This is a genomic window from Desulfobotulus sapovorans DSM 2055 (genome assembly GCF_059569355.1).
This window is the reverse complement of sequence record NZ_JCANVJ010000021.1, coordinates 1-57671: the sequence shown is the minus strand read 5'-3', so window position 1 is coordinate 57671 and position 57671 is coordinate 1. Positions and strand designations below refer to the sequence as shown.

The window sequence follows — 57671 nt, the reverse complement described above, 5'->3', positions numbered from 1 at the left end:
CCAGCTTCGCGACGATGAAAAGCCCCGGTTTTCCGCAAGCTGTGGGAGGCATAATTGCCCTGCACCCCCGCCGCCCTGCACCATCCGGCCACCAGCCTCCCAAGCCATGAGACCGTCATCGGCTGCTTTCCGGGATTCCTTTGGCCGCAAAAAAGAAAATCCTTTTCCTCGGCCCCGGCCTGGATGCGTTCATCCCGATAAGCCCGGAGAACCCCAAGGGCCTTTTCGCTTACAGCAACACGTCGGATCTTCTGTGTTTTCCGCTCTCTGGTCAGAAAAGAACCCTCGCTTTCCAGGGCTTCAACATCAAACAACCTGATCCGCAGGATGTCGCTTGCTCTAAGTGCAGAGGAAAGCCCCACCTCAAACAGGGCCAGATCCCGCAAGGATTTTTTGGCCCGGAGCAAGGAGCGGATTGCCTCAATCTTATCTTTATCGCGGATCGGTTCAACAAAAAGGATGTCCCCTTTTTTGGGGTGATTTTTTGCTCTCATCTATGGCCCTTTCAGCAATATCAATGATGAAACCCAAAACCTGTTTCTGACATGGCGGAAGCCACCAATGCCAAAAAAACTCGTTTAGTTACAGTATTTTATGACGAGTTTCGTCTCGGTTGTCAATGTCTGGAACCGATTTTCAAAAATCTTTTAAAAACAGGCCTCTACGCCGTTTTCAGGCGGTTTTTTCCCGCCCGCGAAGGCTAAAGCTTGTCCGTCTCAAAAAATGGCAGGAAAAGCCCTGTGTGTGGCCGTGTGGCATAGCTCAGAAAAATACCTCCTTGCGGATACAGCCGCAAGATATTGTTCCGCCTTAGTTTTTGGCTACGGTGAAACACCGTAAATAGGCCTTGCCCCGTTTCGGGGTATCGGAAACCAGAGACATGCACCCTAGGCATTTACGTTCCGGGAATGAAATAGGGATTGACAACAGCACCCCTACCACATACTCTTTTCATAACCCGAAACGAAAAGGAGGATTCATGGAAAAAGAAACGTCACCCGGAACGGAAAACTTGACCGGGAACGAAACACACCCGAAAAGGGGCCGACCAAGAAAACACAAGGACGCGGCAGCACGGGCAAGGGTATGGAGGGAGAAAAAAAAGCATGAGGGTAGGAGGCTGGATTTTTTTGTAACCCCGTCTGTTTCTTGGAGGATCGCAAAGCTTTCCAAAGCCTGGGGGCTGCCCCTTTCTGCCACAGTGGAAAGGCTGCTCATGGAAGCCTGCGAAGGATACCCTTCAATCCTTTTCGCCGATCCAACACCCGACACCATGGGAAAAGATATGGTTCCGGAAACGAAATAATAAGTACTAATTACAGGCTATCGAGGGAAGAGGGCTTCATATGTGCAGGTTCTACCCTCAAAATGGTCGCAGGTAGAACCTGCAAGTCACAGAATAAAAATTTGTAATAAAATGAATAGCTTCATGCCTTGGCTAAAAAATCATGCAGGTTCTACTTTTTCTTAATTTTCCAGAACCTGCATATGTTTAATCTTTAAAAACAAGATCTTATCATATTTTTGCAGGTTCTGAAGGTTCTACTGTGCCACATTATCCTTTATACGTGTGTGTGTATGTGTGGCGTATCTATATATTTTTTTTTTATTTTTTTTCTCACACGTTAGACTTAAAAAGTAGAACCTTCAGAACCTGCAAAACTATATAATGTTTTGTTTTTATTGTATTTATGTATGCAGGTTCTACTTTTTCTTTTTTTTCCAGAACCTGCACACAAAAAATAAGTCACTGATTTTTCAAGTAAAAAAATGCAGGTTCTACAACCCGCTTTTTTTCCGCAGAACCTGCACACCCTCCTTCCATCAGAAGGATTCATTCACCAGAACCAGAAAATTCCCAAAATCAACGGCGCGGCGGCGGCAGAATAGTCAGAAAGGAAACCATGGAAACTGTTGCAAGGGTGGCCCTTCCGCAGCGATGACAGCGGCAATGTCAAAAGAGAATCGATTGTTTTTCAGGAAAAATCCGCTTGCGTGTGAATCTTGTCTATGGCATGATCTTTCCGCTTCGGCAAAAAACCGAAGTCGGGCTTCGCATCCCGTGAAATCAAGCGCATAGCGCCCCCCCACCAATAAATGCAGGCGCATTTTTTATTCACCTGCATTCCCATTATGGCGGTTCTATACGTGGGCTTCTTCGGAAGCGCCGGTTGCTTGATTCCGGTAATGCGAACCCGTATAGAGCCGCCGCCCTATTTTTTGGGTGACGGTCTTCTTTCCATCCGGATGAAAGGAACGTTATCATGCATCTGTACCCCGACTCGACCCTCGAAGATTACGCGGAACATGCCAAAGCTCTTCTGGATCTGATCCTACACGCCCACGGTGGCCCGAACTCAGGATATTTTTGCGTGGGGGAAGAGAATGTTATTCGCGCCCTGGAAATGGCCGAAAATCTTCTGAGGGTAGGATTGAAAACCAGAGGGAAACGCGCTTCCGGTGAAAGACAAGCATCCTGACCCTTCCATATCCGTACACACACAAAAGCCCTTGCACCGGGAAAGGATGCAGGGGCTTTGTTTATGGATCAGATCTGTGTCCACCTAAGGGGAAATTGAGTTTGGGGGATAGCGTGCGCGAGGAAGCAAAAAAATGGAAGCGCGTGTGAGTGCCAGCGGCATCCCTGGCCCAAGCCCAAGCCTGCCCAAAGGACAGGACGAAGTTCACATCATCGCTTCCGATTCAAAAATAGATCGAAGAACCTCCTAAGTCAAGATGCTGTTTTTCCCCATTTTTGCTACTCATGGACGAAATAGTCACACCTATTCCCGCTGGATGTTCAGAATGGTTGCCCTGCTGACAGAAAAAGCCTTCGCAAGGGCTACCTTGCTTTCCCCTGCTGCCAGCCGCTTGCGTATCTCTGCCCGATCTTCTTCCGGTAGGTAAATCCCCTTCCCACCTCTGCCACCCCGTCGCCCTGTACGTTTCCGTCCCTCCTGCATCCGTTGAACGATCAATGCGCGATCCAACTCGGAAAAAGTTGCTGCTATTTGCATCATGGCCCTTGACCATGGGTTTTCGTTGCTGGAATCAAAGGCCCCGTCCAAGGTACGGACGGCAACACCTTTGACATGTAAGGCTTCGATGGTTTCAAGGATCTGACTGAGGGATCGGCCCAGACGATCAAGCTTTGCCGTCAGAACCACATCTCCTTCACGGGCATAATCCACCAGGCCGGACAAGGCTTCCCGGTTTTTTTCACTGGCCCCCGAATGTTGATGCTGAAAAATCTTTTCGGCTCCTGCCATCTTCAGGGCTTCAACCTGCGCTGAAAGATCCTGCTCCGTCGTACTGATCCGTGCCCACCCTATAACCGCCATTTGACCCCCCTGTTAATCTTAAAAGATTGACACCCCAAAGCTCTTGCTGAAAATACAGGCTTTTTCCATATGTCAAACTTTATATTTTAACTGTTTTCATGTCAAATTTTTTATTTCTTAGTTTGACATATCATGAAAAACCTTACAGCCTAATACCTGCAACGGCCTTGGTGGTTCCGTTACGGGAAATCCCGTAGCGGAACCCGTCCTCTTAGAGAAAAGGGGCTTTGTGCATAAAAACACAAAAAAGATTTGATTTTGTGTCTTTACACACTTATCCTTTTCAAGGAAAGGATTCTGGTATCCATGAAAAAAAGCGAACTGGTAAGGCTTTTGAAAAAGGCAGGATTCCAGCAAGAGCAAGGGGGCTGTCATGAAATCTGGACAAAAGAGGGATTTCCCAGAATCCCAATCCCCAGAAATCCACGGGACATACCCAAAGGGACAGCGGAAAAGATCCTCAAGGCTGCTGGCATAAAATAGAAGGAGGGCCACATGCAATATTACTATGGAGTTTTCGAGGTGGGTGAAGAAGGATTTACAGAAGTTCATTTCCCGGACATTCCCGGATGCGCTACTTTCGGTGTTGATTGGGATGAAGCTTTCAGGATGGCAACGGATGCCCTGGCCGCTGTCTTGTCTGGTCTGGATAAAAAGCCTACGGCCTCTTCACGGGAAAAAATCCTGGCCCAGGCAGGCGGGGGCGATGTCGTTCCGGTGATCCTGGATGAAAAAATCATGCGATCCTATGAAAAGTCTGTCCGGGTCAATATCAGTCTGCCCGAAAGCCTCCTTAGGGAAATCGACAGCTACCGGGGCAAGTATGGCAAAACCCGCTCCGGCCTATTGGTGGAAGCTGTATCCACATATCTGGAAGAAAACGCCCAGGCTTAGACATAGCCCGTCCCTCAAGGGGCGGGTTTCTTTTTGGATTTTCCTCCTTAAACTACCAGCCCATCTTCTTCATGTAAGCCTCTCCTCTCTTTACCGCTTCTTTTGCCTCCGCCAGCAGGGAAGCAAGCTCTTGTTCTCGTGCTTTTTTCTCTTCATCGGATGCTGCCATCATGCCTCCTTATTTTTTCAATATCTACAACATTCGAACGTTCTCTTCCTTGTGTATCAAGGCCTTTCCCAGGCCTTGAACGGCATTCCTCAGAGTATTTTCACCCAGGTGGGCATATCGTGCAGTCATTTTGAAATCTGAATGCCCAAGAAGTTCTTTCACCGTGTAAAGATCCGTCCCGGTCGCTACAAGCCATGAAGCATGGGTATGGCGCAGTGTATGGAAGACTACCTTGGTCTTGGGATCTGTGATACCTTCGTTTAAACTCAGGGCATCAACAGATCTGTTGAAAGTATCGGATACCTGTTTTATTTCCCCCCCATTCCTTCCGGGAAAGACCAAGGCGCTTGGTTCCATCTCCGTGGGTTTCCGGCTTTGCAGCATTTCTTTCACTTGCGGGGTCATGAAGGCAGTCCTGTCCTTCCCGCTCTTTGTTTGCTTCAGCAGCAATACTTCATTTTGGAAATCAACACATTCCCAAGTAAGGGAAAAAATCTCTCCTGCTCTCATGCCTGTATGCAGGGCTAAAAGGCATTGCTGGTAAACATCAACACTTCTGCGTTTTATTTCCTCCAAAAGCAGAGATGCTTCTTCATGGGAAAGAAACCTTGTCCTCCTATTGTCTTCGGAAGGTATCTTTACCTTTCCAACAGGATTATCCCCAACAAAGAGACTATGCCTTTTTGCATGGTTGAACACCTGCCGGATAACCGCCAGGGCATATTGAATTGTCCGGGGGGCTTTCCCTTCTGCCTTCATCGTGCTCTTGATTTTTTCCAGATGCAGAGGGGCTATTTCTGAAATGGGCTTGTTTCCAAGAACGGGTTTTATTCAAAGAGTATAAAGGTTTTCTTCCCGCAATGTAGATTCTGTTCCCCGATCTGCCTTGGCTTGCGGGAGATAATCATGTTCCCATACGTCGTCGAAAGTCAGGGCTTTACGTTCCTGCTTGGTTCGTTCATCCTGGGCTTTTTTCCGGCGATCCTTAAGGGTTACTTCCCCTTCGCCTGTGCGCCTGGCCTGTTTGAGTTTTGCCATTTCAAGAAGACATGATTCTTCTGTCCATCCTTCGGAAAGCCATCCAAAAGATTCCTGGACTCGTTTTCCATCCACCATCAGTCGGTATTGGTAAAAACGATCCCTTTTAACCCCATGTTTTCGGTTTTCATGTTCTCGATAACGTAAACCCTTATGCTTTGTTGCGGACCATTTGAATTGGGCCATAAGCTCTCCGATTTTTCAGAAAACAGAACACCAAAAGAACACCAATGGAACACCAAAATGACACCAAAAATACCATGATTATAAATTTGAAAAAGTTCTATTTTGTGAAGGAATATAGAATGAAAATCCTTTAAAAACAGGCTTTTTTGATTGGATAAATTGAAGGGAATTTTAAAAAATGAAGGAGGTTGTTTTTAGACTACGAATCCGTAGGTCGCACGTTCGAATCGTGCCGGGCGCGCCATAAAAAAAAGTAAGGGTTTACAGCAAAAAGCTGTAAGCCTTTTTTGTTTTTGGGGAAGGGGGAACCTCCTTCTTTCAAAGGAATTCCGCAGGAAGCTTTATGCTGACTCAGTAGCGGTTGAGCTGACGGATTTCTTCGAGCTGGGCCAGATGGATGAAGCGGCTGAGAATTTCTTCGCTTTCGGGTTTTATGCGGATAAAGTGAAGACCCATGAGGGCAGATTTTTCCGTGAAGTGGAGATTGATCCGTGCCACCATTGCGGCGCAGGCCACCTTTTCGATGGTGCTGGTTTCGCCCTGAGGGTATTTGAGGGCCATGCCGATGGTCATGGGGAGGTGGGTTTCAGGGGTGAGCATGGGGTTGCGCAGGTTATTTACCTTCAGGGGAAGCAGAATCCCCATGCCTGTTATGGAAATATCCAAAATGGAAAATTCCTTTCCAGAGATATATTCGTTTTTGTTCCAGATAACTTTGGAAAAAATAGAAAATTTTTTGTTGGGGGACATGCGGAAGGCGGAGCGGATATTCACTTCACTCATACGCCCTTCATGGCGCAGATGGATGGCTTCGGTTGTGGTATTGCCGGAAAGGGGATAGTTTTTCTGGAAGCCTGTGATGCTGCATTTCATGCCATAACGGCGTTTTTCCATTTTTTCGCCTGAAACCAGGGCTGTGGCGTGCAGTTCTTCAAAATTTATGCTGGGCAGAATTTTCGGCGTGGACTGGGCAATGATGAGTTCCTGTTTTACGGGGTTTGCATCATAGATCATGGAAGAGCGCACCAGAGGGGAAAGGGTATTGAGGTTAAACACCATATCAATCCCCGTACCGGGTGAGAAGATTTTATCGGGTGTGTCTGTCATGGCAACAGTCCTGCGCTAGAGGGTCTGGTGATCTTCCCGGCCTGTATAAGCCCATCGGATGCAGAGGGGCTTTACTATAGGGGTTTTTATGTCTAGAGGTCAGCAATAAAATGGAAGGATCGGGATGGGGCTGTGGCATCCAGTCTGTGCAGCTGTTCCTGAAGATCCCGGATTTCCTGACGCCAGAAGGATTCGCTGCCCCAGTCCGGAAAGGTGCTGCTGAAACGGGCATCCTTTTTCTGTCGGCTGCACCAGGCCAGAAAATAGATCTGCCGCATGGCCCGCAGGGGCTCCACAAGTTCAAGGCTTCGGGAAGGGAGGGGCCGGAAGCTCTGGTAGCCTTCCAGCAGCAGTCCCCACTCTCTGGGGCATTTTTCCGGCCTGTCCGGTAAGAGAAGCCAGAGATCCTGTACCGCAGGCCCTGTCATCATATCATCAAAATCAATGAGCAGCAGGCCTTCTCCCGGTCTGTGCAGGATGTTTTTGCGGTGCAGGTCGCCATGGATGCGGATGGCGGGCTGCTGGTCAAAGAGGGGCAGGGCTTTTTCCTTGAGCCTTGCCACGAGATCCTCGAATTCCCGGCGCATCCTGGGGGGCAGATTGTCGGCCAGAAGCCTGCGGCTGTCCTGATCCAGGGTTTTTTCCGGATGCAGGTGCAGCCTGTGGTCTGCCCGTCTGGCAGCTGCCACATTGTGCAGTCTTCCGATGAGCCTTCCCAGCATCTCCCAGTCTCCGTCGGTGGTGATATCCAGCTCCCGCCCAGCTTTTTTGGGAAAAAGGGCGAAAAAAATACCTCCCGCCTCGGCCAGGGTGGTGTCCCCGGAAAGTTGTCGGGGAGGCACTACAGGGAGTTCGGACTCCAGACAGTCCAGAAGAAAGCGGTGTTCATCCGTGAGGGCCTGCCGGATCCATCTGCCGGGGCGGTAGAATTTGACAATGTGACGCATGCCCCCCGTATCCTGCAACTCGTAGACCCGGTTGATATAGCTGGGCAGAGGGGCCACAAGACCCGTCATGCGCAGATCTGTGGCCTTTTCTACGGCGGAAAGGATACGTTCCGGTGTCAGTTCGGAAAAAGTCCATGGAACTTCCGATGGTACCATGCCAGCCTTTCAGGCAAAGGGGATCAGCCCTGTTTTTTTCCGGATTTCCGCAAGGAAGGGAGCAGCCACACTTCTGGCTTTTTCCGCACCCTGCAGGAGAATGTTTTCGATTTTTGCGGGGTCAGCCATGAATTCGATGTAGCGTTCCCTGGGTTCTTTCAGGAGGGTATTGAGGTACTCAAAGAGGAGAACCTTCATGTCTCCCCAGCCGATACCTTCGGCATAGCGGCTGCGCATGGCCTGGATTTCTTCCTTTGTGGCAAAGGCACTGTAGAGTTCAAACAGGGTACAGGTATCCGGATCCTTGGGTTCAGACGGTTCCTGGGAATTGGTTTTTATTTTCATGATGGTCTTCCGGAGCTGTTTTTCCGGCAGAAAGAGGGGGATGGTGTTGTCGTAGCTTTTGGACATCTTTCTGCCGTCAATGCCGCTCAGGACGGCGGTTTTTTCGTCTACAACAGCTTCGGGCAGTATAAAGGTGGAACCGAAGATATGGTTGAAACGGGCACCGATATCCCGTGTCATTTCAATGTGCTGAACCTGATCCCGGCCTACGGGAACTTTGTGGGCGTTGAACATGAGAATGTCGGCGGCCATGAGAACGGGATAGCTGAACAGCCCCATGGTGACACCCTTGTCCGGATCTTTTTCTTTTTCCTCCTCATTGATCTGTACGGCAGCCTTGTAGGCGTGGGCCCGGTTGAGCAGTCCCTTGGCCGCCACACAGGTGAGAATCCAGGTGAGTTCCGGAATTTCAGGGATATCGGACTGACGGTAGAAGGTGGCGTTGTCCGTATCCAGCCCCAGAGCCAGCCAGGTGGCTGCCACTTCAATCCGGGATGCGGCGACCCGCTTGGGTTCCTGGCATTTGATGAGGGCGTGGTAGTCCGCAAGAAAATAAAAGGCTTCCACATCCGGATTGCGGCTGGCTTCAATGGCAGGGCCTATGGCCCCCACAAAATTACCGAGATGGGGGGTTCCTGTGGTGGTGATGCCGGTCAGTACCCTTTGTTTTTTGGTCATGCTTTCTGCTCCCTGTCTCCGTTTTCCGGAGTATCCTTGAGAATACGGGCCGCAAAGGCCAGCTCTTCTTCCTTTGTTTTCAGGACGCCATTGAGTTTGGCGTCCAGTACCTGCATGAGAATTTTCCGATAGCGGGGTCCGGGCGGAACCCCCATGGCCTTTAAATCCCGTCCCTGAATCAGAGGGCTTATAGAGCGCAGCCGGGCAAGGTAGTGGGCAATGGCCTTTCTCACCTTGTTTTTGCCTGTGGCCGCCATCATGTATAACAAAACTTCGGTTTTGAAAACATGCAGACGGCTATAAAGAATGCTGTTGTCCAGAGGCAGTTCCCGCTGGAGCCTGAAAAGGCAGGCTTCCGCCACCTTGCGTTCCCGGACACAGATTTCTTCCTGCCATTTGGCAAGACGCAGTACGCGGCAGATTTTTGTACTTTCCGCCGGTGTGCAGGGTTGAAGGAGGGCCAGAAAATAGACCAGCCAGCGTTCACAGTTCAGATCTTCGGCGATCAGGTCGAAGCCGTCCATGATTTTACGGGTTTCCACCAGAAGTTCCAGAGTACTTTCCGTCAGTTTCAGGGAAGGGTGGAGGGCTGCAAGGAGATTGAATTCTTCCAGCCTCCGGATGGCGGGGACGGGATCGGTTTCCTCCAGAATGGTAATGATCTCTCCCATGGCCCTCGGCCCGGAGAGTCTTTTGAACACGCCCATGCGGATGGCGTTGCCAATGAGCCGAACCGTGAGTTTACCGATGGTGAAGCCGAAGCGGGATTCAAAACGTACTGCCCGGAAGATGCGTGTGGGATCTTCCACAAAACTTAGATTGTGGATGATGCGCAGGGTTTTGTCCTTAAGATCCTTCTGGCCGGCAAAATGATCCATGAGGGTACCATAGCGGGCCTTGTTCAGCTGGATGGCCAGGGTGTTGATGGTGAAATCCCTGCGATAGAGATCGGCCTTGAGGCTGCTTCTTTCCACCTCCGGCAGGGCCGCAGGGGAGGGGTAGTATTCGGTGCGGGCTGTGGCCACATCAATTTTGAAGTTGTCTTCCAGGGTAATCACCGCTGTGCCGAACTTGGAATAGGCATGGACTCTGGCCTTATGGGAAGCGGCAAAGGTTTCGGCAAAGAGGATACCGTCTCCTTCCACCACAATGTCGATGTCCTCATTTTTCCGGTACAGGAGCAGATCCCGTACAAAACCGCCCACCACAAAGGTGTTGCATCCCGCCACATCGCCGCTGTGACCAATGGCGGCCAGAAGCTTCAGGATTCTGTCGGGCAGTCTTTCCCGCATGAGATTCAGGATGTTGCGGGTTTTGGGCAGGCGTTCGCTGCTTCCCTGTTCCCGGATGGAAGCGCCTTCTTCCTGTTCGCGAACCATGAGCTGGAGAAGATCCGTACGGGTGATCACACCGAGAAGGCCTCCGGATCCCATAACGGGAAGGATACGCTGTTTGCCACCCACAATGGCCTCCTGGATGCGGGGAAGGGAGGCATCGGGATCCACGACGTCAAATTCGCTGATGAGATAGTCCTGTACCAGGGCGGTATCCATGGCATGGGAAAGCCCCTGCTCCACAATCTGGCGGGTGATGAGTCCGAGGAGGGGGCTTGTGGCATCCCCCTTTTCCGTGACGAGAAGGGCATTGACATTGTAGCGGGTCATGGACTGGCTGGCCATGCGGAAGCTGGCTGAGGGGGCGATGGTATGGGGGGGTGCACTCATGATTTCCCCGGCCCGGAAGCGGTGGGGCATCATTTCGAGGAGAAGGGTTTGCAGGCGGTTTTCCACCTGAGCCAGGGTCTGGTTGCGGATGGTGGCCGAACCGGCAGCTGCATGACCTCCCCCGTCAAAGCGGCGCATGAGGGCACCGACATCCAGATCTGCGAGTCTGCTGCGGCCAATGAGGTGGATTTTGCCATCCATACGTGCCAGAAGAAACAGGATGGGGATTTTTTCCATCTGCATGAAACGGTGCACAAGAAAGGCCAGATCCGGCGAATAGCTTTCCTGGGAGATACGGGTCAGGGTGACGGGGCTGCCATGAACGGAAAACTCCGAGGCACTGTCCAGCATTTCATTGAGGAGGCGTAACTGGGCGGGATCGATTTCCCGTGTCAGCACATCCCCCACCGTAGGCAGGTGGGCTCCCTGGCGCATGAGCCAGGCCAGGGCCTCAAAATCTTCGGCTGTGGTGCTTTGGCTGGTGAGGTGGCCTGTGTCTTCAAAAATACCCATGACGAGCAGGGTGGCTTCCTCAGGTGTCAGTCCTATGTTATGTCTTTGGAGCAGCGGTACCATGAGACTCACCGTGGCCCCCCTTTCTCCTGCAACCAGCACCTTGGCCTGAAGGTCATCCGGGGTTTCCGGATGGTGATCGTAGATATGCACTTCCATGTTTTTCTGCAAGGCCAGGTGGGCCAGTTCACCGATACGTTCCGCCTGACGGGTATCCACAATGACGAGTCTTCGCACTTCTTCAGGACGGATTTCCCGCAGGGGGATGAGGTCAAAAAGATAGAGCAGGGATTGGACAAAGAAATGTTTCAGTTGCGGAGAGTCGCTTCCCGGCAGTACGATACGTCCTTCAGGATAGAGTTTTTTGGCAGCCAGCATGGAGGCAATGCCATCCAGATCCGCATTCTGATGGGTGGTAATGAGGGTATGCACAGGAGCCTCTGGGGAAGATGGGGGGGACGGGCGCAAGGAGGCCTCCGAATGTTTCTGCCGACAGGCGACAGGTTCTTATGCTTTCCGGTTCATCTCCACGGGAGCCGTGTGGCATCCGCTGTCGGATGGCAGGGTTCCGGGCAGGGGATCCATCAGACTGCTCCGGGGGGAGATTGTCGCCACAGAGGAAGTGTGTTAATGAATACAACCTTTGAATCCCTTATGGACTGGACATGAATAATCGAGAAGCAAAAGACTTTCAATATGTTTTTGGCCCTGTGGCTTCCCGTCGACTGGGGCTTTCCCTTGGTGTGGATCTTCTTCCGGCCAAGACCTGCACCCTGGATTGTATCTATTGTGAGTCCGGCAGGACAACCCGTAAAACCCTGCTTCGTCAGGAATGGGTACCTACGGATGCGGTGATCGGAGAGCTTGCCAGGGTTCTGGATCCAGGGCCCGTTCTGGACAGCATTACCTTTTCCGGATCGGGGGAACCTACCCTGCATACGGGAATCGGGCTTCTCATTGATACCATTCACACACGCTGGCCCGGTTATCCTGTTACGGTTCTCACCAATGGTACGCTTTTCTGGCAGGAAGACGTGCGGCGGGATCTCGTGGCTGCGGATCGGGTGATCGCCAATTATGACGCCGCCAGTCCGGATGTCTTTGATGCCCTGAACCGTCCCTATCCCGGTCTTTTCCCGGATCGGATGCTGGAGGGCCTTGTGGCTTTCCGGGAGATGTTTACGGGGGAACTCTGGCTGGAAATTTTTGTGGTTCCCGGTGTGAATGACGGAAAAAGGGAAATTGAAGGCATTGCTGCGGCTGTGGCCCGGGTGCGTCCGGATCGGGTACAGCTCAATACCCTGGATCGGCCGGGTACGGAAAAATGGGTGACGACGGCAGGAGAAGCCCTGCTTCAACGTTTCCGGGAGCGTATTGCCGAGGCTGAGGCCGTGGGGCGGGTTCGGGGAGAAGTTGCGGGCTTAAGACCCGAGGATGCCCTTCTTGAAAAAAAGATTCTGGCTTTGGTATTGCGCAGGCCGGTGACCCTGGAGGATGTGGTGCGTACCCAGGGGGTTGACAGGGATCAGGCAATACGGGTGCTTTCGGGTATGCACTTTGCTAAAAAACTGGAGGTGCAACAGATGAAAAGGGGGAATTTTTATACCCTCCCCGGGATGGCTCTGCCCGGATAACTTTTTCCGGCAGGACATCGGGAGTGTTTTTTTGTCTGCTTGAGTCTTTTTTTGTCGTGACCTGGGGCTTTGCCTGCTGTCCGGGCAAGGGCGGATGATCATCATGGATCTTGATATTTATCTGAAATGGGAGAAGGACGATGCCCGTATTTATCTGGGAAGGGAAAAACCGTAAAAATCAGAAACGCAAGGGTGAGATGGAAGCACCCAATGAGGCTGCCGTGCGTACCCGGCTGGCCCAGCAGAAGATCACGCCACTCAAGGTCAAGCTCAAGCCCAAGGATATTCTGGAAAATATTGCTTTTTTACAGCCCAAGGTCAGCCAGGACGATGTGATCATTTTTTCCCGCCAGTTTTCCACCATGATTGATGCCGGTCTGCCCATTGTGCAGTGTCTGGATATCCTGGGCACTCAGCAGGAAAATCCCACTTTCCGGAAAATCATCAAAGAGATCAAGGCGGGGGTGGAAGGGGGGGAGACACTTGCCGATGTTCTGAAGAAATACCCCAACCTCTTTGATGACCTTTTTGTCAACATGGTAGCCGCAGGGGAAGCGGGGGGGATTTTGGATGTGATTTTGCGCCGTCTTTCCGCCTATATGGAAAAAATGTCCAAGCTGAAAAAAAAGGTCAAGGGTGCCATGACCTATCCCCTGGTCACCATTTGCATTGCCATGATTGTCGTGGGTGTCATCCTGGTGTTTGTAATTCCGGTGTTTGAGAGCATGTTTGCGGATTTTGGCAGTGCCCTGCCTGCCCCCACCCAGATTGTTATCAATATGAGTGAATTTGTTCAGGCCAAGATTCTTCATATTATTGTGGGGATTGTGGTGTTTATCTTTGCCTTCAAACGTTTTTACCGTACCCAGAAAGGGCGTACGATAATGGACACCCTTTTTCTGAGGCTGCCCGTTGCCGGTATTCTGATCCGTAAGGTGGCTGTGGCCAAGTTTACCCGTACCATGGGAACCATGCTCTCTTCCGGAGTTTCCATTCTGGAGGCCCTGGAGATTGTTGCCAAGACCGCAGGAAACCGTGTTGTGGAAGAAGCCGTGTACGAAGTCCGCTCCGCCATTTCCGAAGGGCAGACCATGGCGGATCCCCTGTCGGAAAGCGGGGTTTTTCCGTCCATGGTCTGCTCGATGATTGCGGTAGGGGAATCCACGGGGGCTCTGGATGCCATGCTGGGCAAGATTGCCGATTTCTATGACGATGAGGTGGATCAGGCCGTGGAAAATCTCACGGCTCTGATTGAACCTTTTATGCTGGTTTTTCTGGGGGTTGTGATTGGCGGCCTGGTGGTGGCCATGTATCTTCCGGTCTTTCAGATGGCCGGGGCTGTTGGTGGTTAAGGAAAGGTGCAGGGGAGAACGGATATGGAGGCACAGAACAGGGAGATGTTAAAGAAGCTGGGCTGGCTTATGGGGGCCAGGGCCTTTCTGGCCCTGTTGCTGCTGGGCTTTTCCGCGACCTTTCAGTATCAGGAAAAACTGATTTTCTCCGTGTTTCCCGCTAAAGCCCTGTATGTTATCGCTACCCTGGTGCTGATTCTTTCTCTGATATACGCCATATGGCATACGCGAACCCGTCATCCCCGTCTCTTTGCCGGCGTGCAGCTTTTTTGGGATGTGCTGCTGGTAACGGCGCTGATCTGGGTGACGGGGGGCTATGACTCCCTGCTGACCTTTCTCTATATGCTGGTCATCATCAATGCCAGTATCATTCTCAGCCGCAGGGACAGTCTGCTGGTGGCCTCCTTTTCCGCCATTCTTTTTGGCCTTCTGGTGGATCTCGAATATTACGGTGTTCTGCCCACCTTTATGGTGGGCACGGGTTTTCTGATGGAGAGAGTGGACTTCTGGGCCGTTTTTTTTCGCATTCTTTCCGTAACCGTGGCCTGTTTTTCCGTTGCCATTCTGACAAGTTTTCTTTCCGTGCAGCTCCGAAAAGCGCGGGAAGAGATACGGAGTATGAGCAGTTATGTACGCCGTATGGAAAGCCTTGCCACCGTAGGAGAAATGGCCGCAGGCCTTGCCCATGAGATTAAAAATCCCCTGGCTTCCCTCACGGGTGCCATTGAGCTTCTCGAAACGGAAATCTGCAAGGATGCGGATTCCGTTCGCCTGATGCGGATTGTGCGTCGGGAGTCCGATCGTCTTTCCTCTCTGGTGACAGAGTTTCTGCTTTTTGCCAAACCGGGCCGGGGAAATCCCGAAGCCCTGGATGTGGGCCATCTTATTCACGAGACGGTGCAGATGCAGGAGCAGGATACCCGGAACCGGGGGCGTATCGCTTATTTTCTGCATCTGGAGCCGGATATCCGGGTGGAGGCGGATGCGGATCGTATGCGTCAGGTGCTCTGGAATCTTCTCCTGAATGCTGCCGAATCCATTGACGGGGAAGGGGAAATCCGGATTCAGGCGACAGCGGACAGGGAACGCATGGTGCGCATTGCCATCCGGGATACGGGCTGTGGCATTCCCGAGGAAAGTCTTCATCTCATCTACGATCCCTTCTACACCACCAAGGCCAGTGGCACGGGGCTTGGGCTTTCCATTGCCATCCGCATTCTTGACGCCATGGGTGCCCGTCTGGATGTGGAAAGTCGGCCGGGTCATGGCAGCACCTTCACCATCCGTATGCCCCGTGCGCATGACCCCTTGCGCAAGGCAGAACCGGAGCCTGTCGGTGGTTGACACCCCATACGCAATAGGGTAGCTAGGTGCTGGCTTGAGAAACCAGGTTTTCTGATGACAGGAGGATGCGGGTAAAAGGCGGATCCATGCAGGATTCAGGACTTTCATAACCCTATCCCGGTATTTTTTGGAGACAGATAAAACACTATGGATGCACATCAAAGCGAGAGCAGCCCGGAAAATGCCGGGGATGTTTTGGGTCAGAGACGGCGCAAACATCAGGAACTGAAGGAAAAGGGCATCAATCTTTACCCCAATGATTTCCGTATTTCCCATGGTATCGACAGGGTTCGGGACTATATCGAAAAACAGGCTGAAACCCTGGCTTCGGAATCCCCGGAGTTTGCCGTGGCAGGCCGGATGATGGCCATCAACCGTTTTGGGAAATCGGCCTTTATCCGCATCAAGGACGGCAGTGGTCAGATGCTGCAGGCCTATCTCCAGGAGAAAACCCTGGGAGAAGCCTATACCCTTTTCCGGCAGATGGATGTGGGCGATTTCGTGGGGATAAGAGGAACGCTCTTTGCCACCCGCACCGGAGAATGGACCCTGGACGCCGGGGAGTTTCGTCTGCTGTCCAAGGCCATGCGTCCTCTGCCCGAGAAATATCATGGCTTGAAGGATCCGGAAAAACGCTACAGAAAGCGCTATGTGGATCTGATCATGAATCCCGAAGTCCGGGAGATTTTTCTGCGCAGAAGCCGCATGATACAGGCCGTACGGGAGTTTTTCATCGCCCGGAGTTTTCTTGAAGTGGAAACCCCCATGATGCAGCCCGTTGCCGGTGGTGCCGAGGCCACACCCTTTGTGACCCATCACAACGCTCTGGGGATGGATCTTTACCTGCGTATCGCCCCTGAGCTGTATCTCAAAAGACTTGTGGTGGGCGGTTTTGACAAGGTGTTTGAAATCAATCGTAATTTCCGGAATGAGGGGGTTTCCACCCGCCATAATCCGGAGTTCACCATGATGGAATATTACTGGGCTTATGCCACCTATGAAGATCTTATGGCCCTCACCGAAGCCCTGTTTGCCCATGTGGCAAAGGAAGTGACGGGCAGTGTGGAGGTTCCCTATCAGGGACACACCCTGCGTTTTGATGGTGAATGGCCCAAGATTCCCCTGCTGGATGCCCTGGTGGATATTGGCGGTGTGGATCGTACCCTTCTCGAAGACCGGGAAGGTCTGCTTGCCTTTGCCCGGGAAAAAGGAATTACCGTCACCAAGACGGAAAAACTGGGCAAGGTACTGACCAAACTTTTTGACGCCCTTGTGGAACCGAAGCTGATTCAGCCCACCTTTATTACGGGCTATCCTGTGGAGGTCTCTCCCCTTTCCCGCAGATCGGATAAAAATCCTTCCCTGACGGAACGGTTTGAGCTTTTTGTGGCAGGCCGCGAGATTGCCAACGGTTTTTCCGAGCTGAATGATCCTGAAGATCAGAAGGATCGTTTTCTCATGCAGGTGGCCGAACGGGAAGCCGGGGACGCCGAGGCGCATATGATGGATGAAGATTATATCGAAGCCCTCGAATACGGTATGCCACCGACGGCCGGGCAGGGAATAGGGATGGATCGCCTTGCCATGCTGCTTACGGATGCCGCCTCCATACGGGAAGTGATTCTCTTTCCCCACATGAAACCCGCTTCCAGATGATGGCTTCTGACGGATACTTCCGATTCCTCTTCAACAAGGCGGTTTTCCCTGGTCATGTCCCTTGAATTTTTCATTGCAGGCAGGTATCTCCGTGCCCGGCGGAAACAGGGGTTTATTTCCCTTATCGGTATCCTTTCCGTTTTCGGAGTGGCCCTTGGGGTCATGGCCCTTGTGGTGGTCATTGCCGTGATGAGCGGTGCGGAGACGGATTTCAGAAAGCGCATTCTGGGACTGGAACCCCATATTCTGCTCATGGGGCAGGGGGGAGGCGTGCAGGATTCCGGCGCTGCGCAGGAACGGCTGGAGCAGATTCCCGGTATTGTGGCAACGGCTCCCTTTGTCTACGGCAAAGTGGTGCTCCGTGCCAGCAATGGCATGGGGGGGGCGTTTCTGCGGGGCATTGATCCTGAAGGACAGCGGGTCTCCATTGAGGGGACGGATCGGGAGAGCCTTGCCGTGCAGCTGAAAATCCCCGATTCCGGTGAACTTCCTGGGATCATTCTGGGAAAAACGCTTGCTGCGGAATTGGGTGTGCTTCTGGGAGATACGGTACAGGTCATGTCGCCTGAGTTCATGCTGTCGCCTGTGGGTATGTTACCCAAGGTGCGCCGTTTTCAGGTGACGGGCCTTTTTTCATCCGGTCTTTATGAATACGATGGTGCTCTCTGCTATGTCCGCATCGAAGAAGCCTCCCGTCTCATGGGGATGGGGGACAAGGTCACCGGAATCGGTATCTGGATTGAAGATGTGTATACCGCAGACAGTCTTGGGGAGAGCATTCGGAAAGATTTCGGCTGGGGATACTGGACACGCAACTGGATGGAAATGAACAAGAATCTTTTTTCCGCCCTGAAGCTGGAAAAGGCGGCCATGTTCATTATCCTGACCCTGATTATTCTGGTGGCAGCCTTCAACATTGCCAGTTCTCTGATTATGATGGTGATGGAAAAAACCAGGGACATTGCCATTCTCATGGCCATGGGAGCCACCCGTGGCCTGATCCGGAGAATTTTTGTGATCCAGGGGATGATCATCGGTTTTCTGGGAACGCTCTTTGGAGTGGCATCCGGTGTGGCCCTTTGTCTTTTTCTGGAACGCTATCCCATTATCCGTCTGCCCGAAGCCTATCCCTTTACCAACCTTCCCGTTCTGCTGGAATGGGGCGATGTGCTGGTGATTGGTCTTGCCTCCCTGCTGATCTGTTTTTTTTCCACCCTGTATCCTGCCATGCAGGCTTCCCGTCTTGATCCTGTGGAGGGTATCCGCTATGGATAGGGCAGAAGAACTTCAGCTCTGCGGTGTATCGAAAACATTCCTGGATGGTGCTGCCGCTGTTCCCGTGCTGAAGGATCTCGACTGGACAGTACGGCGGGGAGATACCATTGCCATTGTGGGGCCTTCGGGTATCGGGAAATCCACCCTGCTGCATATTCTGGGGGCGCTTGATCGTCCGGATACGGGAGAACTGCTTCTCCATGGCCGGAACATTCTGGCTCTGGACGATGCGGGGCTGGCCGGTGTGCGGAACAGGGAAATGGGTTTTGTTTTTCAGTTTCACCATCTTCTGCCGGAATTTACCACCCTTGAAAATGTCATGATGCCCGGTCGTATTGCCGGGATGCGGATGGGAGAGGTACGGGAGCGGGCGGAAAGTCTTCTGGCCCGTGTGGGCCTGTCCCATCGCCTGGAGCACAGAATTCCCCAGCTTTCCGGCGGTGAACAGCAGCGTGCCGCCCTGGCCAGGGCCCTGATCATGGAACCTCCCTTTCTTTTTGCCGATGAGCCCACGGGTAATCTCGATATAGAAAACAGCCGGAATGTTCATGAGCTTCTTCTGGAAATTCATGGGGAAAGGGCCTGTGCCCTGGTTGTGGTGACCCATAACATGGATCTGGCCCGGATGATGCAAAAACAGGTGACCCTGATGCACGGCGGAATCGAGGATGTGGAATGGCATTCCTGAAAAAACGGTTGTGGGACTTCAGGGCTTTTTTGTCTCTCTTTTCTTTTCAGGCCCGGATATTTGACGTATAGCATGACGCTGCCGGATTTTCGGGTTTTATGGCGTTCACAGCAGAGGATGGTTGCATGAATCGGAGTTTTTTCTGTGGCGTACTGTTTTTTTTGCTGGTGATTCTGGGAGGGGCTTCCGCAGGTATGGCCGCTTCCCGGATGGTGTGGATTGCGCCCTTTTCCGTGGAAGGGGATCTGCGTTCCGCAGATCTTGGAAAGCAGGTGGCGGAGCGTATTGCAAGGGAAATGACCAGCGCAGGCTTGTCTTCCCGGATGGCTGAACAGGCCCCTCTGGATGCGGAGGCGGTTTCCCTTTCCATGGAAGCGGCTGGAGCGGATGCCGCCATCTGGGGATGGCTCCTGCTGGAAAATGGCGGTTTCCGTCTTTCCGCCCGGCTTTTTTTGGAAGGGAGGGAGCGGCGTCTTGTGGAAGAAGGGGAGTCCGTGGACGGTCTTTTTCTGGCGACCCGCAGTCTTGCCCGTAAAATGGCCGATCTTCTGGTGGGCCGGGAGACCGTCAGTCTGGTGGAAATCCGAGGGAATCAGCGCATTGAGGACGATGCCATTCTTCGGGTGATCCAGAGCGGGCCGGGTGATGTCTATCTGCAAAAAGCACTTTCCGATGACCTGAAGGCCATTTATGACATGGGATATTTTGATGATATCCGTGTGGCTGTGGAGGAAAAGCCCGAGGGCAAGGTCGTTATCTTTACGGTTCGGGAAAAACCCAGTGTACGCCAGATTTTTGTTCGGGGGAACCGGGTTTACGAACAGGCCAAGGTGCTGGAATCCGTTACCACCAAGACCGGGGCGATTCTGAATGTGTTTCAGGTACGGCGGGATATGGAACGGATCCGGGATCTTTACCGGGCAAAGAACTACCACCATACCGAAGTGAATTATGAGATCAAGGAACTTGAAAACAATCAGGCGGATCTGATTTTTATTCTTTCCGAAGGGGAAAAGGTCAAGGTCACGGAGATTGTTTTTGAGGGGCGTGAAAGTTATACGAAAAAGCAGCTTTTAAAGCAGATTGAGGCGTCAGAAAAGGGCTTTTTTTCCTGGCTTACGGGTTCCGGGGAACTGAAGCGGGAAGCGGTGCAGCAGGATGCCGCCCGACTTACGGCCTTTTACCACAATGAAGGCTATGTGGATGCCCGGGTGTCGGATCCGGAAATCGTTTTTGAGGGTTCTGAAGCGAGAATCCGTTTTAAGATTGACGAGGGGCAGCGGTTTAAGGTGGGCAAGGTTTCCGTGCAGGGGGATCTGCTTTTTGATGAAACGGTGCTTCTGGGGCTTTGCAGCATTGGCAAGGAAACCTGGTACAAGCGGGATGTGGTGCACCAGGACATCATGGCTTTGACGGATCTTTATGGCGATGCGGGGTATGCGAATTCCGACGTCTATCCCCAGTTGCGGAAGGATCCTGAGGCGGGTGCGGTGGAGATTCTCTACACCATACGTCAGGGAAAACAGGTCTATATTGACCGCATTGAGATTGAGGGCAACGTCAAAACCCGGGACAAGGTCATCCGCCGCCAGATTCCCCTGCTGGAACAGGATCTGTACAGCGGCAGCAAGGTCAAGCGGGGGATCCGCAACCTGAACCGGCTTGATTATTTTGAGGATGTCCGTCTGGACATCGAAAAAACGGCGGATCCGGAGAAAGTGGATCTCAAGGTACGGGTGGAGGAAAAACCTACGGGGATGTTCACCTTTGGTGCGGGTTACAGTTCCCAGGACAATCTTTTTGGTCAGATTTCCGTTACCCAGCGCAATTTCCGGGGCAAGGGACAGACTCTGAATCTCAGGGCCGATGTCAGCAGTACTTCCACGAAATATACCTTAAGCTTTACGGAACCCTACCTTTTTGACCGTCCCCTTTCCGCAGGTTTTGATATTTATGACTGGGATCGGGAGTATGACGACTATACAAAGAAAAGTACGGGCGGTTCTGTCCGTTTCGGTTACCCGGTCTGGGATTATACACGGGCCTATCTTTCCTATGGCATTGAGATGTTTGATGTGACGGTGGATGAGGGCAAGGAGCAGCTGGTCAACGAGGATATTCTTGCCATGGTGCCCCTGGATCTTGCAAGCACCCTCACCCTGAGGCTCAACTATGATTCCACAAACCGCATGTTCAATGCTTCGGAAGGGGGCAATCATAACCTGACGGTGAAACATGCGGGTGGTCTTCTGGGAGGAGATATCGCCTTTACCAAATATACGGCGGATGCGGGCTGGTATGTCCCCCTTGTCTGGGATGCGGTCTTTTTTCTCCATGGGGAAACGGGGTATGTACATAAGAACAGCAGCGGGCATCTGCCGGACTATGAAAAATTTTACCTTGGCGGCATGAATTCCCTCAGAGGCTATCGCTGGCGGGATGTGGCGGTTTATTATGACGGGGATTACACCTATGATGAATACACCACTGATGCAGCAGGCAATGTCACCGGTGTGGAGCAGAAGACCGTTGTCTATCGAAAAAACAAGGGTGGGGATAAATTTGTCCAGGCCAATTTCGAGTTTTTATTTCCCATGGTGAAGGAAGCCGGACTGATGGGGCTTCTTTTTTATGATATGGGCAATGTTTTTGATACGGATCAGGGGATTGAACTGGAAGGGGTCAAGCGCAGTGCCGGCTATGGTATCCGCTGGTTTTCACCCATTGGTCCCATCCGGCTGGAATACGGGATTCCGCTGGATCGTGTGGATGGAGAAAAAAAGGGCGGTCGTTGGGAGTTTACCATGGGCGGTGCTTTTTAGCGGCCCGAGCACAGGTGAGTATCCGGCCTTTTCCGGATGAAAGGAGAGCAAGATGGGATGGAGAACGCTTTTAGCGCAGTGTGTGTGTGTCTGTCTGATTCTGTCCGGAGCAGCCTTTGCCGCAGATGTTGCCAAAGTCGGTGTTTTTGATTTTGAAACTTTTTTGAAAAACTCAAAGGCCGGACAGCTTGCCAAAAGTCAGGTGGCCGAAGAAGCCCGTAAGCTGGAAGCCCAGCTGGAGGCCAAAAAGCAGGAAATTGAAAAACTCCGGGAAGGTCTGATGCGGGAAGCCATGGTGCTTTCCGAAGAAGCCAGAAGTCAGCGGGAACGGGATCTTCAGATCAAGGCTCTGGATCTGCGCAACATGGAGCAGCGGTTCACCCGCAGCTTTAATCAGCAGCAGGGCGAGATCATGGCCAGGATTCAGGGAGAGGTTCGGGAGCTGATCCAGGAGATCGGTAAAAAGGAAAATTATCTCCTGATCCTTGAAAATGTGGGTGTGGTTTATGCTCCGGAGCGTGTGGATATCACGGATCGGCTGATTCGTGACCATGATAAGAAATATGGAAAAAGCGGATCATGAATGTGAGCTACTCTTTGGCGGAACTTGCGCAGGTCTGCGGCGGCAGGGTTGTGGGGGATGGGGATACCCGAATATCGGGTGTCGCGCCTCTGGAGAGTGCCGGATCCTGTGATCTTTCCCTGGCCATGAATGCCAAATATCTGCATCAGGCAGCTTCTTCCATGGCTGGCGGGATTATTGTGGGAGAGGGGGCAAAACTTCCCGGTCGTAACCTTCTGGTTTCGGATGCACCCTACTGGGCCTTTGCCCGGCTTCTGAATTTCTTTTATCCCGACCCTGCTCCCTGTCATCGCATCCATCCCAGCACCGTGGTGGGAGACGCCTTTGTTTGCAAGGGCAATCTGTTCACCGAAGCTTCCGTGGTGATCGGTGACGGGGTACGGATAGGGGAGGGCTGCCGTATCGGTGCGGGAAGTGTTATCGGAGAGGGGTGTGTGCTGGGGGATTTCTGCCATATTTACCCCAATGTGACCCTTTATCCAGGGACGGTGATTGGTAACCGGGTGCGTATCCACAGTGCCTCTGTCATCGGATGTGATGGTTTCGGCTTTGCGCCCAAAGACGGAACATGGGAGAAGATTCCCCATCTGGGTGCTGTTGAGATTGGAGATGATGTGGAGATCGGTGCGGGGTGCACCATTGATCGGGGTACCTTTGGGCTGACCCGTATCGGTCTAGGGGTGAAACTCGATGATCAGGTACATGTGGGCCACAATGTGAGTGTTGGAGAGCATACCCTTCTTGTGGCCCAGGTGGGGATTGCGGGAAGCAGCCGTATTGGCCGGAACACCATCCTTGCAGGTAAGGTAGGTGTTTCAGGGCATATCCGCATTGGGGATTATGTGCAGGTAGGGCCCATGAGCGGTGTGGCCCAGGATGTGGCGGACGGTCAGGTGGTCAGCGGCAGTCCGGAGATGCCCCACAAAACCTGGCTGCGGGTGCAGCGTATTCTTCCCCGTCTTCCGGAAATGCGTCGCAGAATTGCTGCTCTTGAACGCAGGCTGGGCCTGGAAACGGAAAAGGATGTTTTGTCATGAGCGGGGGAGACGAGAGTATGGGGAGGATGGAGGTACTCGATATTCTGAAGTATCTTCCCCACCGCTATCCCTTTCTTCTTGTGGATCGGGTGCTTTCCCTTGAACCGGGAAAATCCATCTGCGCCATCAAAAATGTTACGGTGAATGAGCCTTTTTTTCAGGGGCATTTTCCAGCCTTTCCCATCATGCCGGGGGTGCTGATTCTGGAGGCTTTGGGACAGGCGGGGGGGATTCTGGCCTATGCCTCCTGGCCCAGGGAGCATCAGGCCCATCCGCTGCTGCTTACAGGAGCGGATAAGGCCCGTTTTCGGCGTAAGGTGATTCCGGGGGATCAGCTCCGGATGGAAGTCAACATTTTAAAACTGAAATCCAGAACGGTGAAAATGTACGGGATGGCCACAGTAGAGGGTGCGCGGGCTGTGGAAGCCGAATTCATGGCAGTTCTGGGAGATCAAGGATAGTTTATGGCCATTCATCCCACAGCCATTGTGGATTCGGGTGCGGAAATTGGCGAAGATGTGGAAATCGGCCCCTTTGCCATTGTCAGGGATCAGGTATGCATTGGTGCAAGAACCCGCATTGGTGCCTATGCCATGGTGGATCATTATACGGAAATCGGGCCGGACTGCAGGATTTATCCTTATGCGGCTGTGGGGGGAGATCCCCAGGATCTGAAGTTTCAGGGAGAAAAAACCTGGCTGAAAGTGGGCCGCAAGACCGTGATCCGTGAATTTGCCACCCTGCACAGGGGAACGGGGCTTGGGGGGGGGCTGACGCTGGTCGGCGAGGAAAACCTGCTGATGGCCTATTGCCATGTGGCCCATGACTGCCGTACGGGAAAGGGCGTGATTCTTTCCAACAATGCCACCCTGGCTGGGCATGTCACTCTGGGGGATTATGTTATTGTGGGAGGGCTTGCGGCTGTGCATCAGTTTGTCACCGTGGGGGATTATGCCTATATTGGTGGAAAGTCCGCTGTGGTGAAGGATATTCCGCCCTTTGTCATCGCTTCCGGGGACAGGGCCACCCTCCATGGTCTCAACAAGGTGGGACTGAGACGGCGGGAATTTCCGGAAGAAACCCTGAAGCATCTCAAACAGGCTTACAGAGTGATTTTTCGTTATGGTTTAACCCTGAAGGAAGCCATTGAACGGGTACGCGCCAGTGTGGAGCCCATCCCTGAGGTACAGGCTTTCATTGAATTTATCCAGAAATCGGATCGGGGCATTACCCGGTAATCCATAAAGGGAAGGAGCGTTGACGTCCCTTGGACAGTAGCGACCCTGGCAGTTGCAGCCATCGTCAGAAAAAAATCGGTATCATTGCAGGAAATGGTATGTTTCCTGTCATCTTTGCAAAAAAAGCGGCGGAACAGGGATTTTTCGTTGCCACCGCAGCCTTCCATGGAGAGGGGGACGAAAATCTTGTTTCCCTTTCCCAAGCCTTCCGCTGGGTCTATCTCGGTCAGGTGAGAAAACTCATCCGTTTTTTCAAGGATGCGGGGGTGGAGACTGCCGTCATGATGGGTGGTGTCCGCAAAACCCGCATGTTTGTGGATGTGAGGCCCGATATTCTGGCCATCAAGGCCATGGCCCGCATGCGGCACAGTCATGATGATGGTGTGCTGCGTCTTTTTGCCGATATTCTTCAGGAAAACGGAATCCGCATCGTGGCTTCCACGTCCATGCTGCCGGAACTTCTGTCTCCCCCGGGTCTCTGGACACGGAAAGAACCTCCCAGGGGCGTACTGGCGGACATTGAAGTCGGCTGGGAGGTAGCCCGCCGCATTGGCGAGCTGGATGTGGGACAGTGTGTGGTGGTGGGAGGTGGTTCCGTACTGGCTGTAGAGGCCATTGACGGTACCGATGCCACCATCCGGCGCGGTGGTGCGCTGGGGCGTGGGGATGCGGTACTGGTGAAGCTTGCCAAACCCGGACAGGACATGCGTTTTGATGTTCCCGCAGTGGGGCCGGATACCATCCGGGTGATGGCGGAATCCGGAATCCGGGTGCTGGTACTGGAGGCGGGAAAAACCCTGGCCCTGGATCGCGAGACCCTTGTGCGTGAGGCAGATCGCCTGGATATCTGCGTGATGGCCATGGAAAGGCCTGCGGACATGGCGGCTTTGCTGTCGGAAAGGAACAGGGCATGAAGCGAACCGTGATGCTGGTGGCAGGGGAGGCTTCGGGCGATCTGCATGGTGCGGGTCTGGTACGGGCGATGTCGGAAAGGGATCCCTCCCTTTTTTTCTGTGGCATCGGCGGTGACCAGATGCGGAGGGCGGGTATGCGTCCTGTGGTGGACAGTACGGGACTGGCGGTTATGGGGATCACCGACGTGCTGGCCAGTCTGCCCCGTATCCGCAAGGCCTACAGGATCGCAGCAACCATTCTTTCTTCCCTGCGGCCCGATCTGCTCATCCTCATTGATTATCCGGGGTTTAACCTGCGCCTTGCCAAAGAAGCAAAAAAACTGGGTATCCCCGTTCTCTACTATATCAGTCCCAAAGTCTGGGCCTGGCGATCCTCCAGAGTGAAGCAGCTTGCGGATTCTGTGGACAGGCTTGCCCTGATTTTTCCCTTTGAAGTGGCCTGGTTTCAGGAGCGGGGGGTGGATCAGGCTGTGTATGTAGGCAATCCCCTCATGGATCAGGCGCCGGAATTCCGGGCCTTGCGGCCGGATACCCTGGTGGAGACCCAGCCGGTCATCGGTTTGCTGCCAGGTTCCAGACCGGGTGAAATTCACAGAATGCTTCCCGTTCTCTGTGAGGCGGCGGAGCTTATTTCCCGGAAAATACCGGGAGCCCGTTTTGTTTTGTCCGCTGCCCCGGGAACCCCTCTTTCGGATATCCGTGCCTTTGCCGCAGCTTCAGGAGCTCCCAGCCGTATGGATGTGGTCAGTGGTGCCCATCCCGTTCTGGAGGTTGCGGATGTGGTGGCCGCTGTGTCCGGTACGGTGACCCTGGAGGCGGCTCTGGCCGGTGTACCCACAGTGCTGGTTTATCGCATGTCGGCCCTTACCTTTGCCATTGCCCGCAGGGTGGTGACCGTGCCCCATGCGGGGCTGGCCAACCTGATTGCAGGGACGGAGATCATGCCGGAGCTTTTGCAGGACAGGGCCACGCCGGAGCAGGTTTCAGAGACAGTCTGTACCCTTTTGCAGGATCATGAGCGCAGGGCCCGCCACCATCATGCCCTGGGAGAAGTGCGTGCTGCGCTGGGAGAACCCGGTGTAGCCCAGCGCACGGCCAGTCTGGCCCTTTCCATGTTGGGAGATCGTTAAATGTTCCTGAAACTTGATGACCGGCATCGCAAGGTGCTGGATCTTGTACTGGCCAGCAAGTGGCGTCTGGTGCTGGCCATGGTTTCCATGCTGCTTGTATCCCTTTCCACGGCGGCCTCCGCCTGGCTGATCAAGCCTGTTCTGGACGATATTTTTGTGAACCGGGACATGGCCAAGCTCTATCTTATTCCCGGTGCCGTTGTTTTCGTTTTTGCCCTTCGGGGACTGGGAATGTATGGGCAGGAGTTTTTTCTGAATTATGTCGGGCAGATCATTATCCGCCATTTCCGGGACAGCCTTTATGATCGCATTGTGGATCTTCCCCTGCGGTTTTTTCAGAGTGAGCGCACCGGTGTGCTGATGAGCCGTATCACCAATGACGTGAATCTTGTTCGCAACATGGTTTCCGTTGTGGTGACCAGCTCCCTGAGAGATTTTTTTACCATCATTCTGCTTGTTGCCTATATCTTTTACCAGATATGGAACCTTGCCCTCATTGCTTTTCTGGTGCTGCCCCTGGCCTTTTATCCCATTGTGTATTTTGGCAGAAAGGTTCGGAAAACCAGTACGGGCTGTCAGGAATCCATGGCTGAGCTGAATGCCTTTCTGCATGAGACCTTTGCCGGTAACAAGATCGTCAAAGCTTTTGGCATGGAAGAGTACGAAAAAAAGCGTTTTCATGAAAAAACCCAGGCCCTTTTTCGCCTGGAAGTCCGTCAGGCCATTGCCAAATCCATGTCTTCTCCTGTCATGGAAGTGCTGGCTGGTGTGGGGATTGCCTTTATTATCTGGTACGGGGGATCCCGTGTCATTCAGGGGGTGTATACACCCGGTACCTTTGTTTCCTTTCTGGCTGCGGTTCTCATGCTGTACGATCCTGTGAAAAAAATGAGCAAGCTGAACAACGCCCTGCAGGAAGGCTTGGCTGCGGTGGACAGAATTTTTGAAATTCTGCTTGAGAAATCTGAGATTGTGGAAAGGGAAAATCCCCTGACCCTGAGAAAAGGGCCTATGGATGTCCGTTTTGAAGACGTGGGGTTTGCCTATACCGAAGGGGGGAAGGAAGTGCTCCGGCACATTGATCTGGAAGTGCGTTCCGGAGAGGTGCTGGCCCTTGTTGGGATGAGCGGTGGTGGCAAAACCAGCCTTGTCAATCTCATTCCCCGTTTTTATGAGGTGCATTCAGGCTGTATTCGCATCGGAGGGATGGATATCCGGGATCTTTCCCTGAATTCCCTGCGCGCGCAGATTGCTGTGGTCACCCAGGAACCTATTCTTTTTAATGATACTGTCCGGGCCAATATTGCCTATGGCAGACCTCTGGCCACGGAGGAGGAAATTCTTGCCGCAGCCAGGGCCGCCTATGCCCATGATTTTATTTCAAGAATGCCTTCTGGTTATGATACACACATCGGTGAGCTGGGCAGTCGGCTTTCCGGGGGAGAACGGCAGCGTATCTGCATTGCGAGGGCACTGATCAAGGATGCCCCCATCCTGATTCTGGATGAGGCCACCTCCGCTTTGGATACGGAAGCCGAACAGGTGGTGCAGAAAGCCCTGGAAAATCTCATGACAGGCCGTACCACCTTTGTCATTGCCCATCGTCTCTCCACCATTACCCGGGCCGATGCCATTGCCGTTCTCGTCGATGGTCGGGTTGTTGAAAAGGGACGGCATGATGTGCTGCTGGCGAAAAACGATGCCTATGCGAGACTTTACCATATGCAGTTTACCGGGGAAGAAGGATAGGGATGGAAAAGGCGGCTCTTGTTCTGGGAAAAGCTTTTTTCAGGCCCAAAGTCCTGGGGCTTTCTCCTTTTTTTATGTTTTTTTTTCTGCTGACAGCTTTTTTTTTCTTCCTCTGGCCAGAAACGGATATCTGGTTTTCCGGTCTGTTCTGGAATGCCGAACAGGATTTTTTCTGGCGTTACCATCCCCTGGTGGTTCTGGTTTATGATTCCGTGGAGTGGTTTTCCTATGGGGTGGGGGGCTTTTTTGTATGCTGGTTTCTGGGCTTTTGTTTTTTTCCCTTTGTCCGCAGGCTGGGGGGGGGACGGTTTATGGTTTTTTCCCTCCTGCTGCTGGCTCTGGGGCCGGGGCTTGTGGTGAATTTTGTGTTCAAGGATCACTGGGGCAGGGCCCGTCCTGCCCAGGTGGAAGCCTTTGGCGGCAAGGAGGTGTTCACCCCTGCCTTTGTCATCAGCAAGGCCTGTGAACGCAATTGCAGTTTCGCCTCCGGTCATGCTTCGGCAGCGGCCTGGCTTTTCTGTCTGACCCTGTTTGCCAGAAGCCGGAAAGGACTCCTCATCGGAGTGGTCGGGATCTATTTTTCTCTGGCGGGCCTGGGGCGTATTGTGCAGGGTGGGCATTTCTTAAGCGATGTGGTCTTTGCCTTTCTGATGGTCTACGGAGTGGCGTCCCTCCTTGCTTCAGAGATTCTTGGAAAAAGTGTGGCAGAAAGAGAGACAGAGAAAAGGATTGTTCTGTAAAAATTTGAATTTTCTGAAATAACTGCCTTTCTACTATGCGATTTTTATCGGTATGATCGGGGAATCCTATGCGCATTGACCCCCAGGATGCGGATCTTCTGGCCGAAAGAGTCTCCCGCATGCTCACGGAAAGGGGAGAAACCCTGGCCCTGGCAGAAAGTTGCACGGGAGGACTGATGGCCCACCTGTTGACATCCCTTCCGGGAAGTTCCCGTTACTTCATGCTTTCCGCGGTTACCTATGCCAATGAGGCCAAAAAAAGGGTGCTGGGGGTAAGCGCTGAAACCCTGGAAACCCATGGCGCCGTAAGCGAGGCGGTGGCCAGGGAAATGGCTGTGGGAGCAAGGGCTGGTGGGATGGCGGATTACGGGCTTGCCACAACGGGCATTGCCGGCCCTTCCGGCGGGACAGAGAGCAAGCCTGTAGGTACGGTCTGCATTGCCCTTGCATGCAAGGAGGGAGTTTTGTCCTGGATGTTTGTCCGGGATCTTGGCGAAAGAAGGGCCAACCAGCGTCTTTTTGCAGCCCTTGCCCTGGACAGACTTCATTACCACATGGGAAAGTTGGATGCATGAGCATACCCGTGCTTGAAGTACAGAATCTGGTGAAGCATTTTGGTGGGGTAGAGGCTGTGCGCGGGGTGAGTTTTACCATACATCCGGGCACCTGTTTTGGTCTTCTGGGGCCCAACGGAGCAGGAAAAACCACCACCATTGAAATGATCGAAGGGATTCTGTCCCCAACTTCAGGGGAAATTCTGTATAAAGGCAGACCGAGGGGACGAACCTTCCGGGAGGAAGTGGGGATTCAGCTTCAGAGTACGGAACTGCTTTTGCTACAGACGGTAAAGGAGACCCTGGAGGTTTTCCGGAGTCTTTACCGTCGGAGAGCACCTCTGGAGGCGCTGATCCAGACCTGCCAGCTTCAGGATATTCTCCACAAGGACAATTCCCGGATTTCCGGTGGTCAGAAGCAGCGATTGCTTCTGGCCATGGCCCTTGCCAATGATCCGGAACTGATTTTTCTGGATGAACCGACCACAGGGCTGGATCCCCAGGCAAGGCGTCATCTCTGGGACATTGTGGGAGGGATCAAGCGTTCCGGAAAGACCCTGATTCTGACCACCCATTATATGGAGGAAGCGGAGATTCTCTGTGATGAAATCGCTATTGTGGATGCGGGGCGGATCATTACCATGGGAAAACCGAGAGAGCTTCTGGCACGGCATGGAAATGGAGCGGTGATTACCCTCGGAGCAGGAGCACTGGACGATCTTCCCTCTCAGCATTCTTCCTGGGTCGTGAGAAAAAGTGAGGCCGGTCTTGCCCTCCATACCTCGGATCCCGGTGCCACCCTGAAGGAGCTTGTGGCCATGGGTGCGGATCTCGGGGGGCTTTCCGTGCGGGCCTTTAACCTTGAGGATCTTTTCATTGAGCTGACAGGGCGTGAACTGCGACCTTAAAGGCATTTTCACATTAACCGCTTCCATCCACGGGAACCTGCCATGATCCGACGCATTTTAATTATTGTCCGTGCCCGTATCCGGGAATTCTATCGGGATAAAACGGGTCTTGGCTGGAACTTTCTTTTTCCTCTGCTGATTATTCTGGGGTTCAGTTTTCTTTTTTCTGGGGATGGGAAGATTTTTGCAAAAGCGGGCATGGTCAGGAGTCCTGTGGCTGCGGAACAACGGGAAAGCGTTGAACGTTTTGCAGGCAGCCGTCACATCGATATTGTATTTTTTGACAGCGTGCCGGAAGGACTTTCTGCCCTTGAAAAACAGCGCGTTGATTTTCTTCTGGATCCTTCGGATGGTCGCTACTGGGTCGCCGAAGGGTCTCCGGGCGGTTATGTGGCGGAGCGTTTTCTTGCGGCTGCGGATAACCCGGATCCTGAAAGATTTTCAAGGCGCACCGTCTCCGGGGAAGGGCTGCGCTATGTGGAATGGCTGTTTCCCGGTATTCTGGGACTGAATATCATGTTCAGCTCCCTTTTTGGTGTGGGTTACGTGATTGTTCGTTACCGTAAAAACGGGGTGCTCAAGCGCATGAGCGTCACCCCCCTGAGACCCTGGGAGTTTCTTACGGCCCAGGTGCTTTCCCGGCTCTTTCTCATTCTTGTCAATGCTTCCATTGTTTTGGGAGCCTGTCATCTCCTTTATGATTTTCAGATCCGGGGGGCCTTCTGGCTTCTGGCCCTGATTTTTCTTCTGGGAGGATTTGCCCTGGTTTCTCTGGCCGTCATTGTAGCGTCCAGAACGGAAAGTGAGGAGTTTGCTGAAGGGGTGCTCAATCTCATGGCCTGGCCCATGATGTTTCTTTCCGAAGTCTGGTTTTCCATGGAAGGTGCCAAGGCCTGGGTAAGACAGATGGCGGATTTTCTGCCCCTGACCCATATGATTGCCGCTGCCCGTAAAGTTATGAATGAAGGGGCTGGACTGTCCGATGTGTTTCCTCATCTGGCAGCCCTGATGCTGATGTCCCTTGTGTTCATGACCTTTGGGGCTTTTCTGTTCCGCTGGCACAGGGAAGGTTGAGATGCAGCCATCTTTGTACCATGGCAAAGGCCTCGGGGTGGGGAGCGATATCCGGATCCTTGCTGCGGATACGGTCAAAAAATTCGGGAAGGGGAAGCCAGCAGAGGGCTGTGACCTCCCCATCGGGAAAGGAAAAACTTTCTATGGGTCTTGGCGGTAGAATGACAAGATAGAGATGGTGAAATTCCCTGTCCTGAAAGGGAGATTCTCCCTCCTGCTGATACTGACAGGAAAGTACCTTGCCCATGAAAACAAGATCTTCTGTCCGGATGGCAAGGCCCAGCTCTTCAGCCGCTTCTTTCACAGCCCCCTCTTTCGGCGAAAGGCCCGCCGGGATGTGGCCTGCCACCGAAATATCCCATTTTCCAGGATGAACCTTCTTGTGCAGTGCCCTTTTCTGTAATAGAATTTCTCCGTTTGTGTTCAGGATCCAGATGTGGATTGTGGCGTGGAAATCTCCATCCCTGTGGATATCGCTTCGGGTCTTTACAATTCCCGTGCCCAGGCCCTTTTCATCAAGAACGTCAATTTTTTCCTGCTCTGCCATATCCATACCTGTCTCCCTGTACATTTTTCATGGGGTTCCCGCTTTCAGCCCTTATGCCTCCATACGATATCTGACAGAGCAGGACAGGGTGGAAAAGCTTTTTCAGGGCAGTTGTCAAAAAATAAAAAATGACCGCTGGTCTTTAGTGGATTCAGTCCCGCCGTCTCTGCTATAAAGAGACACTGTATCCGTTTTTTTATTTTTGTTTCCGAATGACACAACTCTGTCTCCTAAAGGAGGATCCCTATGCAGGAATCCCCGTCCTGTGGCGATCCCTATCTTTTTGCTCCGGATCTTGATTTTCCCGAAGAGCCGCGTTCAGCCAAAACGTCCACCCAGCTGCCATGGAAGGTGCTGGTGGCGGATGATGATGCGGAAGTGCATCGTCTTACCCGGCTTGTACTGAACGATCTCGTCTTTGATGGACGCCCCCTGAGTCTTCTGGAGGCCCGTTCGGCTGCTGAAGCCCGTGTGCTTCTCGATACCCACAGAGATGTGGCCGTCCTTCTCCTTGATGTGGTGATGGAAAATGACACCGCGGGTCTGGATCTTGTGGCGAATATCCGTAAAGAGAAGGCTCATGCCTGCCTTCAGATTCTTCTGCGTACGGGGCAACCGGGTGTGGCTCCGGAGTCTGTGGTGGTATCGGATTATGGCATCAATGCCTATCAGTCCAAGGCGGATCTGACTTCCCAGCGTTTTGTCAGTTCCATGGTCATGGCACTTCGGACGTACAGGGATTGCAATGCTCTCAAAGAACTGAATGGAAAGCTTGCCATTCTCCTTAAGGAAAATATGGACATCCGGAAAGCTCTGGAAGTGACCAATGAAGAGTTGGAAAAGCGGGTTGCCCAGCGGACGGCGGAGCTTGAAAGAATGAATGTGGATCTCCGGGATGCCATGGAGGCCAGTCAGGAACTGGCCTGTCGGGCTGAAGCGGCCAGCCGTGCAAAGACTACCTTTCTTGCCAATATGAGCCATGAAATCCGTACTCCCATGAATGGTATTCTGGGAATGGCGGATCTGCTCCGGGACAGCGGACTGGGCCGTGAGCACCGTGAAATGCTGGATGTGATCCACAGCAGTGGAGAGCACCTTCTTGGAATCCTGGACGCCCTGCTCGATTACGCAACCCTGGAATCCGGTGGGCTGCGTCTGGATCGGCGTCCCTTTGACCCGGAAAGACGGATGCTTTCCCTGATGGAGCTTGCCGGGGAGAAAGCCCGTGAAAAAGGGCTTCGTCTGAAATACTACCCCGCCGAGCATCTGCCTTCCCTTCTTCTGGGAGATGGGGATCGTATCTGTCAGATCGTTCAAAATCTTTTGGAAAATGCCATCAAGTTTACGGAAACGGGGGAAATTGTACTTTCCGTGGGGGGGCAGTCCGCAGGTGAGAAGACCTTCATGCTGGAAGTGGAGGTGGCGGATACGGGGCAGGGGATTCCCGAGGAGCAGCGCTCCATGATTTTTGCGCCCTTCACCCAGGCCGATGCCACGCGCACAAGGCGGCACGGGGGAACGGGTCTGGGCCTTGCCATCTGCCGCAGGCTGGTGATGCAGATGAAGGGGACTATCCGGATGCAGACCCGCCCCGGTGGTGGCAGTCTTTTTTATTTCCAGATTCCCCTTCCCAAAGCCGGTCCTCCCAGTCCCTTTCCCCAGGCCTGGCGGGGGATGCTGGGAGGCAAATCCGTTGGCATCTACATGGAGGATGCCCGGGAGGCGGCCCTTGTCGGAACCTGGGTCAGTGCCGCAGGAGGACTTGCCGTATTTTTTCCGGAGACAGAAGATGCAGAGCCTCTGCTGTGGGTAGTGGATGCCGGACTGGAGGCTCCGGGGGGCGGCCTTGTTCTGCGTGTGGACGGCCCGGAAAGTGAGCCACCTGTTCTGGGGCGTCCTCTGATACGATCCCGTTTTTTTGGTCTTCTTCAGGATTTTCTCGGGCCTTTGCCTCCTATCGGATATGTTGAAAAAAAAGTACTGGAATGCCGGGTGCTTGTTGTGGAGGATCAGCCCGTGAACCGTACCGTCGTGGCCAAGATACTGGAACGCAAGGGGTTCCTTGTGGATCTTGCCGAGGATGGAGAGAAAGGTTTGCTGCGCCTTCAGGAGAGCCGTTATGATGCGGTACTGATGGACATGCGTATGCCCGTTATGGATGGCCTGGAGGCCACCCGGGCCTTGCGGGCAGGTCTGGCGGGTGACCAGAACCGCAGGGTGCCTGTTATTGCTCTTACGGCCAATGCTGCCGTTGAAGACAAAAAGGCCTGTATGGATGCGGGGATGGATGATTATCTTGCCAAGCCAGTGAAACCCGATATGCTCATTGCTGTTTTGCAGCGTTGGACACGATTCTCTTGATCCTGGCGCAGTCCTGGTGTATGGCATTTTTTGTGGCCTCTTCTTTTTTTTCATGCCCGGTAGGTGTTCTGGCCCATGAAAAATCTGTATGGGGGAAAAATGAACAGGGTTTTTTGAAAAAACTGGAAAGAGCATAGGCAATCCTGTATGTTGACGGGGTTTGGGGGTTTTGAGGATGGAAGAAAAGGATTTCTGGCAGCTGCATTCGGAACGTTACCTTGAAATGGCTTTCAATGCGGAAAGGCGGGAAAGAATCTCCCAGCCCGACGGTTATGGCAGCAGAACGGGGGATTGCGGAGATACCATAGAGTTTTTCCTGACCCTGTCAGAGGAGCGCCTGCGTTTTATCTCCTATCAGGTCGATGGGTGTCTGAATACCAATGCCTGTGCCGCCACCATAGCCCGTCTGGCGGAGGGGCAAGATCTGGATACGGCATGGAAAATGACTCCTGAGCGGGTGATTGACTACCTTGAGACCCTTCCTGAACATGAACTCCATTGTGCGGAGCTGGCGGTGGGAGCTTTTTATATGGCCCTGGCGGATGCCGCAAGAAAGACTGGCAGTTTCCGGAATACGGATGTACCGGGTATAAGAAGCGTATAACGTTTTATGCGTCTGCCGTTGTGGGAAGTATTCTGTTTCAAGGTGTTTTGCCTGATTTTTTATTAAAAAAAGTAGGAATGTTTTTATAAATGCAGCAGACATACGGTTTTCATAACGGTTCTTTTACCGTTGGGATACCGGAGCGCGTAGCATAAGGAGGTTACAGAGAATGTCGGATCGATCCACATTCATGAAGTTGCGGGAAGACGAGCGGGAAGTGCGCAAAAGCCTGATCATCAACGCGGCCATGAAGCTTTTTGAAGAAAAATCCTTCCATGATATCGGCATGCGGGACATTGCTGCGGAGGCGGGGGTATCGGCTGCATCCATATATCGTTATTTTCCAAGCCGGGATGACCTTTTTGTGGAAGCCCTGATTCAGGATATCAATTCCATTGAAGGACTTCTGGAACAGCGCCTGTCGGGTGGCGGCAGCATAGAGGATCTTGCCGTTGCCGTTGTGGATTATCTGATCGACAATGAGGCCACTTTTCAGATGATGTGCCATTTCATGATCCGGGGGGAAGTGAATACGCGTGCCTTGAAAAAGTTCAATGCCGTGCAGCGCTATTTCCTTAAAATGTTTGATGAAATGGTTCGGCGTGCCGGAGGAGCGGAGAATATCCGGCTGTTTTCCCATGCCTTTTTTGCTTCCCTGGCCGGTGTTGTCATGACTTTCCGCAATTATCCGGGAAGAAATCCCGAGGAAAGAAGGCGGTACATGCACAAGCTGGCACTGCTGATTATGCGTGAGGGGAACAGTCTTGATGAAGATGTGTTTGAGAAGGATTTTTCTGAGTTTCGGAAAAAACAGGAAGATCAGGTAAGTGGATAAGGGATAAAGGCTCGTTGAAGCATCCCCCCCTTTCCCGGATGACGACGGGAAAGGGGGATATTTTTTTATCAAAGCTGTTTCCGTAATCTGCGCATTTTTTAAAATTGCTGATGCCTCTGTTTTTCAGATCCTGAACCTGCCCACAAGTCCCTTCAGTTCGGCCGCAAGTGCGGCAAGTTCCTGGGAGCCTGACTGTACCTGCTGGCTGCTGGCGGCAAGCTGTGCCGCACTGCCATCCACTTCCTGAATCTCATCCAGAATTTCTGCGGAAAAGCGGGCGTTTTCTGCCGCTGTACCACTGATTTCATCCAACCCTCTGGAAACCTGGGTAACATTATGGGCAATCTCCCGTGTGGTGACGGATTGCTCTTCTACGGCTGCGGCAATGCTGGAAACCATACTGTCCACATTGCCTATCAGATGGCTGATGGAGGAAATTTCCCGAATACTTTCCATGGCCGAAGTCTGGATGGCATGTACCTGCTCTTTGATCTTGAGGGTTGCTCCCGCTGTCTGTCGGGCAAGCTCCTTGATTTCCGTGGCAACCACAGCAAAGCCTTTTCCCGCTTCTCCGGCCCGTGCCGCTTCGATGGTCGCGTTCAGGGCAAGAAGATTGGTCTGCTCCGATATCTCTGTGATGATTTCAATAATTTTTCCGATTTCTCTGGCCCCTTCTCCCAGAGTATCCATTTTACCCGAAGCCTGCCGGGTTTGGGTAACCGCTTCTGTGGCACCGTTTTTGGCCATGGAGGCGCTGGAGGCGATCTCCTGAATGGTGGCGGTCATTTCTTCGGCAGCAGCAGCAATGAGGTTGGTACCGGATGAGGCTTCTTCCATGGCAGAGGCCACGGATCCCATGTTGGTACGCATCTGTCTGGCCTTTCCGGTGACATTTTCCGATCTTCCGGAAAGATCACCGACATCTCCGGACATGGAGGATGAAAGTCCGGAAAGGGCATCGGAGGAATGATCCAGCTGTCGGGCATTGGCGGCAATCTTGCCGATGAGTTCCTGGAGTTTTTCCATGAAGAGATTGAACCAGTGGGCCATTTCACTGATCTCGTTTTTGCCCTCCACCTGAAGCCGGTTGGTGAGATTGCCTTCCCCTTCGGCAATATCCCGGAGCATGGTCAGGGTGGCCCGCAGGGGACGGACAATGACCCGGATGATGAAAATCCCAAAAATGCAGAGAAAGGCCATGATGGCCATGCTGAGTAAAGAGGAGAGCCGGGTCGCCCCTGTGCTCCAGCTTTCATGGTTTTTCTGGATTTGCAGGACAATGCTGTCTGTGGCTTCACTGATATCGAGACCACTGATCCGCAGTTCAGGAACAAGCGCAAGAAGTGTTTTCCATTGTTCAAAGGCCTGTTTCTCATGGGTTTCCAGGGGGTCAAAAAGGAGGGTCACCTTCTGCCATTGGGAGGCATAGCTTTTTTCCTGAAGACTTCCCAGAACCGCCTGTATGTTCTTTTTCCGAAGCCGGATTTCCTTTGAAAGTCTGTCCCGTTGGGTTTCATAGGCATCCACATCTTCGGACATGAACAGTTGCTGGAGGTTCAGAAAATTCTGGCTGAGGGCGACGGAAAGCTGGTTGAGTTCCCGCCTCATCCCCTGTTTGGAGCCATGAAGGTGCTCACCTTCCATGAAAAGCTCCACCTCTTCGGCCTGTATGGTTTGAAGGATTGTCTGAATACCGGCATTCATCCCGGCCAGGGCCGAGATCAGGCTTTCCTTTTCCCGGTTGATGGCGGCAAGGTTGTCTGCCGTCTCACGGAAGACCGTGCTGTGTTTCTGGAAAAGGGCAGACATTCGGGTGACAAGTTCTTCTGCTTCCGGGGGAAGGGATTTTTTTCTCAGATCCTGGATCCGGCTTTCAAGGGTTTTCTGGCGCAGAAAAAGGGGATCCAGAAAACCGGTATTGCCCGTATTGATGAACTGTTCTTCATCCAGCAGGATCTGAAGCATGCCCGCCTGGATGTGGCGGCAGTCCCTGTCCAGGGTCATGCTGGTCGCAGTCCTTTTTTCTTTTTGCCCATGAAAGAGGATGAGTACGGACATGCCGATAATGGCGGACAGGAGCAGAAGCAGGATACGGCTGCGGATGGTGGAAAAACGCAGGATGGTCATGGGCATCATCCCTTCCTGTATCGGAAACAGTGTAAGAGGGTGGATCTGAAGAGAGAAAGAAGGGGCCTTCCCCAGCGTAGGGGGAAAGGCCCTTTTTTCGTTTTATTCAATATAGATACCGGCAATGACAATCAGGTCTTCTCCCGGAACCCGCAGCACATGGGAAGTTTTGGCCACAGGTGTTTTCTCACCGGGTTTGGGCCACATATAATCCACCCAGCCTTCTCCCGGATCCTTGGCTACGGTGATGTATTCGTTGACAAACATTTTGCCCGTAACGTCCGTGAGTCCGGAAAAATCTCTGCCGTTCAGCCGGGGAGTGATGGGATGTACCACGACCTTGCCTTCCATGGAGATGACAAAAACATAGGTATCTTTCCAGACAAAGGGGCCGCTGGTGTCCATGAAGGTGTCAAAGGCTTTTTCCATGCCAACTTTCTGAATGAGGGCGGCGGCTTCCCGGTTTTTCTGGATGCATTCCTCACGGGTGGCTTTTTCCTGAGAAAAGGCGGGAACCATGCTGCTGAAGAAAAGGCCGGTTAAGAGTAAAAAAAAGAAGCTTTTTCTCATTTTTTTCTCCTTTTTCAGGGATGTGGAGAGAGGGCCGTATGGCGTATACCGGTAGAATAAATTGTGAAGCATGGATTTTCATCGCATTTTTTGAATGATCTGTAAAGCTTTGGGGGGGTTTTACTGTAGGTTTCCTGGTTTTGTGTTGCAGAGGGCGTTTTTTCCACATGGGGTATCAAGGATATGTGGATAAATTTTCAGGTAAGAGCTGTTTTTTAGAGAAACGTTTTTTTGGGTTTTATGTTTGGGGGCGGGTTCGTTTTCAGGCTTGTATTTTTTCTCCCACCATGCAAGAAGCTCCTTCATTCGGGGTGCGCCACGCGCTTCATAGGGAATTCCGTGTAAATCGGAAACGGGCCCACCGCTGTAACCGGGGATGTTTTTTCCTGTGATGGTCACTGTCCGCAGTCAGGATGGGAAGGCCGGAAAGGACAGATGATCCGGGAAGTCAGAAGACCTGCCCCGAATGCTGTACCCCCGACCTCTTGCGGATCAGAGGGCGGAAGGAGTGTTTCATCCCCCCTGTCCCGTACAGGAGGGGGCGTTTGCGCGCATTTTTCTGCCCGTGCCACGTCTTTCCTTCCCTCCTCAGTTTTCCCCTGAGTCGTCCCTGTTTTCTGACCCTGCAGCCAGGCGACCCCATCATGATGCAGAAGCTATCCCTTTTTTTCACCCGATTCAGCCTCATCCTTTACCTTGTCTCCGGTATCCCTCTTTCAGCCCTGGCTCAGGATATGCGACTGCTGCCTATGGCTCCCAACCTTGTGGAAACGGTTTTTGCCCTGGGGGCGGGAGAGCTGGTGGTGGGGATTCCCGAATATACGGTTTTTCCGCAGGAGGCCCTGCACCTTCCCTCTGCAGGTGGCTATTTCAATCCCAACCTGGAGCGTATTGCCACCCTGAAACCGGATCTTGTACTGGTACAGGGCCAACATGAAAAGCTCCAGGCCTATTGCCATAAGCGGGGGATTGCCGTGCTGGCCCTGGCCATGGAAGACCGGGATTCCATTCTCGACGGTATTCTTCTTGTGGGAAAAACTCTGGAAAGGGAAGACAGGGCTGCGGAGCTTGTAAACAGACTGAATCGGGATCTGGATGCCCTTGGCGCCCGTTTTTACCGGGAAAAACCGGTTCGGGTGCTGCTGGTGCTGGGAAGAACACCGGGAACCCTTTCCCAGATCCTGACAGCAGGCAGAGAGACCTATCTTACGGAACTTCTTTCCCTGGTGGGGGGAGAGAATATTTTCGGGGATCAGGCCCAGCGGTATCCAACGGTTTCCAAGGAAAGTATTCTGATGCGAAATCCTGAGCTGATCCTGGAGTTTATGCCCGGAGAAGAGGCCGTGGAGGAGAAGGTGCTTCTTGCCGGCTGGCAGGCCTTGGCTTCCGTTTCCGCTGTACGTCATCACCGGATTGTACTGCTGCGGGACTCCCGTTTTCTCCTGCCCGGTCCCCGTATTGCCGAGGCTGCAACCCTTTTGGGGGAAACCCTGGAAAAGACCCTGCCATGGAAGGATTGAGGGCAGAGCATCTTTTTTTTTCCCGCAGGGCAGGTTTTTCTCTTGGTCCACTTTCCTTCAGCCTGCATCCAGGGGAGCTCTGCTGCATTGTGGGCTCCAATGGCAGTGGAAAATCCACCTTCATGCAGCTTCTGGCGGCGGTGCTTCCCGCATCCGGGGGAGAACTTTTTGTGCAGGGTCTTCCCCTGAAGGGGATGAACCGCAGAGAGATTGCCGCAAGGCTTGGTTACCTGCCCCAGGAAGTGCGTTCTCTCTACACCTTCAGCGTGGAAAGGGTGGTAGCCATGGGACGCTTTTGTCTTGATGGCGGACAGCATGGGAAGCGGGTCAGCCGGGAAGCCGTGATCGGAGCCATGGAAAAAACGGAAACCCTGCATCTTGCAAAACGTTCCTTTGCGACCCTTTCCGGAGGAGAACGTCAGCGGGTGCTGCTGGCCTCGGTTTTGTCCCGGAAGCCGGAAATTCTGCTTCTGGATGAACCCAGTACGGGGCTGGATCCCCATCATGGTGCGGATCTTTTCAGACGTCTGCGGGAGGCGGCAGGGGAGGGGAATGCGGTTCTTGTGGTCAGCCATGATATCAACCTTGCCGCTGCCTTTGGTCACCGCATGGTGTTCATGGAAGGGGGGAAGATTCTGGCGGATGGGTCGCCCGAGGTGGTGCTGCGTTCCGGAGCACTGGCGGCCTCCTGTGGAGGATCCATGGCCTGCTGGCCCCATCCCGATGGCAGGGGCGGCTCGGTACTGCTGCCCCTGAGGGAGGCATAATGGAGACAAAGCGTCCCTGGCTGCATGCAGGAGGGTATGGGCTGCTCGTCCTTGCCGCCCTTATTTTGCTGCCCTTTTTCGGGGCGGAGAGCACATCGCCCTCGGCTTTTCTGGAGCTTTTTATTGAGAAGAGACCGCTGGCCGTGGAAATTTTCTGCCATCATCGTCTTCCAAGGCTTGTTCTGGCCTTTTTCTGCGGCATGGGCCTTGCCGCCTGTGGTGCCGCCCTTCAGGTGATTCTGGAAAATCCCCTGGCCGAGCCTTTTGTGCTGGGCATTGCAGGATGCGCTGCCCTGGGAGCTTCCACAGCCCTTTCCTGTTCTCCCCTGCTTGTATACTGGGGGGCCTTTTCTTCGGTGCAGATCCTTGCTTTTGCGGGGGCCATGGTTGCCGTGGGGCTTTCTCTCAAAATGGCTTCCCGTTTTGGGAGCGCAACGGAAACGGTGATTCTGGCTGGCGTGACCCTGAATATTCTTTGTGGAGCCCTGATGCTTCTGATCCGCTACCGTGTGGATCCTTCCCGGCTTGTGGTCATGGACCGCTGGCTCATGGGCGGACTGGATGTGGTGGGCTGGGAGAGCCTTGTGACCATGCTGCCCTTTATGCTGGCAGGGGGACTTTTGCTTTTTCCTTTGGGAGCGGCCCTGAATCTTATGGCTCTGGATCCTGGTCTGGCCCTGGCCCATGGGGTGGAGGTGGGCAGGGTAAGGCTCCGGGTCTGTCTGGCAACGGGTCTCTTGGTGGGGGCGGCTGTGGCCATATCCGGGCCCATCGGTTTTGTGGGCCTCATTGTTCCCTGGATGGTGCGCAAGATTTCCGGGCCGGATCTGCGTTTCGGACTCTGGTTTTCCGCCCTGGCGGGGGGGGCGTTTCTTGCTTTTTGTGACATGCTGGCCAGAACCTTGGCAGCACCTGCGGAAATGCCCGTTGGGATTCTTACGGCCCTCATCGGAGGCCCACTTTTTTTGCGGATGCTCTGGCTGCGTGAGAGCGGATAAGGGCCTGTTCAGGGCCATGGAAGATATACGGAAATACGAACCGGATTTTTTTTAAAGGAGGTGTGCAATGCGTATACGTTTTGGGGTCAGGGCCTTTGTGTGGGTTTTTCTGATGTTAATTTTTCCCATGGTTTCCTGGGCGGTTTCCGCAAGCTTTGAGGATGTGGAGCGCTCCCTGTTGAAGGATGGGTACTGGAACGGCAGCGACGAGAGTGGGGGGATACGTTCCGGGGATCTTTTTTTTGTCAATGCGTACAATACGGACTGGGACTCCTGGAGTGGTTTTTCCGTTTCAGAGAAACAGGATACCTGGACACCGGGCTATGCCAATCAGTACAGCGCCATCCCGGGAGAGGGCGCGGGCGGTTCGGCCACCTACGCCGTTGCCTATCAGGGGATGCAGGATACGGAACTGATTCTGGACAGCCCGGATACACTTGCAGGTTTCTACGTGACCAACACCACCTATGCCTATCTGTCCATGAAAAACGGGGATGATTTTGCCAAAAAATTCGGGCCGGGAGACTGGTTTAAACTCACCATCAAGGGTGTGGATGCGGAGGAAAAGGAGACGGGTTCGGTGGAAATCTATCTTGCGGATTTTCGGGAATCCGGAAATTTCCTTCTCAAGGACTGGCGGTGGGTGGATCTTGCTGCCCTGGGCCGGGTGAAACGTCTGACTTTTCATCTGGACTCAACGGATGAGGGGGACTGGGGGATGAACACCCCCGCTTATTTTGCCCTGGACAATGTGGGCGGGCCGAAGCTTGTGGATGAGAACGGGGAGGATGAGAATGGGAACCCTGAGGCGGCCTGTTTTATCCAGGTGCTGGGATTCTAGGATGAAAAGACGGTCAGGGCTGTGGTCTTTTCTGTTTTTTTTCTGTGTTCTCGTTTCGCCTTCTCTGGCCAGGGAGGGCGCTTCCGTTCAGCTCGATGCCCTGCATGTGCTTGCCGGGAGGGAGGAAAGGGCGGAAACGGATTTTTCAAGACCGGTAAGGGTTCTGTACCGGGAGGATCTGGAGCGTATTCCCGGTGCGCGTCTGGAGGATCTTCTCAGCCGGGAGGCCGGGATTACACCCAGGGGAGGGGCGGGCAAATCCGGAGGTTTGGATATTCGGGGCATGGGGGATACCTTTTCCAGCAATGTGCTGGTGCTTCTTGATGATATTCCCCTGAATGCCAAAGACCTTTCCGCCGTGGATTTTTCTGCCATTGCCCTTTCCGATGTGGAGCGCATCGAGATCCATCGGGGGGCAGGGAGCGTAACCTGGGGCGATGGAGCCGTTGGGGGAGTGGTACGGATTTTTACCCGCAGGGATGAAAAACCCGCAGCGTCGCTCAGGACGGAAACGGGCAGTTTCGGCTATCAGAAAAACCGTTTTCAGATCTCCGCTGGAGAGGGGAGGGTGGGACTGCGTTTCCGGGCAGGGCAGGAAAAGACTGACGGATTCCGGGAAAACAGCGATTTTTTTTCAAAGGATGCGGGTCTGGATATTTTTTCCCATCAGAAAAGCCCCGTTGATTTCCGGCTTTCTGGCCAGGTACACAGCGATGCCTGGGGGCTGGCAGGCCCGGTTTCCGAAGGAGAGGATGTGCGCAGCGCGTCCACGCCCCTGGATCGGGGAGAAAGTCTTGAAAAAAGGGTGTCTGGTCAGGCGGGGATGGATCTGGGGGGCTGGGGTAAGGTCAGGATGCAGCGCAGCCTGCGCTACAGCAATCAGACTCTGGACATGACGGGCAGAACAGCGGCCCTGGCCTCCGGTTCTTTTCCCGTGCAGATCCGCGCTACGGAAAAAACGGCACGGCTGGATTATGATTTTCCTTTTCTGGGAAGGGAGCTCTTGCGTCGTATTCACCTGGGGCTGGATCATCAGGAAAGCCATTATACGCGTACCGACCCTGATCCCAACCTGGCCCAGCGCCATAATGGCCGCATACGGGCGCTGGGGGGCTTTTTTTTGGCAGATCTGGCCCTTGGGGAAAAGCTTTCCCTCTCCCTCGGGGCAAGGCGGCAGCGGGTGCGGGGAGAATACCGCCTGGATCGTCTCAGGAATCAGGGCTGGCGGCAGCACCAGGCTCAGGACAAGAGCTGGGACATGGAAGCCTGGGATCTGGGTCTGACCCATGAGGTCTGGCCCTGGCTGACCCTTTATACCTCCTTTGCCGCCAGTTTCCGCAGTCCCAATGTGGATGAAATGGCCCAGTCGGCTTCGGATCTGTCTCCCCAGAAAGGACGGCACTGGGAGCTGGGGCTGCGCTCCTTTGTTCCCGGAACGCTGCGGCTGGATCTGGGATTCTTTTCCATGACCGTGGAAGACGAGATCCATTATGATACCCTGCTCCAGGAGAACCGGAACTATGGAGAGGAAACGGAACGGCGGGGGCTGGAAGCCAGCCTGAGTCTTTATCCTTTGCCTTCCTGGACGTTTCGGCTGGATGTTACCTGGATGGAGGCCCGTTTTGCGGGTAGGGATACGGTTATTCCCCTGACACCGGAGCTGCATGGGGGGGTGCAGCTTGCCTGGGAGCCGGTGGAAGCCTTTGGCCTGTATCTGGGAGGTCGCTGGTACGGCAAACGCTATGACGGCAACGATACGGAAAACAGGGAAAAAACCCTGGATCCTTACAGTCTCTGGGATCTGCGTTTTTGCCTGCGACAGCGTCCCCTGGATGTTTTTGTGGAGATGAACAATCTTCTGGATACGGCCTATGCTCTGGCTGCCTACTCCGGCGCTGACTATCCCATGCCGGGACGGCATCTGCGGGCGGGTCTGACCTTTTCCTTTTAAAAAGGATTGCTGTATGGGGACTTTATTGCGGGTGTGTTTTGGCAGTTTTCTGGTGTTGGGCATCCATTCTTTGGTGTTTGCAGGGCCTTATGCGCCGGAGGCGGGACGTTTGGGTTCTGAAGCCCTGCCCCTCAGTCATGAAAGCGTCCGGGCATGGGCCACGGGATGGCGGGAGTACCTGCCCGGTGAGGCCGTGGAAGATCCCTGGAAAAATCCGGATCGGGTTCTGGGCCCTGCCAGTGGTGTGCCAACGGATGTGGTATCCCTGGGCAGGGGGGGCAGTCTTGTTCTGACCTTTGATGCCCCCTTTGCAGACCAGAAAGGCTGGGATTTTGCTGTGTTCGGCAACAGTTTCAGTGATACCTTTTTAGAACTGGCTTTTGTGGAAGTCTCCACGGACGGTCAGAGCTTTGTGCGTTTTCCCACCCACTCTCTGACCCGGAATCCCGTACATGCCTTTGGCCATGTGGATCCAACGGATATTCAGGGATTTGCGGGGAAATACCGGGCCGGTTTTGCCACTCCCTTTGACCTGGGGGAACTTCTCGAGACCCAGGAGGTGCTTTCCGGAAAGGTGGATCTTTCCCGGATTTCTTATGTCCGCCTTGTGGATGTGGTGGGAGATGGCAGTACGCAGGACAGTTTCGGAAATCCTGTCTATGCTCCCTATCCTACCCGGATTTCAGCAGGTTTCGACCTTGATGGTCTGGCCCTGCTTTCCGGTATGCCGTCTGGGGAAACGGATGGGGAGGGAGAATCCGAAGAAGACAGTCCTCTGGTGGCAAGGGGGCTGGGTGGGGAGGGGGGCTGCTTTCTGGGAGGGCTTCTGCGACCATGAGCAGTGTTTTTTTTCTGATTGTTCCTTTGACTCAGCCTTGCAGTTTCAGGTTTTGCCCTTGATCCTGTACCATTCCGTTGAGAAATAATCCCAAGCGTTAAATTTCCCCAAAAAATCCAGAAAGGTAGGGGTTGAGCCAAAGTTATCGTTCCCATGCGCCAGCGTGGGAACGATGGGATTTAATGCTGTAAGGGTAAAATTTGTGGCGACTGGCTGGTTTTATGGATGGGCTGGCGCTTCCCCAAGGGCTGCTGAAGCCACCAGACGAACCTCCGCATTCAGATCCATGCAGGCCTGCTCCAGAGGTTTCAGAGCCTCGGGGTTTTTTTCCGTCAGTCCGGAGAGTATCCGGACAGCGGCCAGACGCACATGGCTGTTTTTATCCCGGGTTTTTTCCACCAGCACTTCAAAGCCATCCGCCCGTAAAACGGCTGCGGTGCGGCCCATGGCTATGACCGCCGCTTCCCGTACGGGGGATGAGGCGTCGGACTTTGCCGTTTTGCAGAGTGCCCGATACGCCTCTTCTCCCTGAATGCCGATCTGTCCCATGGTGGTCACTGTGGCTTTTCGCAGGGCAAAATGCCGTTCAGAAAGGTAGGAGACAAGGAGAGGCTCCAGTTTTTTCACGTCTTCAGCTTCAGGCTGTATGGCTCCCAGGGTTTCCAGAGCGGCCTTCTGGGTAAAGCGGTACTGGGCATAGGGATGATCCCGTTTTTCGAGGATGTCTGTAATAACGGGAATCAGTTCCCGGCCACCGTCGCCAAATTTCCGGAGACGCAGAAGAATATCCTGGGGTTCCAGCCAGTGGGCCTTTTCCACGGCCTGAGCAAGACGGGATTGAAAATATTGCAGTTTCTTTTGTTGCTCTGTCAGTTCAGGAAGGATTTCTACTTCTGCTGTTTCAGTTTCCATGGCCTGGGTGTCTTCTGGGTACCCCAATGCGACGTCTGCGTCTGCTGTCTCCGTTTCCACCGGCGGGGAAATCTGGGAGGCTGCCGGATCCGGTGTGTTTTCAGGGGACACAGCTATGGTTTTGACGGCTACGGCAAGGGCGGGGCTTGTCCGGGTCAGACCGGGAGCCGCAAGCGGGACACCTCCCTTGTCATCCGGGCTGTGTCCTTCGGCAAGGGTACCTTTTCCATGCCCCAGACGGATTTCCAGGCCGTTTTCCAGATCCTGGGTGCTGTAGGTTCCCGGCCAGTTTTCTTCCATATCCAGAACAACACGTACCTTGTTGTCATGGGCGAAATGGCGGATCTGTTGTACAGGTGTTCTTGTAGCGTGTTGTCGCTGTTCTCCCTGAAAGGGGGATTTCAGCCCCTCAAGGTCCAGCACCAGACGGGGAGGATTCTGGAGAATGAAGATCCGGGTAGAGGGAATCTTTTTACCTGCAAGGATGTGTACCCGTGTTTCCCCCTCTCCAGGCGGAATATCAATGCTGCGTAAAAGATTTTCTTCTTCGGCGGGAAGGCCTGTTTTTTCCTTATGAAGCGGCAGATTTTCCGGAGGCTGTGCTTCAGAAGGCCTATCGGTTTCTGCTGCGGCCACCGGGGTATTTTCCGGCCTGTTTTCATCGGAAGGCGTGGTTTTTTCTGTTTCTTCCGGAATGGTTTTTGGAGCAGCATCGCTTGGGGACGGTTCAATAAAAAAATATTTAACCGCAGCGCCCGAAGGTCTTTCTCCTGCCTGGGCGAGCATAAGATCGTTTTTCATGACCAGCAGGATCCCCGCCATGGAGATACCGGTGCTGACGAGACATCCTATGAGAACAAGGCGGATCTTCATGTATGCCCTCCTGCATTATTTCAAAAGACGATCCAGAAAGTTTTCTGAAGCATTCCCCGAAAAATGTCCGGAAAGGCTGTCCAGAAAACAGGATTTGCTGCTGGTTCGGACACTGGGAAGGGGGGTGGGGGAGGCTTCGGAAAGGGCGAAGCGCAGCACGGAAAGACCCCCCGTACCCTCGGCCATGTAAAGATTCTGGCCAACCCCGGCGCCTCTCCGGGTATTCCCGTAGCTGTCCATGGTTTTGACCACAGCTGGGCCGTCGTTTGCCTTCAGATCCACCATCTGCACTCCCTGCTCACCACAGGAAACAAAAGCCATGTCTTCCATGGCGAAGACATGCAGAGCGCTGGCCCCGTCCTTCAGGGGAACCCAGGCTTCCAGGCCGCTTGTTTTTTCATGGACAAAAAGGCCCGCCTTGTTTCCAGCCACCAGAACCCGTGCCCCGTCAGCCCAGAGTGCCTTGGGAGCTTCCTTAAGGGGAAGGGTTTTTGTTTTTACCGGTGAAGCGGGGTCGACAAGGGACAGGGCTACCAGTTCATTGACATTGGCCACCCAGAGGGTCTCGTTTTCCATGGAAAGGGCGGCAGCCTGAGTGAATTCTCCAAGCAGCCCTTTTTTTACAGGATTTGCGGGGGTCTGAATATCAAGGATCAGAAGTCCTTGATCCACAAGGCAGTAAAGCAGATGATCCTTTGTGAGGAGTTCGCGGACATTTTCGAGATCGGCAATCTGAGTCTTACGGATTTGAGCAATATGGATGGGATTGGCGGGATCTGTGAAATCATGGATGCCGATCCCCTGATCCCCTTCGGCGGTGAAAAGGCGTTTTCCGGAAATGTGCAGTGCCATGGGAACTCCTTCCGTCTTTTTTTCCGAAAGCTGAGGTGGGACAAGGGTCACGCTTGAGTCCGGCGGAATCATGCTGCTGATATCCATGATGCGAAATCCTTTCAAAAGACCATGATCGGAGAGAATCAGGAAGGGTTCTGCAAACTGTACATTGCGGATGTCCATGGCTGCCGGAAGGTCTCCTGCAATCCCGGCGGGTGGGCCAAGGGTGATGCGGCTGAGACCTTTCTCATAGCTGGCCAGATACAGTTCGTTTCCGGGGGCCTGCCAGATGCTGAGGCTGCCTTCCAGACCGTCCAGGCCTTCTTCCCTGAGCAGGTCACTGTCCTGAACCCGGGTCTCCGGGTTTCCGTCAAAGAGCTTTGTGAGACCCACAACGGAAAGTCCTTTTGCCGTGCCTGCGATAAAGGCCCGCTGCCTTGTCGTATCGACGACAATGTCCGCAGCCTTGCCCTGGCTGCCTTCGGTTTTTCCCGGTATAGTGCACTGACCCTCCTTGACGATTTCCAGGGTATCCCGCTGGGTGGACTCTTTGAAAAGGTGGAGAATGGTGAGGCCGTATTCCTCATCGGTGACAAAGGCTCTGGGGCCTTCGGCCCAGAGTCCCGTAACGCGGGAAAGCTGACCGTAATAGGTTCTGGAGCGCATGTCATAGCTGGCGGCAGGTTTCCATGGCGTGTTTCCTCCCCCGGCGCTCCGGTCAAAGATGCGAAGTCCATGGTATTGATCCAGCACGGAAACCAGGGTTTTTACTCCTTCCTTGTGGGCAAAAACCTGAAAATATCCTCCTGCTGACCCTTCGGCTTTCGCTGTTGTTTCCGTCTGTTTCAGTTCTCCTGTCTGTTTGATCTCTTCCGTCTTCTCCTGTTCCTTCTGATCCGTGGTCTGCGGTTCCTGACGGTAGGCTGCCACCTCTTTGGGATCTTCCGGAGTGCTGACATCGAAAACCCGCAGACCATACATGAAGTCTGCGACATAGAGTTCCTTCTCAAGATAGAACAGCCCCAGGGGCCCGAAGGTGTGGGGAATCAGAGTACCACTGGCGTCCTTCTGCCCTGCATTGACGGGGTTGGGATTGTAGGAGGTCACGGAAAGGGCTGCGGGATTTTCCATGTTCACAATGCGCAGGCCTTCTGTACCGCAGGCCAGGTAAATGCGTTTCTGGTCTTCTGCATAAGCGATGGCGCGGATGCCTTCCTTCAGGGGGAGGGAGAGGGAGCCTGCAAGGCTGTGATCTTTTCTGTCAAAGATCTGGAGGGTGTCTCCATGGCCCTGAAGGAGGTAGTCCGTATCCCCTGCCAGGGCACGGAAGCTCCCCTGGGGCCAGCGCATGAGTCCGTAGAGACTGGGCGCAGCGCTGGCCTGAAGGCAGAAAATACAGAAAAGAAGGAGACCGGAAATCCCCAGAATTTTACGAAAAAGGGTGTGCATGGTGCGGCTCCTTAAGGTTTTTCAGAAAACAAAGGCGCATTCCAGATGGTATCCCGTTTCATCACCGTAGCGGGAGGCCAGGGTGAGGTTCAGCCAGGAAAGGGGCATATACCGGATGCCGAAGGTATAGCCGATGTCCTTTCCGGCATCCATGGTTTTCGTTGCCCGGATATTTTCGCCGGGATCGCTGAAGGTCATTTCACCGCTAAGGTAGGTGATGCGGATACCGGTGAAGGGAGACCATTTTTCCATGATGGCGGCGAGACCCATGGCAAACTGGGCTTCATGGAAGGTCGCTTCGTAGCTGCGTTTCTGTTTATCATCGGGATTGAGGCTGTGGTAACGGTAGCGCAGATCCGCATCCAGGGCGATGCGGGTATCGCTGTCCGCATCGGGCTGCCAGCGGGCAACGGCAGCGGTGAGTCCGCCACCGAAAAAGACGTGGGCCTCATCGTGGAAGGTGGTTGTGGTATCGTAGAAATTGCGGGTGTCGTCCATGTAATGGGCGTGGATGTCTGTCTGGGCCATACCCGCAAGTCCGTAGAGGGTCAGGCCGGAAAGGGCATAGCCTCCCCGAACCTCAATTCCCTGCATTTCCAGTTTATTGCGCCATTTTCTGGCCCTGTGCCGTTCTTCCTGATTTTCATCCGAAGGATCAATCCAGGCGAAGCGTTCCCTGCCTGTGGAGCTTTGATTTTTCTGGGTAAAAAAGGAGAGGCTGACCATTATCCTTGCGGGCGGGGTTTCCGGAGGATCGGCAGGACCGGCATGGCCGGTGATCTGTCCCGGAGCAAGAAAGGGCGCTGCCGATACCTGGGAAACAGCGCAGAGGAGACAGATGAGAGATGAAAACAGGATGAGGAGGCGTTGCATGGGCTTTCCTGCGGTTCCCGATCAGGTGGAACCTGTCAAAAGTAAAGGAAAAATCGGGAAAGCCCATTGAAAAAAGAGGGGGTAAAGAAATCGCCCAGGCACAGAACCCTTATCGGGTCCATATGCGCACGTTTCCAGACATGTTGGCGTGAAACCCGGTGATGCCGATGCTTCCGAAGCTGGGCCCTTCCCCCGGACGGGAACCGATATTGATGGAGCCGATGAAAAGTTCGTCCATGCGGATATCCACATCCGTAAAGTCGATTTTCAGCATTTCCATGGTGCGTCCTTCATAGGGGTTGTATTCGGTAACCATGCCCACCTCGATGGGTTTGCCGCTGTTGACGAAAGTGGAGATTCTTACGTCATTCAGGCTGATCCATCCGGTTTCATCGCTACCGTAAGCAAGGGTTTTCATTTCGGAATTGAACTGGACGTTGTCCACATCAATCAGAACACCAGCCTGGGCGGTCACGTCATGCATTTCGGTTTCTGTCATGGCAATCAGTCCGGCAAAGGCCGTAGACAGGGTGATTGCTGTCATTGTGCAGAAGACCAGGAGGAAACGAAGCGTTCTCATAGGGGACTCCTTTCTGTACTGCAGGCAACCCGGCTGTCCAGAGCAGTTTCCTGTTGGATCCGTGGCTTTCCGTCCCGGAGTTACCCCCGGTTTGGCTTGAGAAGGAGGCGGCCCGGCTGTCCCGGTGGGACCCGTGGCTTTCCGTCCCATGGTTGCCCATGGTTTGGCTGAATGCTGCCGGTGCACCCGGCAGGCGGCCCGGCCATCCGCACAATGCGGATCCGTGACTTTCCGTCCCGGGGTTACCCCCGGTTTGGCTTTGCTGCAACCCGGCTGTCCAGAGATGTAGCGGATCTGGATCCGTGGCTTTCCGTCCCATGGTTGCCCATGGTTTGGCTTTGCTGCAACCCGGCTGTCCAGAGATGTAGCGGATCTGGATCCGTGGCTTTCCGTCCCATGGTTACCCATGGTTTGGCTTTGCTGCAACCCGGCTGACCAGCATTATTCCTGCTGGCCCCGTGGCTTTCCGTCCCGGAATTGCTCCCGGTTTGGCTTGAAGGTTGAGGCGGCCCGGCTGTCCCGGTGGGACCCGTGGCTTTCCGTCCCATGGTTGCCCATGGTTTGGCGCATTGCTTCGACGACCCCTTTACCCCCATGTGCCCCGCCAAGGCAAAGATCCCTTTGCAGGGCACATGGATTTTTTTGATGTGAGGCTTTCCCGATGTCAAAGAACACGGTGGTCTGCGCGGAGTGCAGACGGTGTGGAAATTTCTGAATAATTTAAAGTGTAAACGCTGTTACTCTAGGTGCTTTTTTCCTTCTGGTCAAATGAAATTTGTAGAGAAAAATGGGGCTGTCCGGATTCAGGGCTGTGCTTCCTGCTCTTTTTCCTCCAGGGTTGCGGTAATTCTCAGAAAACGGGGGCCGGGAAGCTGGTAGGCCAGACCCTGCATGGTGTTTTCTGCGATAAAGCGCATGGGAGCCTGGTTCAGAAACGCCGTGATGTTTTCCACCGGCGTCCGCAGACCATCCATATCCAGAAGCCATTGTTTTTCCACTATGACAGCACAGCCCACATGCTGGCCGTCCGGACTGAAAACTGCAGGACTGATCTGCTCTGCGGGCGGGCCGGGAATCCCATCCACCACAAGGCGCTGCTGGCCTTCATCGGCAATGCCATAGAGAAGCCGTCCATTTTCGTGGAAAAGGGGAGGCGTGACGCCATCATGGGGCAGGCCCGGCCCTTCCGCAGTGACGAGGTGCCACTTGTCTCCCCTGCGTCCCCTGTAGGCAAAGCCTTTTACGGGATGGAAGGCAAAACCGTCTACAGCCTCGTAGGCCTCTTCTTTTTTGCCGTTGATCACATAAAACTGTTTATTTTTTTCCACGGCCATCCAGGCGACGCGTTTGCTGTCCTGTGAAAAGATGGGGGGCCCTAGAAGTTCATGTTTATCTCCCCGTTTCTCATCGACAACCATGGCCCAGCGATCTCCCTGCCTGGCAGGGTAGGCCAGACGCCTGCCATCCGGAGAAAAGAGGGGAGGTCCCACCGTATCCCAGGCTTTATGGGTATCCTCCCCGAGACGTACAGCCAGTTTCCCCTTGCGCAGCAGCACCAGAACCCGCTGCTGACCATCCGGAGAAAAGCCGATGTACTGGATACCGTCATGGCCATCCTTTTCCATGCCCGTTTCCAGAAAAAGATGCCATTGTCCCTCTTTTTTAACGGCACAGGCAAAGCTGCCGTTCGGGGAAAAACGCAGCTCCCGTACAGCCTCAAAAGCCCCCATTTCCTTGCCGTCCAGCATGAGAACAGCACCTTTGGCAGGATCCAGGCCCACATAGGCTGTCCGGCCCTTATCACTCAGAGTAAGACTTTCGGGATCTATCATACGGAAAAAGGGGCCCTGGTGATTGCCCAGTACCGTGGCCTGACCCTTTCCCTTTATCTCAATGCGCCAGCCCAGATGTCTGCCATCCGGGCTGAAGGTAAAAGTATCCGCCCCGTCATAAATCCCTTTTTCCACCCCATTCACCATCACATGGCTTTTTCCGGCCCGAAACCCCACATAGGCCATGACATGGCCCCTGGATCCAAAGACGGGGGTGCCCTTGCGGATGGATTCAAAGTGCGGGCCTTCCTCTTTGTCCATGCGGACAAACATCCCCGTATCGTCCTGTACGGCATAGGCCACATGGGTCAGATGATCGTCTGCGGTGAGGCCGAAAATCTGGATGCCGGACTCAGGCATACCAAAAAAATCTTCATTGAGGTGAAGGCTCGGCTGGCAGTGAACCGCAGCGGGAAAAACAGAAAACATCAGAAGGGACAAGGGCAGAAACAGACGATACATACGCACTCCATCATTTTTCGGTCATTTTTTTTCTTTGGAACCAAAGGGCCAGAGTTTTTTAAGCTTGGAAATCAGCTTCAGGGCCATTTCCTTTTTCTGTTCCAGCAGTTCCATTTGCAGTTCGAGGGGCATGGTGATGGTGAAGGATGCCAGGTAAATGGTGGTATCCTGCTCATAATCCAGACCCGCATAGGGGTTGTACACGATTTTGGTAAAATCCGTTGAATTGAGGTTGGTGGAACGGTTGTTGTCAATTTTTACCGTGTCTGCAACGAGAAGCCCCAGCCCCAGATCGATGGTGAGACCATTTTTCAGGCGCAGTTCCGCGCCTGTGCCGTAGAAATTGTTTTCCGGCAGAAAATAGAGGGCGTCAAAGAGATCATAGTTGAGGGAGGTGGGGCGTTTCTCATAGCCCAGGCGGAGGCTCAAGGCCTCACTGACCATGAACTCGAGGCCCGTGCTGAAACTCCAGGTGTCCTTCAGGCTGCGTTCTACCACCAGGGTGCTTTCTCCGCCCGTATAGCCCAGAAGTTTAACCAGCTGGAGCAGGTGAATCCGCTGGTCAAACTGGAGGCGGTCTTCCTTGATGATGGACCAGTTGGTCCAGTTTACGTCAAAGAGCCATTTGAGGCGGGAGAAGGGCTTGAACATGATGCCTGTCTGTACCCTCTGGGGAAAACGCTGGGTGGTGGTGACCGTACCGGCCTGAAAGGGAACGCCTTTGATGGGAAGGCCCAGAATACCCGCACCCTGCATGGTATAGGAGGTCGCGCCGTTCCAGTCGATGTGACGCTGGAACTGATCGGAATAATGAAAAATATAATCGCCTGTCATCTCAGACTGGGTTTCACTCTGGTAGACCATGCCAAAGGAAAAGCGGTGGTGGGGCTGCCAGAGAAGCCCCAGGTTGTAGCTGGGGGAAAAGTCATCCCGCATATCCAGCTGAAAACTGGCCACATGCTCATACGGCCCTAAGCCCCCGCCCAGCCAGGGGGCGGGAAAGGTCATGTCCGATACCACGGGAATGTGCATATCCCGGGTGGCGTCACCAATGACGCGGGTAAGGGCCACCAGCTCGTTGGGGGAACGCTGATCCATGGCAATGCCCATGGCGGTCTGGCCCAGACCGATGGAAACCCCCACGGAGAGGGTATCTGAAATCTGGTAGCTGGCCGAAGGGGCCGCATAAATCATATGTTGAAGATAAAGGGATTTGCATCCGAAGCGCAGGGGATCTCCTGTATCTTTGTGTTCAATCCCCCCTCCGTAGGCGGCATAGTTGGCATAGGCGAAGGTCCATCTGGAACCGGGAGTTCTGCTGGAAATACCGAGGTTGGGTGCGGGAAGGGCGGGCAGGCTGATGGGTCCGTAAAAGGGTACATAGAGAATATTGCCCGATGTGGTGCCTTCCGTATTGCGCAGGGGATCGGGACCGCCGTGGTCGCTGTTGGGATCATTGGGATACTCCGGATTGTAGGGTTTGCCGGGGCCCCACATGTCCATAAATCCTTTGAAGTCCGGGTCTTCCCGGAAGCGGCCTGTGCGGACAATCTGGGCCACCGTGAAGCCGTTGCTGAACACCTTGCCATCGTCCAGCAGACTCAGGCCCGCAGGGTTGTAGTGCACGGACATCAGCCCCGGCGGATCGGCCGTAACCGTATTGGCCAGGGAGATGGCCTTGGTGCTGATGGCAACCTGTTCGTTGAAGTTGGCCGCAGCAGAAAGGGGCAGAAGACAGAAAATACAAAAAAGCAGGCCCATCCGGGAGAGGGAAGGCGGGGAAGGAAGCAGGCCATTTTTTTTACCCCGCAGGGGATGCCGCAGTATCGTTTTCACAAGGCAGGTATCCATGAAAGCGTTGGGTGTTGGCGGTTAAGGGAGGGCTGTATTCCCTTTCGGGGAAGTTTTTTCGCCATCAGAAGACCAGTTCAAAGGGCAGGCGGATGGCCAGGGTAAAATCCGGGTCATTGTTGGTGAGACCCACGCCGAGGCGGATGTTCATGGTGCGTTTGTTGCCAATGCGCCAGCCCGTACCGAGATTGAAGACCGAGGAGGCGGAGGTGGGGCTTTCCGTTTCCCACTTTTCCGGTGTTTCGTCCGTGGTCCAGGTGTATTTGGAGCGCATACTCATGCTGTACTGGTAGCTGAGGTTGATGTTGAGTCTGTAGGAGAGGGCATAACCGAAGCCCGCACTGAAACCGAACTGATCCCCCCTGGCCACTTCGGAAACGTAACTCGGATCGCTCGACCCCTTGGCATGGTAGCGTACGCTTTCGGGAAGGGAATAGGTATAGCTGAAACCGCCGAAGGTGATGATGGGATCAAACACCTTGCTGAAGTTCACCCCGGAAGTGAGGCTGTAGGTTCCGGAACTGACGGCAATTTCTTTATCCGGATCAATTTCGTAGGGGCTGCGGCCCACGGGAAGGCTTGCCCTGAGGGAGAGGATGGTGGTGGGCACCTTGCCCCCGGACTTGACAGGCTGGTACTGAATTCCTACCCCGAAATCCCCGATGTCCGATACCTGGCGGGAAGAGCCGTCCGAAGACTGGTTATCACTTTTGTAGGTAAAGGGGATATCCGTGCTGAGGGTGAGGTTTTCCTTGATGGGGATTTCAAAGACAAAGCTGTTTTCCAGGGTGTGGTTGCTCTTGTGCTCAATTTCTGCTGCGGCCACAAGCTGGTCATAGCTGTAATAGGTATACCGGAAGTTGTATTCAAACCCCATGCGTCCCGGTCGCATGAGGGTGTAATCCCGGCCTGCGGCGGAGAGAATTTCTTCCTCCTGGGCAGACTTTTCTTCCTCCGTACTCTGGAGAACTTTCCGGGCATCGCTTTCATCCTGAAGACGCCTGAGGGAGGTTTCCATCTCCTTCAGTCTTTCTTCGAGAAGGCGGGTTGCATCCGCGCCCGCATCGGCGCTTTCATCGCAGAAGGCCGACAGGGCCGTGCAGCACAGGAAAAGCATAAGAAATAAAAGGCGGAACACCATGATCTCCGAACCTCGAATCTTAGGGTTTGTAGAAGTAGCCCCCGGAAGGAGGGCCATCCTTTACCGGAACCTGCATCGCCCTTGGGCTGTTGAAGGGTTTTTCCTGTTCAAAGACAAAATATTTAGCCGTATCCTCATCAATGTAGCGCAGATCCTCCTGGCGCAGTTTCAGGAGGTTGGCGTGCCTGTTTTCCTTGTCGGAAATGAGGAACATGACATTGTCATACCACATGGATTCAAACTGGGCCTGGGTATAACTGCTGTTGCCCCGCCAGGGATCGGCAATGAAGACATGGCCTCCATAGACGCCGCGAAAGACGACGAAATGGCGATAGTCGAAGATCTGTATGGGGACAATGGCGGGCCAGTACTGGGGATCCAGCAGGTTTTCCATTTTGGCCTTGTAGCCCGCGCCATTGTAACCCAGCACATTGACAAAGCGTTTCATGTCGAGAAGGGAGAAGGCCCTTCGGGCCGCGATCTGTTCCTTGTCTCCGTACTCCATAAGCCCATGGATCACCTGACGTTCCGTAAATTTTTCGCCCATGGAGGCGTTGAGCAGGGTGGCCAGGGCCGCAGATCCGCAGGAATAGTCAAAACTCTGGCGAACAAGATGGCGGAAGTGGATGGTTTCATCGGCAATTATGGGAGCCCGCAGCACAATGCGCTGATCCGGGTCTGCCACGATAACGGTGTGCTGCTCCTTTTCTTCGGAAAGCGGAATGAAGGAACTGGTGAAGGCAAGGAAGATGGCAAAGGCGGCGAGAATGTGCATGGAGAGATGCAACTCCGGCTCATGGGTTAGGGGCGATGAGAGGACGTATTTTTGTTTCTGAAACAATGTTCTGCTTTGTAGCAGCTTATGGGATGGGTGTAAAGGGTGAAGTTTTAGGTCAGAAGTTTCATATCCATTCGGCATTTCATAACGGTGGGGGGTAACATTGCGAGGCCCTCGTTTCCACGCTGGAGCCTGGGAACGAGGGGTTTAGTGCTGCATGGGCAAAATCTGCGACTGCATGGCTGAGTCAGTATGGTAATCGGATTTGTCCTATCGTTCCCACGCTCCAGCGTGGGAACGCACTACCGGGCGCTCCTGCGCCCAGGGCCAG

General features: G+C 53.7%; 50 protein-coding genes and 5 riboswitches (1 of these 55 running past the window's edge). Of the genes, 30 read left to right on the top strand and 20 right to left on the bottom strand.

The window, feature by feature from the left end:
• Together BR04_RS13060 and BR04_RS13055 are read right to left on the bottom strand one after the other, a co-directional pair.
• On the bottom strand, nt 1–494 hold the 5' portion of the coding sequence (locus BR04_RS13060) for a tyrosine-type recombinase/integrase (RefSeq protein ID WP_496356461.1). 115 nt of this gene lie to the left of the window's left edge; only the first 494 of its 609 coding nucleotides appear in the window; the start codon lies at nt 492–494; the stop codon falls past the left edge of the window.
• Nucleotides 495–1890: 1396 nt separating this feature from the next.
• Entirely contained in the window at nt 1891–2109 is a 219-nt protein-coding gene (locus BR04_RS13055) for a hypothetical protein (RefSeq protein ID WP_496356460.1), read from the bottom strand.
• Between the two features lie 155 nt (nt 2110–2264).
• On the opposite strand from BR04_RS13055, the gene BR04_RS13050 reads away from it, so the two are divergent.
• A complete protein-coding gene (locus BR04_RS13050; RefSeq protein ID WP_496356459.1) occupies nt 2265–2480 on the top strand; it encodes a hypothetical protein in 216 nt (71 codons plus the stop codon).
• A 303-nt stretch (nt 2481–2783) separates the two neighbouring features.
• Here the strand turns inward: BR04_RS13050 and BR04_RS13045 are convergent, their stop codons facing one another.
• A complete protein-coding gene (locus tag BR04_RS13045; protein ID WP_496356458.1) occupies nt 2784–3341 on the bottom strand; it encodes a recombinase family protein in 558 nt (185 codons plus the stop codon).
• Nucleotides 3342–3647: 306 nt separating this feature from the next.
• On the opposite strand from BR04_RS13045, the gene BR04_RS13040 reads away from it, so the two are divergent.
• Both BR04_RS13040 and BR04_RS13035 read left to right on the top strand, forming a co-directional pair.
• The gene (locus BR04_RS13040; RefSeq protein WP_496356457.1) at nt 3648–3824 is read left to right on the top strand and encodes a type II toxin-antitoxin system HicA family toxin; all 177 of its coding nucleotides are present in this window, start codon (nt 3648–3650) and stop codon (nt 3822–3824) included.
• 12 nt (nt 3825–3836) lie between these two features.
• Nucleotides 3837–4235 carry a type II toxin-antitoxin system HicB family antitoxin gene (locus BR04_RS13035; RefSeq protein WP_496356456.1) on the top strand — a complete coding sequence of 133 codons (399 nt, stop codon included), beginning with the start codon at nt 3837–3839 and terminating at the stop codon, nt 4233–4235.
• A gap of 193 nt (nt 4236–4428) precedes the next feature.
• Here the strand turns inward: BR04_RS13035 and BR04_RS13030 are convergent, their stop codons facing one another.
• The 6 genes from BR04_RS13030 to BR04_RS13005 all read right to left on the bottom strand — a co-directional run bounded on the left by BR04_RS13030 (nt 4429) and on the right by BR04_RS13005 (nt 11566).
• Nucleotides 4429–5163, bottom strand: a complete 735-nt coding sequence (locus BR04_RS13030; protein ID WP_496356455.1) for a tyrosine-type recombinase/integrase — start codon at nt 5161–5163, stop codon at nt 4429–4431.
• Between the two features lie 72 nt (nt 5164–5235).
• The gene (locus tag BR04_RS13025) at nt 5236–5628 is read right to left on the bottom strand and encodes a hypothetical protein (RefSeq protein WP_496356454.1); all 393 of its coding nucleotides are present in this window, start codon (nt 5626–5628) and stop codon (nt 5236–5238) included.
• A 351-nt stretch (nt 5629–5979) separates the two neighbouring features.
• Nucleotides 5980–6735, bottom strand: coding sequence for a PilZ domain-containing protein (locus BR04_RS13020; RefSeq protein WP_496356453.1), 756 nt, complete (start codon nt 6733–6735; stop codon nt 5980–5982).
• 92 nt (nt 6736–6827) lie between these two features.
• Nucleotides 6828–7838 carry a serine/threonine protein kinase gene (locus tag BR04_RS13015; RefSeq protein ID WP_496356452.1) on the bottom strand — a complete coding sequence of 337 codons (1011 nt, stop codon included), beginning with the start codon at nt 7836–7838 and terminating at the stop codon, nt 6828–6830.
• A 9-nt stretch (nt 7839–7847) separates the two neighbouring features.
• On the bottom strand, nt 7848–8861 hold the full coding sequence (locus BR04_RS13010; protein WP_496356451.1) for a tryptophan--tRNA ligase: 1014 nt from the start codon (nt 8859–8861) through the stop codon (nt 7848–7850).
• A complete protein-coding gene (locus BR04_RS13005; protein ID WP_496356450.1) occupies nt 8858–11566 on the bottom strand; it encodes a CBS domain-containing protein in 2709 nt (902 codons plus the stop codon). Before BR04_RS13005 ends, BR04_RS13010 begins: the two co-directional genes overlap by 4 nt.
• 197 nt (nt 11567–11763) lie before the next feature.
• Between BR04_RS13005 and BR04_RS13000 the strand changes: the two genes are divergently transcribed.
• The 18 genes from BR04_RS13000 (at nt 11764) to BR04_RS12915 (ending at nt 31796) form a co-directional block, all read left to right on the top strand.
• Nucleotides 11764–12732, top strand: coding sequence for a radical SAM protein (locus BR04_RS13000; protein WP_496356449.1), 969 nt, complete (start codon nt 11764–11766; stop codon nt 12730–12732).
• Between the two features lie 140 nt (nt 12733–12872).
• Nucleotides 12873–14084: a type II secretion system F family protein gene (locus BR04_RS12995; RefSeq protein ID WP_496356448.1), complete on the top strand. Its 1212-nt coding sequence runs from the start codon at nt 12873–12875 to the stop codon at nt 14082–14084.
• A gap of 24 nt (nt 14085–14108) precedes the next feature.
• Nucleotides 14109–15428 carry a two-component system sensor histidine kinase NtrB gene (locus BR04_RS12990; protein ID WP_496356447.1) on the top strand — a complete coding sequence of 440 codons (1320 nt, stop codon included), beginning with the start codon at nt 14109–14111 and terminating at the stop codon, nt 15426–15428.
• 147 nt (nt 15429–15575) lie between these two features.
• Nucleotides 15576–17084 carry a lysine--tRNA ligase gene (lysS, locus tag BR04_RS12985; RefSeq protein WP_496356446.1) on the top strand — a complete coding sequence of 503 codons (1509 nt, stop codon included), beginning with the start codon at nt 15576–15578 and terminating at the stop codon, nt 17082–17084.
• Nucleotides 17085–17138: 54 nt separating this feature from the next.
• Nucleotides 17139–18359, top strand: coding sequence for a lipoprotein-releasing ABC transporter permease subunit (locus BR04_RS12980; protein WP_496356445.1), 1221 nt, complete (start codon nt 17139–17141; stop codon nt 18357–18359).
• Entirely contained in the window at nt 18352–19047 is a 696-nt protein-coding gene (locus BR04_RS12975; RefSeq protein WP_496356444.1) for an ABC transporter ATP-binding protein, read from the top strand. Before BR04_RS12980 ends, BR04_RS12975 begins: the two co-directional genes overlap by 8 nt.
• A gap of 125 nt (nt 19048–19172) precedes the next feature.
• Nucleotides 19173–21869, top strand: coding sequence for an outer membrane protein assembly factor BamA (bamA, locus tag BR04_RS12970; protein WP_496356443.1), 2697 nt, complete (start codon nt 19173–19175; stop codon nt 21867–21869).
• A 52-nt stretch (nt 21870–21921) separates the two neighbouring features.
• Entirely contained in the window at nt 21922–22452 is a 531-nt protein-coding gene (locus tag BR04_RS12965) for an OmpH/Skp family outer membrane protein (protein ID WP_496356442.1), read from the top strand.
• Nucleotides 22449–23489 (top strand): UDP-3-O-(3-hydroxymyristoyl)glucosamine N-acyltransferase, encoded by a 1041-nt coding sequence (lpxD, locus tag BR04_RS12960; protein ID WP_496356441.1) that lies wholly within the window; start codon nt 22449–22451, stop codon nt 23487–23489. Before BR04_RS12965 ends, lpxD begins: the two co-directional genes overlap by 4 nt.
• Nucleotides 23486–23950, top strand: a complete 465-nt coding sequence (gene fabZ, locus BR04_RS12955; protein WP_496356440.1) for a 3-hydroxyacyl-ACP dehydratase FabZ — start codon at nt 23486–23488, stop codon at nt 23948–23950. The genes lpxD and fabZ overlap by 4 nt, the downstream gene beginning before the upstream one ends.
• 3 nt (nt 23951–23953) lie before the next feature.
• A complete protein-coding gene (gene lpxA, locus BR04_RS12950; RefSeq protein WP_496356439.1) occupies nt 23954–24727 on the top strand; it encodes an acyl-ACP--UDP-N-acetylglucosamine O-acyltransferase in 774 nt (257 codons plus the stop codon).
• Between the two features lie 29 nt (nt 24728–24756).
• A complete protein-coding gene (locus tag BR04_RS12945; RefSeq protein WP_496356438.1) occupies nt 24757–25641 on the top strand; it encodes an LpxI family protein in 885 nt (294 codons plus the stop codon).
• The gene (gene lpxB / locus BR04_RS12940; protein WP_496356437.1) at nt 25638–26771 is read left to right on the top strand and encodes a lipid-A-disaccharide synthase; all 1134 of its coding nucleotides are present in this window, start codon (nt 25638–25640) and stop codon (nt 26769–26771) included. The genes BR04_RS12945 and lpxB overlap by 4 nt, the downstream gene beginning before the upstream one ends.
• Nucleotides 26772–28520: an ABC transporter ATP-binding protein gene (locus BR04_RS12935; protein ID WP_496356436.1), complete on the top strand. Its 1749-nt coding sequence runs from the start codon at nt 26772–26774 to the stop codon at nt 28518–28520.
• A 2-nt stretch (nt 28521–28522) separates the two neighbouring features.
• Nucleotides 28523–29260 (top strand): phosphatase PAP2 family protein, encoded by a 738-nt coding sequence (locus tag BR04_RS12930; RefSeq protein ID WP_496356435.1) that lies wholly within the window; start codon nt 28523–28525, stop codon nt 29258–29260.
• Nucleotides 29261–29328: 68 nt separating this feature from the next.
• Nucleotides 29329–29835 carry a CinA family protein gene (locus BR04_RS12925; RefSeq protein WP_496356434.1) on the top strand — a complete coding sequence of 169 codons (507 nt, stop codon included), beginning with the start codon at nt 29329–29331 and terminating at the stop codon, nt 29833–29835.
• Nucleotides 29832–30722 carry an ABC transporter ATP-binding protein gene (locus tag BR04_RS12920; RefSeq protein ID WP_496356433.1) on the top strand — a complete coding sequence of 297 codons (891 nt, stop codon included), beginning with the start codon at nt 29832–29834 and terminating at the stop codon, nt 30720–30722. Before BR04_RS12925 ends, BR04_RS12920 begins: the two co-directional genes overlap by 4 nt.
• Nucleotides 30723–30764: 42 nt before the next feature.
• A complete protein-coding gene (locus BR04_RS12915) occupies nt 30765–31796 on the top strand; it encodes an ABC transporter permease (RefSeq protein ID WP_496356432.1) in 1032 nt (343 codons plus the stop codon).
• On the opposite strand, the gene BR04_RS12910 is transcribed toward BR04_RS12915, so the two are convergent.
• Nucleotides 31750–32349: an NUDIX hydrolase gene (locus tag BR04_RS12910; protein ID WP_496356431.1), complete on the bottom strand. Its 600-nt coding sequence runs from the start codon at nt 32347–32349 to the stop codon at nt 31750–31752. The two genes, BR04_RS12915 and BR04_RS12910, sit on opposite strands and share 47 nt — an antisense overlap.
• Nucleotides 32350–32589: 240 nt before the next feature.
• Between BR04_RS12910 and BR04_RS12905 the strand changes: the two genes are divergently transcribed.
• The 3 genes from BR04_RS12905 to BR04_RS12895 all read left to right on the top strand — a co-directional run bounded on the left by BR04_RS12905 (nt 32590) and on the right by BR04_RS12895 (nt 36143).
• Nucleotides 32590–34704, top strand: coding sequence for a response regulator (locus BR04_RS12905; RefSeq protein ID WP_496356430.1), 2115 nt, complete (start codon nt 32590–32592; stop codon nt 34702–34704).
• Between the two features lie 175 nt (nt 34705–34879).
• Complete coding sequence (locus BR04_RS12900; protein ID WP_496356429.1) at nt 34880–35308, top strand: iron-sulfur cluster assembly scaffold protein; 429 nt, start codon at nt 34880–34882, stop codon at nt 35306–35308.
• Nucleotides 35309–35477: 169 nt separating this feature from the next.
• On the top strand, nt 35478–36143 hold the full coding sequence (locus BR04_RS12895) for a TetR/AcrR family transcriptional regulator (protein ID WP_496356428.1): 666 nt from the start codon (nt 35478–35480) through the stop codon (nt 36141–36143).
• 123 nt (nt 36144–36266) lie between these two features.
• Here BR04_RS12895 and BR04_RS12890 read toward each other — a convergent pair whose 3' ends face one another.
• Entirely contained in the window at nt 36267–38276 is a 2010-nt protein-coding gene (locus BR04_RS12890) for a methyl-accepting chemotaxis protein (protein WP_496356427.1), read from the bottom strand.
• A gap of 96 nt (nt 38277–38372) precedes the next feature.
• The gene (locus tag BR04_RS12885) at nt 38373–38840 is read right to left on the bottom strand and encodes a cache domain-containing protein (protein WP_496356426.1); all 468 of its coding nucleotides are present in this window, start codon (nt 38838–38840) and stop codon (nt 38373–38375) included.
• A 292-nt stretch (nt 38841–39132) separates the two neighbouring features.
• Nucleotides 39133–39319, top strand: a riboswitch (cobalamin riboswitch).
• A 165-nt stretch (nt 39320–39484) separates the two neighbouring features.
• Here BR04_RS12885 and BR04_RS12880 point away from each other — a divergent pair.
• The 6 genes from BR04_RS12880 (at nt 39485) to BR04_RS12855 (ending at nt 45755) form a co-directional block, all read left to right on the top strand.
• Nucleotides 39485–40360, top strand: a complete 876-nt coding sequence (locus tag BR04_RS12880) for an ABC transporter substrate-binding protein (RefSeq protein WP_496356425.1) — start codon at nt 39485–39487, stop codon at nt 40358–40360.
• Nucleotides 40348–41127, top strand: a complete 780-nt coding sequence (locus tag BR04_RS12875) for an ABC transporter ATP-binding protein (RefSeq protein ID WP_496356424.1) — start codon at nt 40348–40350, stop codon at nt 41125–41127. Before BR04_RS12880 ends, BR04_RS12875 begins: the two co-directional genes overlap by 13 nt.
• Nucleotides 41127–42125, top strand: coding sequence for a FecCD family ABC transporter permease (locus BR04_RS12870; protein WP_496356423.1), 999 nt, complete (start codon nt 41127–41129; stop codon nt 42123–42125). Before BR04_RS12875 ends, BR04_RS12870 begins: the two co-directional genes overlap by 1 nt.
• Nucleotides 42126–42192: 67 nt before the next feature.
• Nucleotides 42193–42966: a DUF4465 domain-containing protein gene (locus BR04_RS12865; protein ID WP_496356422.1), complete on the top strand. Its 774-nt coding sequence runs from the start codon at nt 42193–42195 to the stop codon at nt 42964–42966.
• 1 nt (nt 42967) lies between these two features.
• Nucleotides 42968–44917: a TonB-dependent receptor gene (locus tag BR04_RS12860; RefSeq protein ID WP_496356421.1), complete on the top strand. Its 1950-nt coding sequence runs from the start codon at nt 42968–42970 to the stop codon at nt 44915–44917.
• A 13-nt stretch (nt 44918–44930) separates the two neighbouring features.
• Complete coding sequence (locus tag BR04_RS12855; RefSeq protein ID WP_496356420.1) at nt 44931–45755, top strand: hypothetical protein; 825 nt, start codon at nt 44931–44933, stop codon at nt 45753–45755.
• Between the two features lie 219 nt (nt 45756–45974).
• Here BR04_RS12855 and BR04_RS12850 read toward each other — a convergent pair whose 3' ends face one another.
• From BR04_RS12850 to BR04_RS12815, 8 genes are all read right to left on the bottom strand, one after another.
• Nucleotides 45975–47540 (bottom strand): HEAT repeat domain-containing protein, encoded by a 1566-nt coding sequence (locus BR04_RS12850; RefSeq protein ID WP_496356419.1) that lies wholly within the window; start codon nt 47538–47540, stop codon nt 45975–45977.
• A 15-nt stretch (nt 47541–47555) separates the two neighbouring features.
• Nucleotides 47556–49823, bottom strand: coding sequence for an LVIVD repeat-containing protein (locus tag BR04_RS12845; protein ID WP_496356418.1), 2268 nt, complete (start codon nt 49821–49823; stop codon nt 47556–47558).
• A 21-nt stretch (nt 49824–49844) separates the two neighbouring features.
• Entirely contained in the window at nt 49845–50696 is an 852-nt protein-coding gene (locus BR04_RS12840; RefSeq protein WP_496356417.1) for a hypothetical protein, read from the bottom strand.
• Nucleotides 50697–50805: 109 nt separating this feature from the next.
• Nucleotides 50806–51276 carry a DUF6160 family protein gene (locus tag BR04_RS12835; RefSeq protein ID WP_496356416.1) on the bottom strand — a complete coding sequence of 157 codons (471 nt, stop codon included), beginning with the start codon at nt 51274–51276 and terminating at the stop codon, nt 50806–50808.
• A gap of 20 nt (nt 51277–51296) precedes the next feature.
• Nucleotides 51297–51382: riboswitch (cyclic di-GMP riboswitch) on the bottom strand.
• Between the two features lie 83 nt (nt 51383–51465).
• Nucleotides 51466–51544: riboswitch (cyclic di-GMP riboswitch) on the bottom strand.
• A 71-nt stretch (nt 51545–51615) separates the two neighbouring features.
• A riboswitch (cyclic di-GMP riboswitch) is annotated at nt 51616–51702 on the bottom strand.
• Nucleotides 51703–51777: 75 nt separating this feature from the next.
• A riboswitch (cyclic di-GMP riboswitch) is annotated at nt 51778–51852 on the bottom strand.
• Nucleotides 51853–52079: 227 nt separating this feature from the next.
• Complete coding sequence (locus BR04_RS12830; protein WP_496356415.1) at nt 52080–53570, bottom strand: hypothetical protein; 1491 nt, start codon at nt 53568–53570, stop codon at nt 52080–52082.
• A 21-nt stretch (nt 53571–53591) separates the two neighbouring features.
• Complete coding sequence (locus tag BR04_RS12825) at nt 53592–55406, bottom strand: OmpP1/FadL family transporter (protein WP_496356414.1); 1815 nt, start codon at nt 55404–55406, stop codon at nt 53592–53594.
• Between the two features lie 79 nt (nt 55407–55485).
• Nucleotides 55486–56562 (bottom strand): hypothetical protein, encoded by a 1077-nt coding sequence (locus BR04_RS12820; RefSeq protein ID WP_496356413.1) that lies wholly within the window; start codon nt 56560–56562, stop codon nt 55486–55488.
• A gap of 19 nt (nt 56563–56581) precedes the next feature.
• Complete coding sequence (locus BR04_RS12815; RefSeq protein ID WP_496356412.1) at nt 56582–57337, bottom strand: C39 family peptidase; 756 nt, start codon at nt 57335–57337, stop codon at nt 56582–56584.
• Nucleotides 57338–57671: the final 334 nt, after the last annotated feature.

Coding starts and splice junctions, on each gene's coding strand:
- BR04_RS13055 (WP_496356460.1), bottom strand. CDS start 2,109: ATGCGCCTGCATTTATTGGTGGGGGGGCGCTATGCGCTTGATTTCACG.
- BR04_RS13050 (WP_496356459.1), top strand. CDS start 2,265: ATGCATCTGTACCCCGACTCGACCCTCGAAGATTACGCGGAACATGCC.
- BR04_RS13045 (WP_496356458.1), bottom strand. CDS start 3,341: ATGGCGGTTATAGGGTGGGCACGGATCAGTACGACGGAGCAGGATCTT.
- BR04_RS13040 (WP_496356457.1), top strand. CDS start 3,648: ATGAAAAAAAGCGAACTGGTAAGGCTTTTGAAAAAGGCAGGATTCCAG.
- BR04_RS13035 (WP_496356456.1), top strand. CDS start 3,837: ATGCAATATTACTATGGAGTTTTCGAGGTGGGTGAAGAAGGATTTACA.
- BR04_RS13030 (WP_496356455.1), bottom strand. CDS start 5,163: ATGAAGGCAGAAGGGAAAGCCCCCCGGACAATTCAATATGCCCTGGCG.
- BR04_RS13025 (WP_496356454.1), bottom strand. CDS start 5,628: ATGGCCCAATTCAAATGGTCCGCAACAAAGCATAAGGGTTTACGTTAT.
- BR04_RS13020 (WP_496356453.1), bottom strand. CDS start 6,735: ATGACAGACACACCCGATAAAATCTTCTCACCCGGTACGGGGATTGAT.
- BR04_RS13015 (WP_496356452.1), bottom strand. CDS start 7,838: ATGGTACCATCGGAAGTTCCATGGACTTTTTCCGAACTGACACCGGAA.
- BR04_RS13010 (WP_496356451.1), bottom strand. CDS start 8,861: ATGACCAAAAAACAAAGGGTACTGACCGGCATCACCACCACAGGAACC.
- BR04_RS13000 (WP_496356449.1), top strand. CDS start 11,764: ATGAATAATCGAGAAGCAAAAGACTTTCAATATGTTTTTGGCCCTGTG.
- BR04_RS12995 (WP_496356448.1), top strand. CDS start 12,873: ATGCCCGTATTTATCTGGGAAGGGAAAAACCGTAAAAATCAGAAACGC.
- BR04_RS12990 (WP_496356447.1), top strand. CDS start 14,109: ATGGAGGCACAGAACAGGGAGATGTTAAAGAAGCTGGGCTGGCTTATG.
- lysS (WP_496356446.1), top strand. CDS start 15,576: ATGGATGCACATCAAAGCGAGAGCAGCCCGGAAAATGCCGGGGATGTT.
- BR04_RS12980 (WP_496356445.1), top strand. CDS start 17,139: ATGTCCCTTGAATTTTTCATTGCAGGCAGGTATCTCCGTGCCCGGCGG.
- BR04_RS12975 (WP_496356444.1), top strand. CDS start 18,352: ATGGATAGGGCAGAAGAACTTCAGCTCTGCGGTGTATCGAAAACATTC.
- bamA (WP_496356443.1), top strand. CDS start 19,173: ATGAATCGGAGTTTTTTCTGTGGCGTACTGTTTTTTTTGCTGGTGATT.
- BR04_RS12965 (WP_496356442.1), top strand. CDS start 21,922: ATGGGATGGAGAACGCTTTTAGCGCAGTGTGTGTGTGTCTGTCTGATT.
- lpxD (WP_496356441.1), top strand. CDS start 22,449: ATGAATGTGAGCTACTCTTTGGCGGAACTTGCGCAGGTCTGCGGCGGC.
- fabZ (WP_496356440.1), top strand. CDS start 23,486: ATGAGCGGGGGAGACGAGAGTATGGGGAGGATGGAGGTACTCGATATT.
- lpxA (WP_496356439.1), top strand. CDS start 23,954: ATGGCCATTCATCCCACAGCCATTGTGGATTCGGGTGCGGAAATTGGC.
- lpxB (WP_496356437.1), top strand. CDS start 25,638: ATGAAGCGAACCGTGATGCTGGTGGCAGGGGAGGCTTCGGGCGATCTG.
- BR04_RS12935 (WP_496356436.1), top strand. CDS start 26,772: ATGTTCCTGAAACTTGATGACCGGCATCGCAAGGTGCTGGATCTTGTA.
- BR04_RS12930 (WP_496356435.1), top strand. CDS start 28,523: ATGGAAAAGGCGGCTCTTGTTCTGGGAAAAGCTTTTTTCAGGCCCAAA.
- BR04_RS12925 (WP_496356434.1), top strand. CDS start 29,329: ATGCGCATTGACCCCCAGGATGCGGATCTTCTGGCCGAAAGAGTCTCC.
- BR04_RS12920 (WP_496356433.1), top strand. CDS start 29,832: ATGAGCATACCCGTGCTTGAAGTACAGAATCTGGTGAAGCATTTTGGT.
- BR04_RS12915 (WP_496356432.1), top strand. CDS start 30,765: ATGATCCGACGCATTTTAATTATTGTCCGTGCCCGTATCCGGGAATTC.
- BR04_RS12910 (WP_496356431.1), bottom strand. CDS start 32,349: ATGGATATGGCAGAGCAGGAAAAAATTGACGTTCTTGATGAAAAGGGC.
- BR04_RS12905 (WP_496356430.1), top strand. CDS start 32,590: ATGCAGGAATCCCCGTCCTGTGGCGATCCCTATCTTTTTGCTCCGGAT.
- BR04_RS12900 (WP_496356429.1), top strand. CDS start 34,880: ATGGAAGAAAAGGATTTCTGGCAGCTGCATTCGGAACGTTACCTTGAA.
- BR04_RS12895 (WP_496356428.1), top strand. CDS start 35,478: ATGTCGGATCGATCCACATTCATGAAGTTGCGGGAAGACGAGCGGGAA.
- BR04_RS12890 (WP_496356427.1), bottom strand. CDS start 38,276: ATGCCCATGACCATCCTGCGTTTTTCCACCATCCGCAGCCGTATCCTG.
- BR04_RS12885 (WP_496356426.1), bottom strand. CDS start 38,840: ATGAGAAAAAGCTTCTTTTTTTTACTCTTAACCGGCCTTTTCTTCAGC.
- BR04_RS12880 (WP_496356425.1), top strand. CDS start 39,485: ATGATGCAGAAGCTATCCCTTTTTTTCACCCGATTCAGCCTCATCCTT.
- BR04_RS12875 (WP_496356424.1), top strand. CDS start 40,348: ATGGAAGGATTGAGGGCAGAGCATCTTTTTTTTTCCCGCAGGGCAGGT.
- BR04_RS12870 (WP_496356423.1), top strand. CDS start 41,127: ATGGAGACAAAGCGTCCCTGGCTGCATGCAGGAGGGTATGGGCTGCTC.
- BR04_RS12865 (WP_496356422.1), top strand. CDS start 42,193: ATGCGTATACGTTTTGGGGTCAGGGCCTTTGTGTGGGTTTTTCTGATG.
- BR04_RS12860 (WP_496356421.1), top strand. CDS start 42,968: ATGAAAAGACGGTCAGGGCTGTGGTCTTTTCTGTTTTTTTTCTGTGTT.
- BR04_RS12855 (WP_496356420.1), top strand. CDS start 44,931: ATGGGGACTTTATTGCGGGTGTGTTTTGGCAGTTTTCTGGTGTTGGGC.
- BR04_RS12850 (WP_496356419.1), bottom strand. CDS start 47,540: ATGAAGATCCGCCTTGTTCTCATAGGATGTCTCGTCAGCACCGGTATC.
- BR04_RS12845 (WP_496356418.1), bottom strand. CDS start 49,823: ATGCACACCCTTTTTCGTAAAATTCTGGGGATTTCCGGTCTCCTTCTT.
- BR04_RS12840 (WP_496356417.1), bottom strand. CDS start 50,696: ATGCAACGCCTCCTCATCCTGTTTTCATCTCTCATCTGTCTCCTCTGC.
- BR04_RS12835 (WP_496356416.1), bottom strand. CDS start 51,276: ATGAGAACGCTTCGTTTCCTCCTGGTCTTCTGCACAATGACAGCAATC.
- BR04_RS12830 (WP_496356415.1), bottom strand. CDS start 53,570: ATGTATCGTCTGTTTCTGCCCTTGTCCCTTCTGATGTTTTCTGTTTTT.
- BR04_RS12820 (WP_496356413.1), bottom strand. CDS start 56,562: ATGGTGTTCCGCCTTTTATTTCTTATGCTTTTCCTGTGCTGCACGGCC.
- BR04_RS12815 (WP_496356412.1), bottom strand. CDS start 57,337: ATGCACATTCTCGCCGCCTTTGCCATCTTCCTTGCCTTCACCAGTTCC.